We start from the raw sequence: 57671 nt of genomic DNA, 5'->3' as shown, positions 1-57671 counted from the left end.
GGTGCCGTCCCCGTACCAGCCGGCGATGTTCGGGCCGAGCTCGCGGGCGGCGAAGTCGGCGACGGTGTCGCGCAGGAGGCGCTCGTCGTCGGTGAGCAGACTGTCGGCGTTGATGAGCCCGAGTGGTGTGGTGGTCATGCGATGCTCACTTCCAGGATCGTGCCCAGCAGGGGCAGGTGGATGAGGATGCCCGCCGGTGCACGGCCGTCGATGTCGGTGAGGGCCTGCCGGTAGGTGTGCATCTGGCCGATGTAGTTCTCACGGACGTGGCCGACGGGGTCCTTGCCAGGGTACGTCTTGTGGTCGACGATGACGCGGGTGCCGTCCTGCAGGGTCACCAGGTGATCGAGCCAGCCCTGGGCCCGTTGGTGGGCGGGGTTGGTCCAGGCGAACGGCACTTCGGTGGTTCCGACGGCGCCGGGGTAGGTGGTCTTCACCCAGTCCGTCCAGCGTTCTCCGGCGGTGATGACCTGTTCGGCGGTGACGCGGTCACCGACCCGCCAGGTGTCGACCAGCCGGGAGGCGGCGGTGCGCTTCTGTGCGTCGGTGAGGTGCTCCAGCGGGGCGGCGAGGTAGGCGTGGATGCAGTCGCCGACCTTGTTCCACTCGTCACCGCCACCGCTGACCAGGGGTTCTCCGAGGTCGGCGATCTCGGTGACGGTGGCGCCGGACGCCACGTCGTCGGTGGCGTCCACACCGCTGGGGGCGAACGTTGCGGGCAGCAGGTCGACCGGGGCCGGGGTATGCCGGCGGTCGGTGTCGAGCATCGCCGCCCGCGGTGGGGGGACGGCGGACGGTGCCGGGGATGCCGGGTCGTCCTGCAGGTCTGTCCCGATCTCGCGCACGGGGCAGTCCAGCAGTTCGGCGAGCTGCCCGTCCTGCAGACGGGCCTCGGCCAGCGCCTTCCATTTCCCCACGCCCGAGTACGGAGCCAGTACCGTGCGGGTGCGGGAACGGGTCATGGCGACGTAGAGCACACGCTGTTCCTCGAGCAGGTCCGAGTGCCGGCGGACCGTCTGCGCGTCGGTGTCGGCGAGGACGTCCTTGACCGTGCTGACCGCGGTGACGGTCGCCGGCCAGAACCGGAGTTCACGTCCGGCCAGCGGCGACTCCATCGTCAGCGTCGAGGTCGGCTGCACCCACACACCCGACGGGGTGAACTGGTCGCGCATGTCCGGCAGCGCAACGACCACGGTGTCCCACTCCAGCCCCTTGGACTGGTGGACGGTGTCCACGAACACCGCGCCCGGGTCCGCGATCGGTGTGGAGACCGCCTCGTCGGAGGCCAGGTGCGCGAGGAAACCGTCGGGGGTGGCGGGCCGGCCGGCGGACTCCGCCTCGGCGGCGTAGTCGTCCACCGCCCGCAGGACGCCGAGGACCGCGCCGGTGCGCTCGGTCGGCTCCGACCAACCGGCGATGCGTCGTCGCAGGTCGAGGGCGTCGATGACGGCGCTGACGACGTCGGTGACCGGGACCTCCGACAGGACGGGTCGCAACCGACGTAACGGGTCCAGGGTGGCGTCCTGCGACCAGTCGGCCAGGGTCTCCCAGCGCTCCTCACGGGTCGTCAGCGTGGTGAGGGTGTCGAACCAGGTGCCGTGGGCGGGGTGTTCGGCGAGGAAGGTGACCAGTTCGATGAGTGCCTGGGTGTCGCGCTCGTCCAGCAGCCATGCGAGGGCGGCGCCGACGAGCTGACCTTCACGGGTCAGCGACAGGGGGGTGCCGCCGCCGGTGCAGGGGATACCCCGTCGACGTAGTTCGGCGCGGAGCTCGGCGGCGTGGGTGTTGTTGCGTACGAGGACCGCCCGGCCTTTCTCCGGGACGCCCTCGGAGCGCTCCAGGGCGGACAGCCCGGTGGCGATACGGGCGAACCATGTGTCCTTGTTCTTTCGCGCCTTCTCCACCGGAGCCCACAGCACCGTCGCCCCGCCCGAGCGTTCCTCGGCGAGGTGGTCGGGAACGGTCAGTGCCACGTTCTGCTCGGGGAACAGGTAGCTGAACAGCCTGTTCGACAGGCCCAGGGGTGCCGCGTGGGTCCGCCAGGAGTGTGACAGGGTCTCCGAGCTCCCGGCCAGGGCGCCCGGGTCGGTGATGGTCTCCACGGCGGCGTCCATGAGGGCGGGGTCGGAGCCGCGGAACCCGTAGATGGACTGCTTCGGGTCGCCGACCCAGATGACTTCCTCGACCAGCCCGGCGAGTTCGGTGAACAGTGCGAGCTGGAGGGGACTGGTGTCCTGGAATTCGTCGACGACGAGGATGCGGTACCGGGAGGCGAGGGTGTCACGCACCGCGGCGGTGGTGGCGGGGTCGACGCCGTCGCCACGGAGCAGTCGCAGGGTCAGCTGTTCCTGGTCGGTGAAGTCGATGAGCCCGAGGGCGTTCTTGTACTCGGCGTAGGCGTCGAGGCAGGCGGCCGCGGTGCCGAAGACCAGTCGGATGAGGGCGTCGAGGTCCGCGCGCAGGTCTGGGTCGGCGGCGATGTCTCCGGTGGTGACGACGCTGCCGTAGGCCTCCTTGATGGATTTGGTCGGGCTGTCCACACCGGGGACCTTGCCCTCGGCGGTGCGCAGCCAGTCCTTCCAGGGGATGGTGTCACGGTCACGCCGGACGCGACGGGCGAAGCGGTCGAGGTCGGGGAACCTGCTCTGCAGGCTCCCGGCCGAGCGCTTGGTGATCAGTCCGGCGTCGATGTCGGCCCGCAGCTGGTCGGGGATGCGCCCGGCGGCCCCCGCGAGGAGTGCGCGGGTGTCGACCGGTGTCGTCTCCGCGGTGCCGGCGCTGTCGAGTGCCGCGTGGAGTTCGTCGATGCTGGCTTCGGCGAAGCCCGCCAGCCCAGTCGGGGCGATGTCGTTGGCTCGGGCCTGCTCGGTGACGGTGTGCACCGTCTTCGCCCAGTTGATTCCGGAGCTGAAGTAGCTGCCGTCGGAGTCGTCGTCGTAACCGGTGCGGGCCAGCAGGTCGCGGTGGTCGGCCTCGGCGTCGGCGATGATGCGGTCGGTGGCCAGGCGGAAGGCGTCGCGCTGCGACTGCTCGGTGAGGACGGAGAGTTCGGGGGAACGCCCGGCGTCCATGGCGAAGTCGGTGAGGATCTGCCCGGTCACCGAGTTCACCGTGCCGATCAGTGCGGTCGGCAGGGCGGCGGCCTGCTCCAGCAGCCCGTCGTCGACGAGGGTGGTGCGGATGCGTTCCTTGAGCTCCGCGGCGGCGGCGCGGGTGAACGTCGTGGCGATGATCTGGGACGGGCGGTAGGGGTGCGTCCCGTCCTCGTCGATGCGGCGTAACCGCTCGGTGAGCAGCTCGGTGAGCCGGTAGGTCTTGCCTGAGCCGGCGGAGGCCTTGATGATGGTCCAGGTTGTCATGAGAAGTCCCCCGTGGCGCTGGTGATCAGCGGGTAGTCGGTGTACCTGGCGTTCTTCTCCGGGAAGAAGCCGGTGGTGCGGGCCGCACGCAGTTCGCGGGCGTAGGTCTCGGTGGTGGCCTCGTCGAAGGGGGAGACCGGCGAGGTGTTCTTCTTCGGTTTCTCCCACGCCTGCCAGTCCTCCCGGATGACCAGGTTGCCCAGGTCGGTGACGCGGCCGGCGGAGAGGTCGTCGAGGATCCGGTTCAGCCCGGTGACGGCCCGGTCCCAGAGCTCGTCGGTGTCGGCCGCGCCGGTGTCCGAGGGGTCGACGGTGAGCGTCTCGGGTGCACCGAACCGTTCGTCGGTGGTGTCGAGGCGGTTGTCGCGCAGGTTGAAGTAGGCGACGGGGATGTCGGCGAGTCGCTGCGGAGGGCCGTCGACCGCAGTGGGGGAACCGGATGCGACAGACGCGACAGACGCGGCGTAGACGGCGAGCTGCAGGGCTGTGCCGTCCTGCACGGCGTCGCGGTACTTCCTGCGTGCGAAGGTGTACTTCAGGTCGATCACGCCGGGGGTCCCGTCTGCCATGACCACGTCCATGTCGCGCAGGCCACCGAGCTCGAGCTCACCGTCGGCGCCGCGAGTTCCGGTGAGGGTGGTGGTGAAGGACGCCTCGACCGCGCGGATACGGACGCCCGCCTCAGCCAGGGTGGTGAACAGTCCGGCGATGGACTGTTCGGCGAGGGCGAGTGTGGTGCCGAGTTCCCGGCCGCGACCGGGCATCTGCAGTTCGGCGGCGTACCAGGGCAGCAGGCGGCGCAGCTCCGTGGCGATCTCCTCGTGGTCGGCGAGGACGGTCACTGCATCGCCTGTACCGTCTGCTTCGGCACCGAGGTGCCGGTTTACGATGTTCTCCACCACGGTGTGCAGCCACGTGCCGACCATCTGGTTGCCGCTGGGGACCGTGGCGAGGCCACCGGCGCGGATGCCGAGACGACGTTCCAGCAGCCACTCCAACGGGTGGACCAGCAGTTTCTCCCACTGGGAGAAGCTGATCCGGGTGGGCAGCAGATGGTCGCCGGCGGGGACGCTGCGGGAGACCGGGTCGGGCACGTCGATGGTGACCGGCTCCGGTACGGTGCGGTGGGCGTCGGGAAGCTCGGCGACCCGGGTGACGGGCTCGCGTCCCTGCCGGTGAAGGTCGTCGATGAGGAAGGTCAGGGCCGGATGCTGGGAGGCCGCCTCGCCGTTGATCGTCGTGACCGTCACCGCGGTGACCTCGCGGCGCCGGCGCAACGCGCGCAGCTGCGAGTCCAACGCCAGCCGGGCGCCCTCCTCGGGGTCGGGCAGGTCCACACCGGTGCGTGTCAGCCACTCCGACTCGGCGGGGCGTACACGCGTCCGAGGTGCGGTGGTGGTGTCCACCGGCAACCACCACACCACCGGGGCGCTGCCGGTACCCAGGTGGGCGGGATCGGTGACGACGTCGGAGATCTCCTCGGCACTGGCGTTCAGACTGACTCCACCGGTGCCGGTGAACTCCGCGATGATCTGGTCGAGCTCCCGGGCGGAGACGTGATCGCCGAGGTGCTCGAGCAGTTCACGCAGCGGTGCGATACGACCACCGACACCGGAGGAGGCCGACCGGCCGCGCCCCTGGGAGGTGAACTGGCGCTGCAGCCACTCCAGGTGGGCGGACACCTCGGCGGTGTCGTAACCGGTGTCGCCGTCGACGAGGGGACGCCGGCGGATGAGGTCGTCGAAGTCGGTGATCCTGGCTGTGGTCGTGGGGTGGCCCTCCATGGCGGTCACGGCCTCTGCCACGGCGGTGTCCCAGGCCGGCCCGCCGATACCGGGCTGCTGGTTGAGGGCTGTGACCAGCCGGGAGCGCAGCGCGCCGGGGATGAGGTGCGAGGTGGCACCGCCGACGGTGATGCTGGTGTTCAGCAGGCCGACCAGGGCGTGGATGTCGTGTGGGGCGGTCATCGCCCGCAGGAAGAGGGTGATGACCTGCGCGTAGGACGAGGCCTCCCGGGCGGCGACACCCAGCGGGGCCTGCCCGGTACGGACACGTTCGCGGTCCAGCAGGTCGGTGGAGCCCCCGGCGACGACGGAGTGCCGGGTCGGGGAGTCGGTGAGGTCCTTGAGTAGACGCGCGGCGACCGGCGCAGCGTCCCACACGGTCTCCGCGGTGACCACGGTGAGGTCCTCCACCGGACCGGGGGCGGGCAGTTCCGTGACGGTGACGCCGAGGGAGGCGAGATTGCCGAGGATGCGCCGCCACACCGGCGGCAGGGCGGCGAGCTCCCCGTCGAGGTCCACCCGGCTGATCCCCAACGGCCAGGGGTCACCCGCGGCGTTCTGCTCCGCTAGCTCCCCGAGGGTGCGGTCGACTTCCCGCAGCACGTCCGGGGCACCGGGTGCCCAGCCAGGTTGGGCGTCGAGGCCTTCCTCCACGGTGGCGAGCACCCGGAGACGTCGGGGTGCACCGGAGTCCACCGTCCCGTCCCACCCGGCGCGTACGAGCTCGTCGCGCCAGCCCAGCAGCTCGCGGGCCACCGTCCACGGGTCGGCGTGGAAGCTCGCCACCGGCCAGTTCTGGGGGGCGGCGCCGTCAATCACGCGGGCGAGGACGGCCCGGTACGCCGCGATGCGCGTCGGCTGGTCGCTCTCGGGGCTGGAGAGCGCGAGACGCGTGGCGAGAAGGTCGGTGAACTGTGCCGGGCCGGTCGTCACGGAGCCGAGGCCGCCAGAGGTGGTGGTGGCGGGGTCGACCCAGCGGGCGCCGTCGAAGCCCCAGCCGAAGGTGATGTGCATGTCCTATAGGGTAGCGGTTGGGTCGGACATGAAAATCCTGAGCGTTCGCTCAGCAGAAAACCCCGCACCCCGTGCGAACCGGGGGCGGGGTTGTTCTCGCTGGAGAAGGCGGGATTAGCCCTCGAGCTTGTTCAGCTGAGCGGCCAGGCCGGACTTCTTGTTGGCCGCGTTGTTCTTGTGGATGACACCCTTGGTGGCAGCCTTGTCGTACAGGCGGTTGGTGATGCGCAGCTGTGCGGTGGCGGCATCCTTGTCACCGGCGGCGACAGCAGCCTCGAACTTGCGGGTCTCGGTGCGCAGGCGGGAGCGGACAGCCTGGTTGCGCTTGCGGGCAGCCTCGTTGGTGAGGACGCGCTTCTTCTGCTGCTTGATGTTAGCCATGGGGCTTACCTCTTTCTGAACGGTGAATCGGTGATCGTTCGCCACTTCCACCCGGGTGAGCCGTGCGCACGGTCTCTGACAACCGGCCCAAGGTCCTGCCGGTTGCGGTGCACACGCCGCGAGTGGTCGCGGGTCAACCTGACGAACACTACCAGTTCGGCGGGGAGGGCAGAAATCTGTCTGCGTCAGGAGCTCGTCACGGCTCGTTCAGGTCGCGGGTCCGTCGGTCGTCGGCCGGCGGGTACACCATGCGCTGTGGCATGGCACCGGTGAGCATCGCCTCGATCTCTGCGGCGGCGTCCATCACCGCACGCCACCGGAACTCCTTCGGCAACCGGTCCACCGCCCCCAGGGAGCCAGAATCCGGGAGGTGGGGGATCAGGCCGGCGCGAGCGAACGCCACCATGCCCGCCGTCATCGCCTCCTGCGCCTGTGCCTCGGTGAAGTGGCGGCTGGTCAGCAGGTCCGGGTCCACCAGGCGCGACGGCAGCCACCAGTGGCTGGTGGTGGGCACGTCCGGCGGCCACGGCATCGCACTGTCCGACCAGGTACGGGGATCGGACCAGACCTGCGGTGCGTGCGCCAGGAAGATATGGCCCAGCACCTCTGCGATCACCGCGAGGGCGTCGGCGGCGCCCGGGCCGCCGAGCTCCGGGGCGATGCGCAGCACGTACCACGCCGAGGACGTGTCCACGTCCACCGGTGGGACGGTGCCCGGCAGCGCGGTGTGCACGTTGAGGGTGAAGGGGCCGGTACGCTCGACCTGTGCCGGGTCATCCTGCATCTCCACGACCATGCCGATGCTGTGCAGACGGGTGACCAGGGTGGGCCAGACGTCCTCCGTGGCGAGGGTGGGGGACTCGGTCTGCCGGTAGCCGGAGTCTTCGATGTCGGCGATGAGGTCGATGTCGAGCACGTAGGTTTCCGACAGCGAGACCCGCGCGGCACCGTCGGCGGCGCGGTAGCCGTTGGAGTAGGCCTCGATCTCCGGGACGAGACGGGCGGTGCGTGCGGTGGTGGGGGCGTTGTGGCGGTAGCGGGCGCGGTACCGGCGGAAGATCTGCATCGTCGCCTCGACGGCGTCGGCCAACGGCAGGTCGCGTTGTCGCGCGGCGAAGTCCAGCAGGACGGGGACGGTGGCGTTGCGCTCCCGGGCGTTGCGGAGGCTCCACATCTCGATCTCGAGGGCCTCGAAGGGGGTCATGCTTTTCGTCATCGTGTGTTCGCCTGCCTTCCTGTTTTGCAGACGATAGTACACGTGTCTACCAGGGATCTCCGGCACTTTTGCCGTCTGCGTCCCAGAGTCCGGAGCATCCGCGCCGGTGCGAGCCGAGAAGGTGCGTATCGACCAGACCCGCGGCCTCCATCAGGGCGAACATCGTCGTCGGGCCGACGAAGACGAACCCTTCCTTCTTCAGCGCCTTCGACAGTGCGACCGACTCCGGCGAGGTGGTCGGGACGTCCTCGATGCGCTCGGGGAGTGGCGTGCGCTCCGGACGGAAGGACCACACGAACTCGGCCAACCCGGTGCCCGCGCCGTAGCGTCCCCGCAGTGCGACGGTGGCCTGCGCGTTGGTGATCGTCGCCCGGATCTTACGGGCGTTGCGCACGATCCCGGCGTCCTGCATCAGGGTGTCGTACTCTGCCTCACCGAAGCCGGCGACGACGTCCGGGTCGAACCCGCGGATGGCGGCGCGGAAGGCGGGTCGTTTGCGCAGGATCGTCGCCCAGCTCAACCCGGACTGGAAGGCCTCCAGGCTGATGCGTTCGAACATCCCGCGTTCGTCGGTGACCGGCACACCCCACTCGGTGTCGTAGTACCCGCGCAGCAGGTCGGACGACTCCGCCCACGCAGGGCGTGCCAACCCGTCCGGCCCGGTCACCAGGGCGCTCATCCCTTCAACCCCGTCTGACGCAGCGTGATGTTCAACCGGCCGTGGATCTCGAGTTCGTAGGGGGCGGTGTTGGGGTACACCTTGGTCACGCCGTGGTAGTTCTGTCGGGCGGGACCGCCGAAGACGAACAGGTCGCCGGAGGCCAACCACAGGTCGGTGTAGGGACGGTTGCGGGTCTCGGCGTTGCCGAAGCGGAAACGGCAGGTGTCGCCGATGGACAGGGAGACCACCGGCGCCGCGGAGCGCTCGTCGGCGTCGCGGTGCATGCCCATCTTCGCGGCATCGCGGTAGTGGTTCACCAGTGCGACGTCCGGGGTGTAGGCCGCGGCGAGGGCGGCGTCGCCGGTGGTCTCCGCCACCGCGCGACGCCCCAGTTCCACCAGCCAGTCTGGTACGGGCAGGACGGGGGCGTTGTTCACGTCGACGGCGCGCCGGGTGTAGCGCCCGGGCGTCCAGTGCCAGCCGAGGCAGAGCATGGAGACGCTCATCGGGTGCCCGTGGATCACCGGGGAGTGCGGCGGGACGGGGCCTTTGGCCCAGGCGGCGTACTGGGCGAGGATCCAGCGTTGTTGGGCGCTGTCGAGCCAGGCGGAGCGGTGGTGGGCGCCGTCGGGCAGGTCGGAGGCGGGGGCGTGAAGGTCGAACAGTGTGGGTTGGTCAGTCATTCTGCCTCTGGTGGTAGCTGGAGGGGGGAGGGGCGTGGGAGGGGTGGAGGTCAGGACCAGTCGTAGTTGCGGCGCAGGGCGTTGGCGAGGCGTTCATACCGGCGCTCCGGCATGGACACGCCGCGGCGTTGGATGGAGGCCTCGGGGATCTCGATGATGCGGTCGGCGCGGGCCCAGCACTCGTTGCCGCGCGGGTCCCACAGGCCGGCGCCGATGGCGACCCAGTTGTCGTCCTCGGCGTGTTCCGGGTTGGAGCTGATGAGCATGCCGAGCAGGGTGTGACGGTTACGGCCCACCACCACGCAGGCGCGCAGCTCCGGGGTGGACTCGCGGTTGGGCAGGACGTGGTACCAGACGACCTCACCCGGGTCGGCCTGCCCGTCCATGTCGGGGGCGTAGATGACCGGGCGGGCATGGTCTTCGGTGGGGGTGGTGACGGTGACGGCGCGGACGGCGGTCTCGGTGTGGGAGGACTGGTCGAGGCCGAGATTGGCGTGGAGCTCGGCCAAGCCCTCGTCCATGCTGCCGCGGTGGTGGAAGTAGCGCTCGAGCATCCGGCGCAGGGGATTCCGTACGGAATTCATGGTGACCACTGTAGCGCGGGGGTCGGATTACTCCACGAGCTCCCAGGTCCCGCAGAACGACGAGTTGAAGGCGACGTCGGTCGGCGCGATGGTCACGTAGCTCTGTCCCTCGGAGAACCCGTTGGTGATGATGTCCTCGAAGTCGCCGCTGGTGCCGGACAGTCGCTCCCAGTAACAGCCGTCTGTTGCCGTGTTCCGGTAGGTCCCTGGCTCGACGTCGCTGCCCACCAGCTGCGTCCCCGCCCCGAACGTTGTCGACGACGATCCTGATGCTCTGGTGTTCGTCGGAGCCGGTTCCGGAATCTCCCTCGATGCCTGGGTTGGTTCTGGCTCGTCTTCCGGGGTCTCCGTGACTGTCGTGGTGTGGTCGACCGTGGTGGTGACGGTGAGGGTGATTGTCGAGGGGGCCGCGACCTCCGCTTCAGTCTCTCCTCCGCAGGCGGTAAGAGCTATGGCGCCGCTGATGGCGACGGCGAAACAAGTTAGTTTCCTGAATGTCATGACTTGAGAATAGGGCGTGACCTCGGGTCGTGGCCGCTTCCCTTACCCCCAGGGGTACATGCCTGGAGTGTTGCCGGGTTGTCGCCGCGCCGGTCGATCCTCGTCTGCGGATCGGATCGGAGAGGGATTCGCGGCGGGATTGCGTATGGAATTATAGACAGGCTGGCCTTGCCCGTGTATTGATTGTCACGTCAACTACCTGCGCCCCTCACCGGAAGGCTGTCATGACCACTCCGAGCATCCCGAAATCTTCTGTCGTCTCCCGCATCGCCGGACTCCTCGTTGCTGTTATCGGGGTCGTGTTCCTCATCGGTGGCATCTTCGGTTGGTTCACTGTCCGTGCCGAGCTCATCGACGAGAACATCACGGTTTCTGAGGACGCCGACCGCTTCGCCGGTGACCGGGTCGACGGGCCGCTGAGTGCGTACTCACAGGCGGAGACGGTGAAGAGGCACGTGTTGGAGGCCACGGACGGAAAGACCTACGCGCAGCTGGACATGGACGACCCCAACCGTGATCTCGCACTGCAGGGATCGACGGTCCGCTCGGCGCTGATGACCTCGACGTTGTCCTTCGGGGTGTCCGCACTGGCGGGGACGAGCGGTGTGGCGTTCATCCTTATCGGTGGGGTGATGGTTGTCCGGCGTCGGTGATGCCGGCATGTTCGGCGATCGGTGTGTGGGATCGGAGGGAAGCGGACGGGCGAGGTGGGTAACACCACTGCTGCCGTGACTCACGGATACGACACCAACTCGCGTACCGGTGCACGGTAGACTCGGCCTGATATCTTCCTGCCGCGGCGATCCGTGGCGGGACCATGCACCACCAGGAGGACGACACCCCATGGCCCCCAAGCAGAAGAACTACGCCCGCGAGACGTTCACCGACCCCTCGCGGATCCGGAACTTCTGCATCATCGCGCACATCGACCACGGCAAGTCCACCCTGGCCGACCGCATCCTGCAGATGTCCGGGGTCATCGAAGAGCGCGACATGCGCGACCAGTACCTCGACAACATGGACATCGAGCGCGAGCGTGGCATCACCATCAAGGCGCAGAACGTGCGTCTGCCGTGGGTGCCGAAGACCTGCGCCCACAAGGACGAAGAGCTGGTACTGCACCTCATCGACACTCCCGGCCACGTGGACTTCACCTACGAGGTCTCCCGCGCGCTGGAGGCGTGCGAGGGTGCGATCCTGTTGGTGGACGCCGCCCAGGGCATCGAGGCGCAGACGCTGGCGAACCTGTACCTGGCGATGGAGAAAGACCTGGAGATCATCCCGGTCCTCAACAAGATCGACCTGCCGGCCGCGGACCCGGACAAGTACGCCCTGGAGATCGCGAACATCATCGGCTGTGAACCGGAGGATGTGATGCGCATCTCGGCGAAGACTGGTGAGGGCATCCCGGACATGATCGACAAGGTCTGCGAGCTGGTCCCCGCCCCGCAGGGCGATCAGGACGCTCCGGCCCGCGCGCTGATCTTCGACTCCGTCTACGACATCTTCCGCGGCGTGGTCACCTACATCCGCATGATGGACGGCACGCTGGAGCCACGCCAGAAGATCCAGATGATGTCCACCGGCGCTACCCATGAGGCGCAGGAGGTCGGCATCATCTCCCCGCAGCCGGAGAAGTCCAAGGGCCTGGGCGTGGGCGAGGTGGGGTACATCATCACCGGAGCGAAGGACGTCCGCCAGTCGAAGGTGGGCGACACCGTCACCTGGGCAGTGAAGGGCGCGACGGAGCCGCTGACGGGCTACCGCGAGCCCACGCCGATGGTGTACTCGGGCCTGTTCCCGATCTCGGCGAACCAGTACCCGGAACTGCGTGAGGCGATCGAGAAGCTGCAGTTGAACGACGCCTCGCTGACCTTCGAGCCGGAGACGTCCACCGCGTTGGGCTTCGGTTTCCGCTGCGGCTTCCTGGGCCTGCTTCACATGGAGATTACCCGCGACCGCCTCGAGCGCGAGTTCGACCTGGACCTGATCTCCACCGCACCGTCGGTGGTCTACCGTGTGGTGGGGGAGGACGGGACGGAGATGCATGTCCAGAACCCGTCGGATTGGCCGGAGGGCAAGGTTAAGGAGATCTGGGAACCGATGGTGGACCTGACGGTCATCGTGCCGGAGGAGTTCCTGGGGCCGACGATGGAGTTGTGCCAGTCGAAGCGTGGGCAGATGAAGAACATGGACTTCTTGTCGACGGACCGTGTGGAGCTGCGCTACCGGATGCCGCTGGGTGAGATCGTGTTCGACTTCTTCGACATGCTGAAGTCTCGGACGAAGGGGTACGCGTCGCTGAACTACGAGGAGAACGGCGAGCAGGAAGCTGACCTGGTGAAGGTCGACATCCTGCTGCAGGGAGAGCCGGTGGATGCGTTCAGCGCGATCGTGCACCGCGACCATGCGCTGCACTACGGCAACAAGATGACGAAGAAGCTCAAGGAACTAATCCCTCGCCAGCAGTTCGAGGTGCCGGTGCAGGCGGCGATCGGCTCGAAGGTGATTTCTCGGACGAATATTCGCGCTTTGCGTAAGGATGTCCTGAGCAAGTGCTACGGTGGTGACATCTCTCGCAAGAAGAAGCTGCTGGAGAAGCAGAAGGAAGGCAAGAAGCGCATGAAGTCCATCGGGTCGGTGTCCGTCCCGCAGGAGGCGTTTGTTGCGGCGTTGTCGACGGATGAGGGGTAGATTTTACGGTGGTGGCGAAGTTCAACCCGACCGACCAGACCATTGAGAGTATACTCACGTCTGGATTCTTTCGGATCCCACGATATCAGCGAGAATATTCTTGGGAGAAGGAGAACATAATTGACCTCTGGAATGACTTACGAAAAGCAGAATCCGGCGGTCTTTTCTTGGGGCATATTGTCACCCAGGCGCAGGAGCCTTCTACTTGGGATGTAATTGATGGGCAGCAACGGCTAACCACTATTGCAATCGCACTAAGGGTGATCGAGGAAGAGTTTCGGCTCTACGCGGAGGATGGGATGGCGGACGGGGTTCGCCAGTATATCGAAGGAACTAGTAAGGTCGGGAAGCCGATTTTTCGGATTCAGCAATGGGACTCGTCGAATCTTGTTAGCATTGATATCCTGTCCAAAGATCCAAAGGAATACCTAAAAAAACTTACGCCTAGCGCTGCTGATAGAAAGCAGCAAATAGCGTACGAAAATTTTCGGGAGCTGATTCGTTCGGAAATTTCAAGCCGTTCGAAACAGTCAGAGATAGACGTCCTCGAAGAAATTCGCGAACGTTTCCTTCAGGCGCATGCTATTGTTGTGGAGGGTGCTAATAGGGCATCTGCGTTTGCGCTATTTGAAACTCTGAACGACCGAGGTATGAGCCTCACTCAAATGGACCTTGTTAAGAATGAGGTTATATCATCTATACCGGAGACTGCTGAAGAAGCATCGGAGCGGGCGTGGATGGATGCGGTGAGGCTATTTGATTCGGTACCCTGGAAACCTGCGATCGATCACGAAGGATTCCTGTACTATTTCTGGAATTCAACTGGTTATCAGGATTCGGACGATATAGTTAAGACAGAAAGGCTTAGGAAAACCGTCGCCGAATGGCTAGATGATCCGGAACATGACCGAATTGAAAGGGCACAGGAATTCGTAGAGAGTCTTTGCCGGACTGCTCAGATTTTTAGCGAATTTACTCGTACGCTTGAAGCCCCGAATGGGAAGCATTGGACGGGTTTGGCTCGTTCCTATGGGAGGAGTTCGACAAATTCGAAGTGGTACGAGATAGACCAGGCTTTGTACGGTTGTCTTGTGCCGCAATCAGTATTGCCCTTGCAGCTCCTTTTTTCAGTTTTGAGGAAACATCTCGGTGGGAAAAAGAGCATCATGACTCAGCGGTTACTCGTAGACTTCCTTCGCGATATCTCTTCATTTCAGTTTAGGTGGTCGGTGGCTCAAAAGAGTTCAACGGAGACCGTCCGACGTATGTATCGACGAGCTTCTTTTTCCGTTGATCAAGCGACCTCTTCTGGTGATATCAGAAACTCGCTCTCTCGCTTTCGTGAAGATGCTGATTCCTTGATGGCTACCGACGTTCAATTTAAGGACGGATTAAAGAAGATGACTTATTTCGATAAGCGCCCGGATGCTGTTCATAGAGTTCGTTACTTCTTCGAAAGGTTGGAGAATTATTGGGGTGAATCTCGCTTGCCGCCCGGAATGGAGCAAATGTCAATTGAACATATAGAACCTCAATCTGGGAAGGCTCTAAATGCGCCTAATCGGCAATGGATTGGGAAGATTGGAAATTTGATGCTCCTGCCTCCGAAGGATAACTCAGACGCGGCCGCTGGCGATTTTGCTTCCAAGTTTGAGGCTTTGGATAAATTCAGTAACCCTAATGATGAGATTTTGCGTGAGGCTTTAGGCTCTGGCGAATGGTCAAACGCATATTCTAATGAGCGCATGGAGCATCTCTTGGAGATCGCCGTAGAAATCTGGCCAACTAGACTTTCCGAAGGTGACGACGAGTCGTGAGAATTAGCGGCTCTTCGCGATTTGAATTGAGTAGCTGACGGTGGGGCGGGTCCGGTGTGAAACATCATGTAGAGGCATTGGCCGGTACAAGATGAGGGTTGCGAAGCTTCCATCTGAAGCGAACCAGGACCCTACAGTGCGCCCTATTGGCAACCTCGTTGCCGGCACTTTTCACGCCGCACCGGAAGAGATCGGATTGACGATCGCCGACGCCGCCGATGCAGGCACCATCACTGTCATCAACGCCGACTCGGTGGAGATTGTCGACTTCTGCCCCGGACTGTGTGATGCCCCGGGGTGAAGCGGGACCACATTCAACGTCGACTTGTCGATCTGCCGGTGGTGGACTTCGCGACCCGCCTGGACATCCGGGTGCCGCGCTTCACCTGTACCAATGACTCCTGCGACCGGAAGAATTTCCAGGCATCACTGCAATGTGCTGCTGACGGGCGAAGCTGAGCGGTCGGGCGACCCGCTGGATCCTGCAACGTCTCGCGGTCGACCGCGTGAGCGTGTCCGCAACCGCCAGAGCCCTGGGCGTGGGCTGAGAGTGGGTCAACAGGATCGCTGTCGATGCCATCCGTGATCTGGTCTACGCTGACTCGGATCATCTGGACGGGGTGCGGATTCTCGGTGTCGACGAGCACGTGTGGAGACACATCCGCCGATCCGGAGAGCCCTCCTCGCTGCTCACGGTCCTGGTGGACCTGACTCCGCTGGTCGATGGGCCCAGGCCGGCACGGCTGATCGACATGCGCCAGGGGCGCAGCGCAGACGTCCTGCGCACCTGGCTGCAGCAACGCAGGCAACAGTTCCGTGACCTAAGCTATGGGCGCACCATGGCGTTGTTCGCTGCGCCGGACCCCCACGTCTGAACTGTAGGGACGAGACGTTCGTTCGAACATGAATGGTTGCGGAACCGAGCGTTGCCGGTCCGTGAAGCCCAGCATCCCGAATCCCAGGTAGAGATCTCCGGTCACCCGACGAACGTCGTCGAGCAAGTTCATGGTCCCGTTGAGGGTATCGAAGGTGCGGTAGTCGAGACGGAATGCCGGTAGACCGTCGAAGTCCGAGAGCCCGACGGACGTTGTCATGGGGTCCCGTAAGACGCGCCGCCCGCCGGGAGCCCTGAGGTGCACATTGTAACCGCGACCGGTGGTCTCATCCACTGGGCGAAAACCCTTCGCCGTCCAGAGGTACAGCGGGTTGCGCACTTTAACGGCGGCGACCACTGCCCGGAATATGGTGGGTTGTTTGAGGGGTGTTCCGTTGAATTCCCCGGTCATCTCCGACAGCGTGGGGGCCTGCAACGTGGAGAACATGGACAGGAGGTCGGAGTGGGGCATCTGGGTCAGGGCAGTGGCGGTGTACATGGTTGTCGTCTCTTCCATCGGCACGTCCGTCGTCCCGATTCCATGACGATCGCACCGATGCTGCCCAGCGAACCGTCGCGGGTATCTTGCCGCCTTCCAATGAGGAAGGATCAACCACATGAACAAGCACTCTCGACTTGGAGATCAAGGCCCGGGCCGTCCGCCTGGTACAGCGGCAACGCAGCAACTACCCGTTGATGGCAGCGGTGTGCCGAGCGCTCGGCGACGAACTCGGGGTGTCCCGCGAAACGCTGTGCAACTGGGCGCGCTAGGGGTGACATCGACGCCGGAGAAGCCCCCGGGACAGCCACCGGTGAGAAAGAAGAGGCCCGGCAATTTTGCAAGGGGAACGGTTACGTCCTCTAGCGTGGTGTGACATGGGAGTAAATCTAGCGGCGCCCACGGACACGGAATCTGGACGTGTTCGAGCGTCGCCTGCAATGCCCGTCGTCCCTAATGTCAGGAAGTTGCATGTTTGGCCGTCTGCATTCGAACATGGGGCTTTTGAGGCGGACGGTGTTGCGGCTGCTATCTGACGGGTAGCTGGGGTGGGCGGGGGAAGACTTCCGGCTTCTGTCGTGACCGCAGGGGCATGTCGAGCGATCACCCTCCGAGGCAGCGAGATGGGCTGAACCCCTTCCTGGGAGGGTGGCTATCTGACGGTGGGGGACTGAAGGGTGCCTGAAGGGCGCATTCCCCGCGACCTTTAACCCCCCTGAAACACGATCCGTACTGGTCGGCAACACGTAGCTACCATCATTGCAAGGGTATCGATCAAACGACAGATATCTGAAGGATGAGACGATGAACACCGCCAGCACCCAGTCAGTACGTCAGCCAGCCCCCGCCGAAGAAACCGCACGCGACCTGCACCGCACCGACAGCGTGACCAACGCCCGCAGCGACGCCCGCGCCCAGGGCACACAGACCAACCCCTACATGCCCTACCTCCCGGCGAGCGGCAGCCCCTACGCCCCGGAGGGCGTCAACCCGCAGGACCTTACCTGGGCAGAGACCGTCGGCCCCGGCGGTTACACCCACAAAGTCGTCGCCCGCGGGACCCGCGTCCGCCTCGAGGACGTCGACGGCACCACCTGTGCCCACGTCCTGCTGTTCAACGCCCTGGAACCGTGGGAGCGCTACAACGCCGCCGACTCCATCAAGATCCCCTGGCAGGCCTACGTCACGACCGGCCACCCGCTCCTCTCCGGGGAAGGTCGCGTCCTGGCCACCGTCGCCGACGACACCTCCGCTCACCACGACACGTTCTGCGGCACCATGACGGACACGCAGACCGCCCGCAAGTACGGCGACCCCGCCATCCACGACGTCTACCCCTCCGGCCAGGGTCTCTTCGAGCAGGCCGGTGCCAAACACGGCCTGGAACCCCGCGACCTGCCACCCTCGATCTCCTTCTTCAAAGGCACCCGCGCTGAAGAAGACGGCACCATCAGATTCACCGGCGGGGCAGGGGAGGGCACCCACGTGGACCTCATCGCCGAGATGCCGGTCATCATCCTCATCGCCAACTCACCACACCCGCTCGACCCCGCGCAGGACTACCTGAGCGGACCGCTGCGCGTCCACGCCTGGCGGGGCGAACCTACCCAACCCAGCGAGCAGATGTCCCCGGAGAACACGCGCGCCTACCTGAACACCGTCGACTACACCGAAGCGAGGGCCCTCTGATGACCACAGCAACCACCACCATTGACTCCACCGTCGAACCCGGCGCCATCCACTCACCCGACAGCGTCCTCGACTACAGCGAACCCGCCGGCGCCGGCGAGATGATCCTCGACGAGATCGTCGCCCCCCGCGACGGCTGGTCGGCGACAGTGCAGAAGGGTGACGTCCTCACCATCATCGACGTCGGCGGCAACCAGTCCGCCGACTGCCTCATCTACGACGCCGCCGACACCACCGAGCGCTACAGCGTCCCGCACACCCTCGCCGAACAGCGCAACGTCTACGTGCGCACCGGCACCGTCCTGCAGTCCAACCTCGCCAACCCGCTGATGACCGTGGTCGCGAACGAGGTCGACCGGCAGGACACCATCGGCGGTGCCTGCGGCAAGGAGTCCAACACCCTGCGCTACGGCCACCACACCCACCACGACCACGGCTGCCGCGAGAACTTCCTCGTCGAGGCCCGCAAGTACGGCATGGGCCCGCGCGACCTGGTCTCCAACCTCAACTGGTTCATGAACGTCCCCGTCGAGGCCGACGGCACCCTCGGCATCGTCGACGGCATGTCCGCCCCCGGACGCCGCGTGGCCGTGCGCGCCGAGCGGGACGTGCTGGTCATCGTGTCCAACTGCCCGCAGATGAACAACCCCTGCAACGACTTCAACTGCACGCCGCTGCGGATGACCGTCACCCGACCCGAGTAACCCGAGTAAGAGGACAATTCCCATGTTCGACAGCCTGCTCATCGCCAACCGCGGCGAGATCGCCCTGCGCATCATCCGTTCCGCCCGAGCCCTCGGCATCCGCACCATCGCCGTCTACTCCGAGGCCGACATCGCTGCCCCGCACGTCCGCGAGGCGGACGAAGCCCACCTGCTGGGCCCCGGACCGGCGGCGGAATCCTACCTCGACATCGACGCGATACTCGCCGTCGCCGCCGACGCGAAGGCCGGCGCGGTGCACCCCGGCTACGGCTTCCTCTCCGAGAACGCCGACTTCGCCCGCCGCGTCGAGGCCGCCGGTATGCGCTTCGTCGGGCCGACCCCCGACCAGCTCGAGAGCTTCGGCGTCAAGCACACCGCCCGCGAACTCGCGAACGTCGCCGGGGTCCCCATGCTGCCGGGCACCGGACTGCTGCAGACCGCGCAGGACGCCGTGACGCAGGCCGAGGAGATCGGCCTGCCGGTGATGGTCAAGGCGTCCAGTGGTGGCGGCGGCATCGGCATGCAGGCCTGCACCACCACCGCCGAGGTCGCCGAGGCCTTCGAGGCGGTGGAGAAGATCGCCGCGAAGAACTTCGGCTCGGGCGGGGTGTTCCTGGAACGGCTGGTGCGTCCCGCTCGCCACGTCGAGGTCCAGGTCTTCGGTGACGGCACCGGCAACGTCGCGGTCATAGGCGACCGCGACTGCTCCCTGCAGCGCCGAAACCAGAAGGTGATCGAGGAGGCCCCCGCCCCGGACCTGCCGGACGCCGTGCGTCGGGAGATCCACGAGGCGGCCCGCTCCCTGGCGGCCTCGGTGGACTACCGCTCCGCCGGCACGGTGGAGTTCATCTACGATCCCGCCCGTGAGGAGGCCTACTTCCTGGAGATGAACACCCGCCTCCAGGTCGAGCACCCCGTCACCGAGGAGGTGTACGGCGTGGACCTCGTCGACTGGATGCTCACCCTGGCGCAGGGACGGCTGGACGCGGGCATCTTCGACGCCGACCCGCAGCCCACCGGCTGGGCGGTGGAGGCCCGCGTGTACGCCGAGGACCCCGCCAAGAACTGCGAGCCCAGCCCCGGGCTGGTCACCAACGCCGTCTTCCCCGAGGACATGGACGGGGTGCGCGTCGACGGCTGGGTGGAGACCGGTCTGGAGATCCCGCACTTCTACGACCCGATGATCGCCAAGGTCATCGCCCACGGGGACAACCGCGACAAGGCCCTCGACCTGCTGAACACCGCGCTGGGCGAGACCCGCATCGACGGGGTGACCACCAACCTCGGCCTGCTGCGCGCCATGACGGGAACCACAGACGCGGCCACCGAGGTCCGGGCCGCCACCCACTCCACCCTCACCCTCGCCACCACCGTCGACCCGGACCCGCGCATTGACGTCGTCGCCCCCGGCATGCTCACCACCGTGCAGGACTGGCCGGGACGAACGGGCTACTGGCAGGTCGGCGTCCCGCCGTCAGGCCCGATGGACGACAAGTCCCTGCGCGAGGCCAACATCGCCGTCGGCAATCCGGAGGGTGCGCCGGCCCTGGAGTGCACGTCCTCCGGGCCCGCCCTGCGGTTCTCGCACACCACCGTCGTCTGCGTCACCGGCGCTTCGGTGGCCTGCACCGTCGACGGCGACCCGGTCGAACAGTGGACCCCGGTGACCGTCGACGCCGGCCAGACCCTGCGCATCGGCACCGCCTCGGACGCCGGGCTGCGCGTGTACCTCGCCGTGCGCGGCGGGTTCGACGTCCCCGAGTACCTCGGCTCAGCGTCCACCTTCACCCTCGGCAACTTCGGCGGTCATGCCGGACGTGCCCTGCGCGCCGGCGACGTCCTGCGTCCCGCACCGGTCGACACAGACGCCACAGACGTCCCCGCACCGGCCGCCGTGCCTGTCGACAGGCGACCGGAGATCGCCACCCACTGGTGCATCGCGGTGACCGAGGGCCCACACGAGGCCCCGGAGTTCTTCACCCCTGAGGACATCGAGACCCTCTACGCGACCGACTACGCGGTGCACCACAACTCCGCGCGCACCGGCGTGCGCCTCATCGGCCCGCGACCGACCTGGGCCCGCGAGGACGGCGGGGAGGCCGGACTTCACCCGTCGAACATCCACGACAACGCCTACGCCGTCGGCGCGCTGGACTTCACCGGCGACACCCCGATCATCCTCGGGCCGGACGGCCCCAGCCTCGGCGGGTTCGTCTGCCCGGCTGTCGTCGCCAGCGGTGACCTGTGGAAACTCGGGCAACTGCGCCCCGGCGACACCATCCGCTTCGTGCCGGTGAGGGAGGCCGACGCCGCCGCGCCGGACGCGCGCACCGAGGGTGGCACAGGCGACGGCGACCATGGCGTCCTCGCCCACGACGAGGCCACCGACGGGCGTCCCGCGGTGACCTACCGTCGCGCCGGCGACACCAACCTGCTCGTCGAGTTCGGCGACCTCGTCCTCGACATCGGGCTGCGCATGCGCGTGCACGCCCTGATGACCGAGATCGAGTCGCGGATCGACTACCACGAGATCGATGGGATCATCGACCTGACCCCGGGTATCCGGTCGCTGCAGATCCACGTCGACCCCGCCACCGTCCTGCCCAGTGGGCTGGTGGACGTGGTGCGCGGCATCGAGGAGGCCGTCCCGGACACGGAGGAGCTCGAGGTGCCGTCCCGCCGGGTCCGCCTGCCACTGTCCTGGGACGACCCGCAGACCCGCCTGGCCATCGAGCGCTACATGAACGGCGTGCGCGACGACGCCCCCTGGTGCCCGTGGAACATCGAGTTCATTCGTCGGATGAACGGTCTGGAGACCGTCGAGGACGTCTACGACACCGTCTTCGAGGCGTCCTACCTGGTCCTCGGCCTCGGCGACGTGTATCTCGGTGCGCCGGTCGCCACCCCACTGGACCCCCGCCACCGCCTGGTCACCACCAAGTACAACCCTGCCCGCACCTGGACCCCGGAGAACGCCGTGGGCATCGGCGGTGCCTACCTGTGCATCTACGGCATGGAGGGCCCCGGCGGCTACCAGTTCGTGGGGCGCACGACCCAGGTGTGGAACCGCTTCCGCACCGGCGGACTGTTCCAGGGGGACCCCTGGGCGCTGCGGTTCTTCGACCGCATCGAGTGGTACCCGGTCTCCCACGAGGAACTGACGCACCTGCGCGCCGAGACCGACGCCGGACGCGGACTCGCCGACACCGAGGAAGGCACCTTCTCCTACGCCGAGTACCGCCGGTTCCTCGACGACAACGCCGACTCCATCGCCGAGTTCCGCGCCACCCAGGCCACCGCCTTCGACGAGGAGAAGGAGCGCTGGCGCGCCTCCGGCGAGTTCGAGGTCAGGGACGAACCCGAGGTGGTCGAGGACACCGCCGAGGCCGAGGTGCCGGAGGGTTCCGACGGGGTGTACGCGCCGCTGCCGTCGACGCTGTGGCAGCTCGTCGTCGCCGAGGGCGACACGGTGAAGATCGGCGACCGGCTGGCGTCGTTGGAGGCGATGAAGATGGAGACCCCGGTCCTCGCCGAGTGCGACGGGGTGGTCTCCGGAGTCTTCGCCGGCGTCGGCGAACAGGTCGGTCAGGGGCAGGTGCTGGTCAGCATCAGCCCGGCGTGAGGACGCCCACCGCCGCTCGCGCCACGGCGTCCGCCAGTGAGCGCGCCGCCGCGTCGTCGGGGCCCGAGCCGGTACCAGGGTCGGTACAAGGGTCGGTACCAGGGTCGGTGGAGGACGATTCGGCACGCAGCCGGATCACCGACTCGACCATGTAGAACGGCAGGTCGAGGTGGTCTTCCGGAAGGGCGGTGGTTCCGGCGACACGGCGGGCGAGGCTGCGGTAGCCCTCGCGCAGTTCATCGCGCAGGGTGTGGAACTGCACGAAGTAGGGGTCGCGGATCTCCGGGGCACCGTACAGCGTGGCGAGGTTCCACTTGTCGGTGAGCAGCAGGTAGGCGTCCTCCGTGGCGAGGTGGCGCAGGGTCTCGGCGGGGGAGCTGGAGGTGTCAGGGGAGTCAAGGGAGTCAAGAGAGTCGGGGGCTTCCAGCAGGGACCGTGACAGCTGCACCGACGGCTCCACGGTCTGCACCAGCAACGCCAGCAGCAGCCCCTTCTTGCCGGGGAAGTAGTGGTAGATCGTGGCCTGACGGATGCCCGCGGCCTCCGCGAGCTGCCGGGTGCTCACCGACCCGTAGCCCTCGGTGGTGAACAGCTCGGCGGCGGCGTCCAGCAGCTCGGCACCGGTGTCGACGCCGTCCCAGCGGGGAGCGGACGCGCGGGGGCGTCCCGGCTTCCGCTGGGGGGTGGGCTTGTTGGCCGGTTCCGGCACGTCGGTGCTCCTCAATTTGCTGGGGCTCTGCTGGGGTTCTTCAGTGATCCAACATACGTCGCAGGATCGGGGCCCACGGCTCGGGGTCGGGGAAACCCGCCACCTGCAGCGACTGTGCGGAGGCCGCGTACCACTCAGCCGGCCCCACGGTCGACAGCGCGCCGGGGGCGGTCATCGACATCAGCACCGCCATCGCGGTGCGCCCGTTGCCGTCGCGGAACGGGTGGCACCACAGGTACTCGGTGAGGAACCGGCACAGCGGTTCCAACGGTACTGGTGTGCCGGCGGCCTGATGTTCCCGGCAGATCCGCAGGTCATCGACGGCGAGTGCCAGGTGGTGGTCGATGGCCGGCACCGGGGCGAAGGCGATGCCCTGGCTCGACAGGTTCACGAACCGCAGATGACCGGCCCAGCCGAAGATGTCGCCGAAGAGCGCACCGTGCACCCCGAGCACCCCGGCGGCGTCACCGACATCGCTCGGGTTTCCGGCACTGGAGGCCATCCGTAGCGCGCACAGTCGACCGGTGAGGTCGTTGAGCAGTGTCGGCGAGGTCAGCCCCGGCCGGTTGCGCAGCACCCGGTGGCTCGGGGCCTGGTAGGCGGGCGTGCCGAACAGGCGGCGCCAGCGCGGGACGCCGGGGAGGTCGAGCGCGGCGTCGGCGTCCTGGGCGGCACGGATCTCCGCGGCCACCGCGTCCTCGACGTCGACCCGCCCCTCGGCGACCGCGGTCAGCACTCCGCGGAACTCACCGGTGAAGGTGCAGCCCTCGATGCGTTGGGCGGCCTCGATGTCGTGTACCCGTGCCGTGGTCACCGGCCACCGTCCCCGGCGTCCGGGGGTGTGTCCACGCTGAAAGTGGAGGTCGAGAGCAGGTAGCGCAGTGTGCGGACGGTGTGACGCACGGTGGTGGTCGCCGCGCGCAGGCGGCGTGCGGCGTCCGGTGGCAGGGCGGTCACCGTGATGCGTCCGAAGCGCTGGAAGACCCGGTCGTCGACGACGTCGAGATCCAGGTCCACCCGGAGCGACAGTGCGTCGGTGAAGGCCACCTGCAGGTCCCGGGCGGTGGACGGGTCGAGGTAGCGGGCGTCCGCCGCCGCCAGACGGGCCGGGGTGGACAGTTCGCTGCTGCCGGAGGCCAACGCAGCCCACCGCGCGATCTTGACCACCGGGGTGAGGACCTCCGCCTTGAGGTCGACGGAGTTCTTGCGCCACAGCCCGGTCAGTCGCGGCGGGCAGGTCGACACGGCGTCGCGCAGCATGTCGGCGAGCATCGGTGAGCTGCTGAAACCCTCGGCCGCTGCGAGGTGGACGGGCGCGGTGTCAGTGGGGTCGCAGGCGTCGGCGAGCAGCCCGAGACGGACCACGGCGAGATCCTGGTCCGGCCTGGCCATCCACCGCGCGGCGTCCTCACGCCACTGTTCGGCGGTGACGGCCAGGACGCCGCCGGTGGGACGCACGCCGTTGGCGTCCCCGGGCACCCCGGCGGCCAGCAGCGCGTCGAACCGTGGGGTGGAGCCGGGGCCCAGCCGGATCACGTCGAGGTCGGAGGAGGGGACCGCCTCGCCGCGGCCGACCGAGCCGGTGGCGGCGAGGTTATCGTCGAGCCGGTCGCGCAGTGCCTGCGACCATTCGGCGGTGACCTCGGGCGCGTCGCGCCCTTGTGACCTGTCGCTGCGCAACGCCCTGAGCAGGGCGGCGAGGTCGGGGTCACGGAGGGTACCGAGGGGCATGAGCACATTGTGCCACCCGTGGGACTCTCGGACGGGAGGGGCAGGGGAAGAGAAACGGGGAACCAACCTCGCCGACATCCAGGGGAAACATGCGGACGCTTGAATAGCTGTCAAACGACAGAAACAACCGCCACAAGATCACGCGAGGACACCCGAAGAATGTCGACACGCACCTCCGCACCACCGTCCACCCCGCCCACCGGCTCCACCGGCTCCACCGCGGATGCCGACGACCTGGGCTCCCTCGGCTACGACCAGCAGCTGCACCGCAACCTCGGCCGCTTCGCCTCCTTCGCCGCCGGGTTCAGCTTCGTCTCCATCCTCACCACGATCTTCCAGCTCTTCGGCCTGGGCTTCGGCTTCGGTGGCCCCGCCTTCTTCTGGACCTGGATCGTGGTCTTCCTCGGCCAGTACATGGTGGCGTTGTGCTTCGCGGAACTCTCCGCGCGCTACCCGGTCTCCGGCGCGATCTACCAGTGGTCGAGGCGGATGGGTGGTGAGGTCCTCGGCTGGTTCGGCGGCTGGTTCATGATCCTCGCCCAGATCGTCACCGCCTCCGCCGCAGCGATCGCCATGCAGGTCGTCCTGCCGAACATCTGGTCCGGCTTCCAGATCATCGGCGACGACCCTGCACTGGCCTCGCCGTCCGGCGCGTCCAACGCCGTCCTGCTCGGCGCGATCCTGCTGGTGGTCACCACCACGATCAACTGCCTCGGCGTGCGGTGGATGAGTTACGTGACCACCATCGGGGTGATCTGCGAGCTCGTCGGCGTCGTCGCGATCATCGGCGTGCTGTTCACCCACGCCCAGCGTGGCCCGCAGGTCGTCCTCGACACCGGGGCCTCCGGTGGCGACGGCTACATCTGGGCCTGGATCGCCTCCGGACTCATGGCCGCCTATGTCATGGTCGGTTTCGGCAGCGCCGGGGAGCTCGCCGAGGAGACGAAGAACCCGCGCCGGGTCGCGCCGAAGACCATCCGCCAGGCCCTGACGCTCTCCGCTCTCGGCGGTGGGCTGCTGATCGTCGGTGCCCTGATGGCCGCGCCGTCGCTGACCGACGGGCAACTCGCCGAACAGGGGCTGCCGTACGTGCTCAACGCCGTGCTGTCCTCCCCGTGGGGGACCGTCCTGCTCATCGACGTCGCCGTCGCCGTGCTGATCTGCACCCTGGCGATCCAGACCGCGGCGTCGCGCCTGATGTTCTCCATGGCCCGTGACGGTCGCCTGCCCGGCTCCGAACGCCTCGCCCACGTGAACCCGCGGACCGGCACTCCGATCCTCCCGTCGATTCTCGTCGGTGTGGGCTGCCTGCTGGTGCTGCTGGTCAACGTCGGCAACGACGCCATCTTCGCCACCCTGACCAGCGTGTGCATCATCCTGATCTACCTCGCCTACCTCATGGTCACCGGGCCGCTGCTGATCCAGCGGCTCAAGGGCTGGCCCGGTAAGCGCGGCGAGGAGACCGACGCCGAAGGCCGCCCGCTGTTCACCCTGGGCAGGATCGGGGTCCTGGTCAACGCTCTCGCCGTGGGCTACGGCATCCTCATGGTCATCAACCTGTCGTGGCCGCGCGCCGAGATCTACAACCCCTCCGGCGACATGCCGTTGATGCAGTGGGCCGGGCCGATCGCGGTGCTGGTCTGCGTGCTCGCCGGACTGGCGGCGTTCCCGTGGAACAAGGCACACCCCCGACCGGTGAAGGTCGGTGAGTGAACCGTGGGATTCAGAGACCGGACGGACGCCCTGCGCGTCCTCGACGACGCCTACCGTGCCCTCGACGACGGTGCCGCGTCCAACGCCTTCCTCTCCCTGCGTTCCCGGCAGGACGCCCACGAGGCGCTCGACACCGCCTTCCGGGAGGTGCCCGACGGGCCCCTCACCGGGATGATCATCGCGGTGAAGGACAACATCGACGTCGCCGGATTCGACACCACCGCCGCCTGCCCCGGTTACGCCTACCGGCCGGAGCGGGACGCCGCGTGTGTCGCGGCGCTGCGGGCGTCCGGCGCGGTGGTGATCGGGAAGACCAACCTCGACCAGTTCGCCACCGGACTCGTCGGCACCCGCTCGCCCTACGGCGCGGTGGGCGACACGGCGGTGGCCGAGCGGATCTCCGGCGGGTCGTCGTCCGGCTCCGCGGTGGCGGTGGCGGCCGGTATCGTCGACGCGGCGCTGGGCACCGACACCGCGGGATCAGGACGGGTGCCGGCGGGACTGCAGGGCATCGTCGGGATCAAAGCGACCGTAGGGGTGGTCTCCGCCGAGGGTGTGGTGCCCGCGTGCGAGAGCTACGACTGCGTGACCGTGTTCGCCCGCAGCAGTGGCGAGGCGGATGCTGTGATGGCGGTGATGGCCTCGACCGGTTCGCGCGCCTGGCCGTCCGACGTGCGGTTCACCGCACCGACGACGCCGGTGGTCGGCGTTCCTGCGGACCTTCCCGGCCTGTCGGCGTCGTGGCGGGAGGCGTTCGACGGCGCGGTGGAGCACCTGCGCACCACCGGATGCGAGATCCGGACCATCGACCTGACCCCTGCACTCGAGGCCGCCCGGATGTTGTACGACTCCGCGCTGGTCGCTGAGCGTGCCGAGGCGGTCGGCACATTCGTTGCCGCGGCGTCCGCCAACGACGCCGTCTCCGCCGAAGCAGGGCTGGACCAGACCGTGGCCGGCATCGTCACCGACGCCGGACAGTGGAACGGCGTGGACGTCCTGCGCGCCCAACGACTGCTTGCTGAGCGTGGCCGGGCGGCGCTGCAGGAGTGGGACGGCGCAGACGTCGTCCTCGTCCCCACCGCGCCCTTCCATCCCACGATCGTCGCGGTGGACGCCGACCCGGTCGGGGTGAACTCCGCGATGGGCATCTACACGAACTTCTGCAACCTGATGGACCTCTGCGGGGTGGCCGTGCCGTGGACGACGGTGGGTGACAGTGGGCGGCCCGAGGACGGTGCGAGTGCCTCGTTGCCGGCGCAGTTCGGGGTGACGGTGCTTGCGCGGGCGTTCGAGGACGGCGTGGCGGGTGGTGTGGCTTCGTTGTTCGGTGGTGCTGGGCGTGCGGAGGACGTGGTGGCGTCGTGGACGGCGGGTATAGCTGAAGGTGACAGTGCAGGTGCCGGCCCTGAGGCGGTGCCGGTGGTCGTGTTCGGCGCGCACCTGCGTGGCCAGCCGCTCAACCGGGAGCTGCGCGCACTGGGGGCGTCCTTCGTCGGTGACGTGGAGACCACGCCTGACTACCGTCTGTACGCGTTGGACACGGTGCCGCCGAAACCAGGGCTGACCGGGCCGGTGGAGGATGGACGCCGGATCGCGGGGGAGGAGTGGTTGATCTCTCCGGCGGGGTTGGGTCGTTTCCTTGCAGGCCTCCCCGCTCCGATGGCGTTGGGGCAGGTGACGTTGTCCGATGGACGCCAGGTCACCGGATTCACCTGCCAGCCAGCGGCGGTGGACGGGGCGGAGGACATCTCCGCGTTCGGTGGGTGGCGGGGATACGTGTCACAAGGTGAGTGACGTTTGGTGAGCGGACCTTCGGTCCGCAGACGTGAAAGCTCACGTCACGGTCTGAATCGCTGAACGATTGCTTAACATGTTCGACGAGTGGAAGTATTCCGTTCCACACCGAAAGTCGAATGTGAGGTAGAGCACACGATGTCTCTCGTGATCCAGCAATCCCGGTCCACGGCGGCAGCCGGACCACACGGCGGTAACGCCGACAGCGCTGCAGCCCTCGCACGCGACTTCGGTGTGTCTCGGGCGACCGTCAGCTACGCGCTCAACGGCAAGCCCGGTGTGTCTGACGGGCTCCGGCAGAAGATCATCGCTGAAGCGTCCAGGCGGGGTGTACGGGTTCCCGCCAACGAGCTGACGACCGGTGGCACCGTCGGCATGGTCGTCGGGGACATTCAGAACCCCTTCTACGCGGAACTCGCCCGTGAAGCTGTCCGTGCCGCCCGTGACCGTGACATGGAAGTCCTCATCGCGAACAGCGACGGCGATCCGAAACGGGTGACCCGAGCGGCCTCGGCACTGACGGAGGCCGGGGCGAAGGGGATCATCCTGAGCACCCTCAACCTCGATGAAGGAGAAAGGGTCCGGGAACTGCGCAACGGACATGTCCCGGCCGTCCTGCTCTCCCGCAGGATTCCCCAGATGGAGGACATCCCCTTCGACGGGATCGACGACTACCAGGCCGGCCGCGACCTCATGGACCACGTCCTCGGCCATGGATACCAGGAAATCGCCATCGCCACAGGTGGGTTCCGGTCCTACGCCACGAGCCGGAGGATCGAGGGGTTCCTTGCCTCTGCCGCTGCCGCACGGATCACCATCCCGAAGAGCCGTGTGATGTCCACCGAGCTCAACATCGTCGGTGGCGACATCGCTGCGGAATATCTGCTGGCGCAGGACACGCTTCCCGAGGTCGTGGTGTGTGGTGCCGATGCCATCGCGACGGGTCTGATCAACCGGCTCGTCCATGCCGGTGTCAGCGTTCCCGGCGACATCGCCGTCGTTGGGTTCGACGGTGCCCGTGGTCTCCGCAACCCCTACATCGATCTCACGACCATCGTTCAACCCACCCACCGCATGGCAGTCAGTGCCATCCAGAAGCTGGTCGAACTCGCGTCCGGGCGGCGCCCCGAAGACGTCCAGACCATCCATTCACACCGGCTCCACATCGGAACGACCTGCGGAAGCCACGAACAACACGAATCACTTGAAGGAGAAGACAAATGACTGCATCAGTTGAAGCTCACGGGTACGCCCCACTTGCCGGAAAGAACGCCGTCGTCACCGGGGCGTCCCGCGGGATTGGTGAGGGGATCGCCCGTAAACTCGCCTCGCGCGGTGCCAAGGTCGTCGTCGCAGACGTCAACCTGTCCGCGGCGACCGCCACCGCGGACGCCTGCGGCAACGATTCCTTCGCCGTGGAACTCAACGTCGCGGACCCCGATGCTGTACGGGACAGTGTCAGTGATCTCGTCGACAAACTCGGGCACATCGACATCCTCGTCAACAACGCAGGTATCAACCGGGACGCCATGCTCCACAAGATGACCGACGAGGAATGGGACGCCGTTCTCGCCGTCGACCTTTCCGGGGAGTTCTACATGTGCAGGGAGATCGGTACCCACATGCGCGGCAACGGGTACGGTCGCATCGTCAACGTCGCCTCCGCCTCATGGATGGGGAACATCGGGCAGACGAACTACGCGGCCGCCAAGGGAGGCGTGGTCTCGTTGACCCGCTCCATCGCCAAGGAACTGGCACGCAAGAACATCACCGCCAACGCCATCTGCCCGGGTTTCATCGACACCGAGATGACCCGTGGCATGCCCCAGCATCTCTTCGACGCGCAACTGGACAAGATTCCGCTCGGCCGCGCGGGCCAGCCGGAGGATGTCGCCAATCTCGTCGCATTCCTGGCTTCGGATGACGCCGCGTACGTCACCGGCGAGGTCATCAACATCGGCGGAGGGTACAAGCTCTGATGAAGTTCATCACACCTGAACAGGTCCCGGCGCTCGTGCCGGACGGTTCCACCGTCGTCAGCGACGGTATGACCATGATGGGCGTGGCCGATGAACTCATCGCCGCACTGGAGACAAGTTTTCTCGAGAAGAACACACCCAACGACCTCACATGGGTCCATGCTGCCGGCCAGTCCAACCGCGTCGCAGGCCTGGCCCGTATCGCCCACGACGGCATGGTCCGCCGTGTCGTCGGATCTCACTGGGGGCTCAACCCACCGGTCGGTGAGATGCTCGGACAGGACCGGGCGCAAGGTGTCTGTCTACCCCAGGGACAGCTCTCCACACTCTTCCGGTCCATCGCCGCCGGACGTCCCGGTCAGCTCTCGACGGTAGGACTCGGCACCTACGTCGACCCACGCCTCGGGGCAGGACTCATCAATGAGTCTGCCCGGACGCACGTGACCGACGGTGAGTACGTCCAGATTGTTGAGATCAACGGCGAAGAATACATCTTCTACCGGTCCTTCAACCTCGACGTCGCCCTCATCCGTGGTTCCGCGGTCGACGCTGACGGCAACCTCACCCACCGTGACGAGGTGTCCGGCCTTGACGCATTGGCCATCGCCCAGGCCGTCCACAACTGCGGCGGCGTGGTCATCGCGCAGGTACGCGACGTCGTCGAGCCGGGAGACATCGATGCCCGTGACGTGACCGTTCCGGCACCGCTCGTCGACTACGCCGTCGTCTGCACCGACCCGGGGACCTTCCACCGACAGTCTGACAGCTACTCGGAGGTCGACCGTGACCTCGTCTCCGGCCACATGGACCCCGATCGCCTCCGGCACGCGTTCGAGGTCCAGGAGACCCCGGAGCACCGGCTCGATGTCGGACGCCGCGGCGTGCGACTGGTCAACCCCGGCGACGTCATCAACGTCGGCACCGGTATCCCGGCGGACACCGTCGGCAAAGCACTCGCAGAGGCCGATCTGCTCCCCGAGGTCCACCTCACCGTCGAATCCGGCACGTACGGAGGACTTCCCCTCGGCGTCGTCGACTTCGGCTGCTCCGTGCATCCGGCCGCCATCGTGGGACACCCCCAGCAGATGGACTTCTACAACGGTGGGGGAGTGGACATCACGTTCATGGGCGCCGGCCAGATCGACCCCCGGGGAGACGTCAACGTCTCCTTCCTCGGCGGAAACGCGATCGGCTGCGGCGGGTTCATGGACATTGTCGACGGGGCAGGAACCGTCTGCTTCCTGGTTTCGGTCTCCGGCCGACACTCCAAGTTCACCGACACCGTCGACCAGATCAGCTTCTCCGGCACCCAGGCACTCCGTAAGGGCCAGAACGTGTACATCGCCACCGAGTACTACCTGCTCGCCCTCACCGACGCGGGCTGGGAACTTCGTGAATGCGACGACACCCCCGAGGCGCAGGACGCCCTCGGCCGCATTCCCTTCGACGTCACACCGCGCTGACACCGACTTTTCACACTTCACCCACCACATCCCAGGAGACAACCATGTCAAAATACGACTCTCAGCCCGATCGTCCGGTATTCCTCGCCGGTGCCCGTACCGCAGTGGGCAGCTTCGGCGGAGCGCTCGCCTCCGTCCCCAACCACGAACTCGGCGCCCATGCCACGACGGCAGCGCTTGAACGCGCGGGGCTTCCGGCGGAGTCTGTCGACGAGTTCATCTACGGCTGTGTCGGCCAGGTCGGCGGAGACGCCTTCCTCGGACGCCGGGTCTCACTCGCCGCCGGTGCCCGGGACGATTCGACAGCGATGACCGTCAACCGCCTGTGCGGGTCCGGACTGCAGGCAGTCCAGAGTGCGGCACTTGAGCTCTCCACGGGGCAGTCACGGTACGTGGTCGCCGGGGGCTCGGAGAACATGTCCGCGCAGCCATTCCTCGACTACGGTGCGCGCGACGGCTGGCGTCTGTCGAACCGCACCGTCATCGACGGGACGCTGTCCCTGGTCACCGATCCCTTCGGCAACTACCCGATGGGTAACACCGCCGAGGCCGTCGCCCGCGAGTTCAACGTATCCAGGGAGGAGCAGGACGAGTTCGCCGCCGAATCCCAGCGGCGTGCTGCCGATGCGCAGGAGGCGGCCCTCTTCGCCGATGAGATCGCACCGCTGGAGGTACGGAAGCGCCGGGAGACCACCACCGTCGACACCGACGAGCACCCCCGGCCCGGAACCACCGTCGAGAAGCTCGCGAGACTCCGACCCGCCTTCGACCCGGAGGGCACTGTCACCGCGGGCAACGCGTCCGGCATCAATGACGCCGGTGCCGCGCTCGTCATGACCACCCGAGCTACCGCGGACGCGGACGGCGTCGGCCCGATCGGTGAGCTCGTCGGTTTCGCGAAGGCCGGAATCCGCACGGAGATCATGGGCTACGCGCCGCGGTATGCCGTGGAGAAGGTCCTTGACCAGACAGGTCTGTCACTGGCGGACATCGACTGGATCGAGCTCAATGAGGCGTTTGCCTCGCAGGCGGTCGCCGTCTCCCGGGACCTCGGGCTTGACCCTGCGAAGGTCAACCCGCTCGGCGGGGCCATCGCGCTCGGCCACCCCATCGGCGCCACTGGCGCTATCCTCACCCTCCGCACCCTGCTCAACCTGCACCGCACCGGCAGCGAATTCGGCCTGGTCACCATGTGCATCGGAGGCGGTCAGGCCGTCGCCGCCATCGTCCGGGCCGTCTGACCTGCACACGCCGAGCGCAGCCCACCACACGCAACAGAGAGTGACACCATGAGCACCACGAGTCCGTCTCCCACCGAACCCACCGGGTCCTCCGGCCGGACAGGTTCAGCCGACGACACAGCCCCCGACACACGCACCGAGGTGACGATCACCAAGATCTTCCGCCGCCTCATGCCGATCCTTGTGATCGCCTACATCATCTCCTTCATCGACCGGACCAACATCGGCATGGCCAAGGAGGGACTGGAGACCGACATCGGCCTCTCCGCCGCCGCCTACGGCCTTGGTGCAGGGCTCTTCTTCGTCTTCTACGCCTTCCTCGAAGTTCCCTCGAACCTGATCCTCAACCGGGTCGGTGCGCGGTTCTGGATCGCCCGCATCATGCTGACCTGGGGTCTGCTGTCGATGTGCATGGCCTTCGTCTGGAACGACTGGTCCTTCTACATCGTCCGCATGCTCCTCGGTGCCGCTGAAGCCGGTCTGTATCCCGGGATCATCTTCTACATCTCCCTCTGGTTCCCGAAGAAGACCAGGGCCAAGGCCATCGGCATCTTCCTGCTCGGTGTCTCCCTGGCCAACGTCATCGGTGCACCTATCGGTGGACTGTTGCTGCAGATGGACGGCTTCGGAGGACTTCACGGATGGCAGTGGATGTTCCTCATCGAGGGTGCCCCCGCCGTCATCATGTGCTTCTGGGTGTGGTTCAAGCTCCCGAACGGGCCCCAGGAGGCGAAGTTCCTCACTGACACAGAGAAGGAGGACCTGTCCCGGGTGCTCAAAGCGGAAGACCAGGGAGAACAGAGCAGCCACGGTGACCTCCGCGCACTCGGCCCCGTGCTGAAAGACAAGCAGATCTGGCTGATCGTCGCCATCTACTTCACCCACCAGATCGCCGTGTACTCCCTGTCATACTTCCTGCCGTCAATGATCAAGAGCTACAACGACGACATGTCCTCGCTGACAGTGGGACTGATCACCGCCCTGCCGTGGATCGCCGCCGCGGTCGGTTCCATTCTGCTTCCGCGTTTCGCGACCAACATCACCAGGAAGAAGTCCATGGTCTCGGGCGGGCTGGTCCTCATCGCCGGAGGTCTGGTCATAGCCGCCACCTCCAGTTTCCTCATCGCGCTGGTCGGCTTCTGCCTTTCCGCGTTCATGCTCTTTGTCATCCAGTCGATCCTGTTCACCTTCCCGACCGACCGCCTCTCCGGCGCCGCGGCGGCGTCCGGGGTCGCCTTCATCAACACCTGCGGTCTGGTCGGCGGATTCATCGGACCGACCGTGATGGGCAGCCTCGAGGAAACCACCGGGAACTCCTTGGCAGGCCTGTGGTTCATCAGCATCCTGGCGGTCTGTGGCGCCGCGCTGGCCTGGGGGCTGAAGGCAGCCACCGGTCAGAAAGCGGTGGCAGAACCATGAGATTCGTTGTGGCACCCGACTCGTTCAAGGAATCCCTGACATCGGTCGAGGCTGCCGCCGCCATGGCGGCCGGGATCCACGATGTGGACCCGGCCGCGGAGGTCGTGGCAGTCCCGATCGCCGACGGCGGAGAAGGCACCGTCCTCGCCCTGACCAGCGCACTCGGAGGCGAGCTCAGGACAACGACGGTGACTGGGCCGGACGGCACACCGGTGGACGCGACGTGGGGTTTCGTTCCCTCCACGTCCACTGCTGTGGTGGAACTTGCGGAAGCCGCAGGCATACACCTCGTGCCCACGGAGCGCCGCAACATCTGGGCCGCAGGGACGGCAGGCGTCGGGGAGCTTCTGGACCACGCTCTCGACGCCGGCGCGGCCACGGTCATCGTCGGACTCGGCGGTTCCGTCACCAACGACGGCGGCCTCGGTCTGCTCCATGCTCTCGGTGCCCGTGCGGTCGACGGTGACGGTGAGGAGGTGACTCCCGATGCCGCCGGTATGACAAGGGCCAGCCGTCTCGATACGTCCGGGCTGGACCCCGGGTGGAAGGGGGTGGAGGTCGTCATCGCCGGAGACGTCACCAACACCCTGTGTGGTCCCACCGGCGCGGCTGCAGTCTTCGCTCCCCAGAAGGGAGCCACGCCGGAGGACGTCCGGCCTCTTGACGAAGCTCTCGGACGGTGGGCACAGGTGCTGGCCGATCACGGCGACAGCGATCTGGCGGAGGTCCGGGACACCCCTGGTGCGGGTGCCGCCGGTGGCACCGGTGCTGCCCTGCTCGCTGTCCTGGGCGCCCGGATGGAGTCCGGTGCCGACCTGTTGCTGGATCTGGTGGGTTTTCCGGAGGTGTGTCGCGGAGCTGATCTCGTCCTCACCGGTGAGGGAAGTGTGGACGTCCAGACCGGACATGGCAAGGCCCCGGCCGTCGTTGCAGCATCCGCGGCTCGTGAAGGCGTCGCGACCGTCGCCTTCGCGGGCAAGGTGTCAGCGTCTGCATCCGACCTTGTCCCGGAGGTGTTCCGGGCAGTGGTGCAGATCAGTGATCCTGTGGCGCCCGTCAAGGTGTCGTTGGAGCGAGGCGCTAAGAACCTACGAGTGAACGTTGCGGACTACATACGGAGAGAGACACAAGAATGATGACAGCGACAGAATTGCTTTCCGGCCCGTACGAGGCGACCACAGGCACGTTCAGACGGGTGCCGCTCAGCGCGTGGGGGGCGCTATGCCGCACTGCGTCACGGTGCCCGGACAAGACAGCGGTGTCTGAGGACTCCGGTGACGGGCTGACCTTCGGGGAGTTGTTGAACCAGGCGGAGACAGCCTCGGCGAACCTGTGGGCGATCGGCGCACGTCCCGGAGCGAGAATCGGGCTTCTCCTGGACAACTCGTCTGGTTTCCTCACCGCGCTGCTGGCGGTGAACCGGATCGGGGCGACGTCGGTGATGCTTCCCGGAAAATTCTCGGACGCCGAGTTGGCCGGGATGATCCGTACAGCCCGGATCGACGTGCTCATCGCCGATGATCGGCGGTCCACCGGGAACAGTGTTTTCCCTGTTCCCGCCATCGTGGCTCTGTCGGATCTCCTGGCTTCGTTGGGACGACCGGTGCCAGGTGCCGTGACGGATCCCGGAGCGCCCGCCGTCCACATGTTCACGTCGGGAACGACAGGGACGCCGAAGCGGGTAGTGCTCACCAACCGGAACATCATGCATGCTGTTGCGGCATACGAGCACGCCCTTGACCTGACGGCAGACGACAGCATGGTCTTCGGTGCCGCGCTGTACCATGTCACCGGCGTGGTTGCCGTCGCGCTGCAGTGCGTCTATCTGGGGATGACGCTTCATCTGCAGCGTCGCTTCGACCCGGTGGCGTTCATCCTGTGGGCGGAGGAGGTTGAAGCGACGTACATCCACGGATCGCCGACGATCTTCCAGCTCATGGTGGAGCACTGGCCGGAGGACCGTCCACAGTTGGACAGTGTCCGGCTGCTCGCGTGCGGCGCGGCGAACATGCCGCCCGGACGGATCCAGCGGCTGACGGACCGCATGCCCGGGGCATCCTTCCGGACCGTCTATGGTCTGACGGAGACGACCTCACCGGCCACGGTGTTTCCCGAGGACGCCGCGTCCTCTCCGTTTATCGGTTCGTCCGGGACACCCGTTCCCGGCGTGAGCGTGCGCATCGTTGACCAGTGCGGGACCGCACTGGGGCCGGACGAGGTCGGGGAAATCACTCTCTCCGGTACCAATGTCTCACCCGGTTACCTGGACGCCGACGACCAGTTCACGGCCGTGGAAGAGTTGGCGACAGGGGATCTGGGATACCTCACTGAGGAGGGGTACCTCTACGTCGTGGACCGGTTGAAGAACCAGATCAACCGGGGTGGGGAGAAGATCCACCCGAACAGCGTGGAGAACGCCCTGTGCGGACTCGACGGCGTGGAGGACGCCTGCGTGGTCGGCATCCCCGACGAGCTTTACGGGGAGGTTCCCGCAGCCCTCGTGGTGGTTGGCCCGGGCACTGATGTCCGGGGACTTCTGGGGCGACTCCGTGGACGTATTGCGAAGTATGCCGTGCCGGTCCGCATCCTCGCCGTCGACGAGATCCCACGGACGGTGGGGATGAAGACGGACCGGAATGCGGTGCAGGCACTGCTGACGGACGCGTAGGTGGAGAGCTGACCGGAGCACGAACCCCCGACGGCGTTGCGCCGTCGGGGGGTTTACTGTGTGGGCCGTCCGACGGGAGAGTCGGACCTCAACCGTCTACCGGGAGGCAGTGGCCTGGTCGGAGTCCGGCGCTGCAGGGCGCACGTGCCGGATGAACAGGGGGATCAGTGCGCCGATGAGCGCGAAGCCCGCCATGCAGAGGAACGTGTAGACGTATCCGGTCGACTCCTCCCATCCGCCGCCGAGGCCGACGAGCCGCCCCATGAGAACAGGGGCGATGCCTCCGCCGATGAACATGGCGGTGGTGATCACTCCATTGGCCGTGGAGGTTCCACCTTCAGGAGCGGCGTCTGAAGCTGTCGCGTAGTAGACCGGCCAGACCGCGTTGGCGACCAGTCCGAACGCCAGCTGCACCACCACGACAAGAACGGACGTGGTGGCGAAGTAGAGGCATCCCACGCTGACTGCCATCCAGATTCCGCAGATGACGATGGTCACCCGACGTCCGAAGAGGTCTGACAGAGTCGGCCACAGGACCTGGCCGACAATGCCGGTGAGTGTGAAGACGACGCTGAGCCCCGCTGATTCCGCCAGCGACAACCCGACGATGTTGTGGAGGTATAACGGCAGGACCGTGTTGACCCCCATATAGACGATCTGTGTGAGCATCGTGGTGACTGCGGTGCCGGTGATCTGCGGGGTGGTGAGAACCTTGCGCAGAATGCCTTTCGGGCGTTCGTCGGTTTCGGTGATGACCTCGGGGGCGGTGAGCCCCTTTGCCTCGATGTCGGCGTAGAGGGTGTCGATCTTGTCCCTGGTGGAGTATTTCCGCCAGAACAGCATGATCGGCACGGCGAAGACGAGACTGAAGAAGAAAGCGTAGGACCATCCGTCGTCGCCGAACCATGTGAGCACGGCTGCTCCGGCGACGCCCGAGAGCAGTGACCCGATCGGGTAACCGGTGTGGTGGGCACCCAGAGCGAATCCCCGACGTTCCCGGGGCCACCATTCCGCGGTGTTGCTCACCCCCACGGGTTCACCCCAGCCGGCACCGAGGTTCACACCCACCCGAATCGCGATGAAGGCGACGATGTTGTGGCTGACGGTCTTGAAGCCGGAGAGGAAGGCCAGTGCGGTGGTCCCGATGACCAGCGGGACCTGGAATGCTGCCCGCTTATGTCCACCGCCATGCCGGTCGCTCATGGCGGATCCCGCGATCGGCATCACGGCAAGGGCGAGCATAATGAGGGACGCGATGACGCCCCAGGTGTCCGGAGAAAGGTCGAAGGTCTCCGAGATCGACGGGCCCAGGCGCAGCACGATCTCCCGGTCGTAGGCGTTGAGGATCCAGATCAGCCAGCAGACCGACAGTGAGACCCATGAGTAGCGGTGGATCTGGCTGAGAGAGGTTTTCATTCGGGTAAACATGGGTGCCTCCTAGACGTTTCCGGCGAAGCGTCGTTCGGGAACACCGGTGACACCGAGACCGGAGATCGAGAAAAGGGCCCCACGTTGTTGTCCGTCGCCCGGGAACCGGGGCAGCGGAGGTTTGGCCATTGACGTCACGTAGAGGACGTCCAGGTCGGGGCCACCGAAGTTCAGGCTGGTGCACTTGAGGACCGGCATGTCGATGGTGCGGTCGACGGTTCCGTCCGGAGCGTAGCGGACGATGACTCCGCTGTAGACCAGTGCCTGCCAGAGGTACCCTTCGGAATCCACCGTCGCACCGTCAGCGGCACCGCCACGGGAGGTGTCGACGTTGGCGAAGACGCTGCGGTTGGTGGCGTCCCCGGTCTCGGGGTCGTAGTCGTAGCGCCAGATGTCGCCGGTCCAGGTGTCACTGAAATAGAGCGTCTTCCCGTCAGGGCTGAAACAGGGGCCATTCGAACAGATGATGCCTTCGTCGAGGATGCGGATACCGCTGTCGGGGGAGTAGGCGTAGAGACGGCCCAGGGGCTCGTCCTCCAGCGTGTCCATGGACCCGACGATGAAACGTCCCTGACGGTCGGTCTTGCCGTCGTTCAGACGTGTCCGGTCGTCGTCCTCCGGATTGGTGATGAGGGTCTTGTCCCCGGTCGCTTGGTCGACCCAGTAGAGACCGGACTTGAGCGCGGCGAGGAAGGCGGTACCGTCGTCGCTGAGCGCGATGGATCCGATCGGTTCGCCGACCTCCCAGGACCGGAGTTCTCTGCCATCTGCGGTGGAGCGGAAGATCCTACCGTCGGCACTGTCAACCCAGTGCAGGCGTTCGGATTCGGTGTCCCATAGAGGTCCCTCTCCGAGCGTGGTCTTGATGTCCAGTAGGACATCGATGTGCGGTGCTGGCAGCGTAGTCATGGGTTGACTCCTCCTCATGGGTGTGGAACGGTGGTTCGACGACTGTCCGTGATGCGCAGCCGACAGCCTGCGCTGATGTGTCTCATGTCACAGATCAGGGAGGCTATGGGGAGGGATTGTCCTGAATGCCAGGAGGGGTAAGCAATGGTTAAGTCTGCGAGTGTTCTGGGCCGTCCCCGGTGTGATTGAGGGGCAGTCAGACGACCTGGCAGCAACTTCAGATTATGTCGGCATCCGGTAAGCGCCTCTCTGAGCCCTGCAGGCGAGCGAACCAACCTAATGCCCTGGGGAAAGACGACCGGGTATGGTCCTGTTCCGGCGGAGGCAGGAAAGGGAGAGATCACCTGCTGGGCATGACCTGAGCCCTCTGTCCGCTATGTGTGACAGTGGGTAGGGGGCACAGGATCCAAGGTGCGATAATTCTCATCTGTGCAGGCCGTACCACCAGTCTGAATTCCGAAGCGTCAGAATATGGTGCCTTGAACTACGTCGGGAGTTCCGTGAAGAGGAGAACAGTCGTCACGGTCGTCTCACGCCCTCTCAACCAGCTCCTCCACGTCGACACCCTCACTCAGCGCCCCGTACTCCACACTCCGCGTCATCGGATCCACTCGTCCGGCGAGGAATGCGTCGGCGACATGCGAGGGCGCGTGAGTCAGCAGAATCTGCGCCTGCAGCGTCAGTGCCATCGACTCGACCAGCCGTCGTGCGTTCCTCTCTGCGCTCCCCGGGCGCGCCGCGACCTCCGACAGGAGTCCGCGCATGCGGGCAACCTGCGCGTCGTAGCGTTCGTCCTGTCCCAGCACGGTCGCCATCTCTGCGTCGAAGGCCTCCGCCGCGTCAGGCTGCTTGGCCAGCGCCCGGAGAACGTCGAGAGCGATGACATTCCCCGAGCCCTCCCACACCGCGAGGACCGGCTGCTCACGGTACCGGCGCGCCAGCGGAAACAGTTCGGTGTACCCGTTGCCGCCGAGGCATTCCAGACCTTCGTACGCGTGGTGCGGGCCGCGTTTACACACCCAGTACTTCGCTACCGCCGTCGCCAACCGTCGGAAGTCCTCTTCTCCGGCACCGTCATCATGGGCCGACGCCAGACGCAACGCCGTCCACGTCGCCGCCTCAGCCTCCAACTGGAGGTCAGCGATCACGTTGGTCATCGCAGGCTGGTCGATCAACGTCGCCCCGAACGCAGAACGGTGCCGGGCGTGCCACGCCGCCTCCGCCACCACCTGACGCATCCCGGCCGTCGTGCCGTAGATGCAGTCCAGCCGCGTGCGGTTGACCATCTCGATGATCGTCCGGACCCCTCGTCCCGTCTCGCCGACCAACCAGCCGACGGTGCCATTGAGCTCAATCTCGGACGACGCATTCGATTTATTGCCGAGCTTGTCCTTCAGCCGTTGGATCAGGAACACGTTCCGCTCGCCGCCTGGAAGGACCCGCGGCACCAGAAAGCAGCTCAGGCCCCCGGGTACGCCCGCGGCCTGTGCGAGAACCAGGAACGCATCTGACTGCGGTGCCGAGCAGAACCACTTGTGCCCGGTCAACGACCACGTGCCGTCCGCGTTGGGTGTGGCGGTGGTCGTGTTTGCCCGGACGTCTGAACCACCCTGCTTCTCCGTCATCGCCATGCCGAAGATCACGCCGTCTTTGGTGGCAGGGTCGCGGAGCTCTGGGTCGTAACTGGTGGACAGCAGCTTCGGCTCCCACTCCGTCGCCAGATCGGGTGCCAGACGCAATGCCGGCACCACGGCATGGGTCATGGAAACCGGACAGCCGTGCCCCGGCTCCACCTGGCTGGCGAGCATGAATGCCGCAGCACGCTCCGCATTCGCCCCGGGGTGGGGATTCGCCCACGCCGAGGTATGGAGCCCCCACCCGATGGACTGCCCCATGATGCGGTGGTAGCCGGGGTGGAACTCGACCTCGTCAACGCGATGCCCCCAGCGGTCATGCGACCGGTGTACGGGCGTGATGGTGTTCGCCAGTTCCGCGTCGTGCTGGTAGGACGCGGAACCGACCTCCGCGCCGATACCGCCCAACCGGGCGGTGTCGGCGTCCGGCGCGAAGACTGCGACCGCATCCTGAAGTGCGGTGTTTGTGGTGAATTCGTTGACGTCGACGCGGGGCGATGACTGGTTGAACACGGTGTGGGTGGTCATGGTTGTGGTGCTCCTAACGCCCGGAGGCAGAACGTGGTGACGGAGGCGATCAGATAGTCGGGATCTGTGACGGAGGATTCAGGGCTGAGTCGTCCCATGAGGGCTTCAGCGTTGGCGCCGATGACGGAACGAGCGCTGAGTTCGGCGTCCTGGTCGGGGATCTCACCGGCCAGAATGCCGTCGCGAATGACGGTGACGACTAGATCGTGGTAGCGACGGCGGAAGGTGAGTCGTTCCGATTCGACCAGCGGATTGACCGGTTCGAAGAGGAGTGCCTCTGCCATTGTCGGGTTGCGCAGCGCACGGATGGAGAATGTCGTCAGGAGCGACGACAAGCGGTCTGCGACCGTGGGACGTGCTGACATCGTCGCGTCCTCGACGGCGCGGAACTCGCGGTCGGCGATCGACCGGAAGACGCTTGCCAGCAGTTTTTCCCGGTTGTCGAAGTAGCGGTAGACCGAGCCAGCTGCGTTCCCGGACTCGTCGGCGATGGCGCGCACGGAGGCGGCCGCGAATCCGCCGGACGAAATGAGGGCGGTCGCGGCGCGGAGGATGCTGTCGCGTCGCCCCTGGGCGTGCGCTCGGGTTTTCTCGGTCTGCTGGTAGGGCATGCGTCCTGATGTCTTCTCTGGTCGGTGGAAGTGACGGTTCTTTCGTGAAGATGTGAACTATGGTTCACTGTGACTCAGGCTACATCACACCACCACCGAAAGGCAGCCTCCCCATGAACCTCCTTGATTCCCTCGACGCCACCGTTCGACGTCGCCCCGATCACCCCGCGTTGCAGTGGGGGAGCAGGTCGATGACCTACCGGGAACTGCGCGAGGCCGCAGACCGGGCAGCGACTGTCTTCGTCGACAATGGTGTCCGACCTGGTGACAGAGTTCTGGTGATGACTTTGAACGATCCCGGATTCGTCGTCGCGATGTACGGCATCTGGCGCGTGGGAGCGGTGCTCGTGCCGGTGAACCACAAACTTCAGCCCGAGGAGATCAGCCACATCGTCCGGCATTCCGGGGGAGTGTTCGGTGTCGCCTCGGATGCTGTCATTGACACCGCACGACAGGGCGGGCCGGAGATCACCTGGATGCAGACCGGGTGGGAGGAGGGAGACTTCGACCGCGCCGTCGCGGCGGCTGCTCCTTTCATCGGTGGCGTCGCACCGGACGAGGACTACGCTCAGGTGCTCTACACCTCAGGTACGACAAGCGCGCCGAAGGGGTGCGTTCACACCCACCGCGGGATCAGCGCCGTGTCGCCGAATATCGCCAATACACTGCATTTCACCCCGGATGAACGGTTCCTGATGATCATGCCGATCTGGCATGCCTCACCACTGAACGACTGGCTGCTGACGACGATGTACATCGGCGGGACCGTAGTGCTGATGCGTGAGTTCGATGCCGCTGAGTTCCTGCCGACACTTGAGAAGGAGCGGATCACCTCCGTGTTCGGCGCCCCGATCGCGTATATCGCACCGGTGCAGAAGGCTAGGGCGGAGGGGAAGGATCTCCGGAACTTCGATCTCAGCAGCGTGGAGAAGCTGATCTACGGTGCCGCACCGCTGGGGGAGGACCAGGCGAGGATGCTCATCGACGCCTACGGCACCGGGAACTTCTACCAGGTGTACGGGATGACGGAAACGGGTCCGGCCGGCTCCTGTCTCCAACCGTCAGAGCAGCTGACCAAGGCGGGTTCTATCGGCAAGGGTGGCATGTTCGGCGTGGACCTCAAGGTCGTCGACGAGACGGGTAGGGACGTCGATGCTGACGGGCAGGGGGAGATCTGGATGCGCGCGGATTCGGTGATGAGTGTGTACATGTCTGACCCGGCCGCGACGGCCGAGGTCTTCATCGACGGGTGGTACCGCACCGGGGACGTCGCCAGCGTGGACGCCGACGGCTACGTCTACATTGTGGACCGGAAGAAGGACGTCATCATCACCGGTGGGGAGAACGTGTACTCCACCGAGGTCGAGGACGCGGTGATGGCGATCCCTTCGGTGCGGGACGTGGCGGTGGTGGGCCGTCAGCACCCGGAGTGGGGTGAGACAGTGGTCGCCGTTGTCGTCACGTTGGACGGGCAACATCTCAGCGTCGATGAGGTGCGGGAGCATCTTGCCGGGAGAATCGCGAAGTACAAGATCCCCCGCGAGGTTATCGTGGCCCGGGGGCTACCGCGGAACCCGTCGGGGAAACTGCTGAAGCACGTGATCCGGGCCGAGGTGAACTCCTGAGGGCCGGCTAAGACCATCTCCGGGGGTAGTTGTAGACGGGCAGTCAGGTAACCCCTGTCCTCCTAGTGGACTGTCCCCTCGCGGTCGACGAACCGAGCTGGCGGTTGGGGGGAGGAAGTCTGTAGAGCATTCAAAAAACTCAGGACGAGGTCACTCTGAGCGGCCCTGTCGGAAGGCACAGTGTCAAATACGGGAGCGTTGATTTTCACGTCTACACCGGAGTCCGACAAATGCCCGAGTATGGATACTGCCGGGTTCTCGCGCATACCTTCATTAATCAGGCGGGTGATTGTCTTCCGGCACTCAATTACATCGTCAGTCCAGTTACGGAGATTCCGGCCGAGAACGCGCTGGTGCCATTCGTAGTTGTCTCCCTTGGACTGGATGGTCCAACCTGGCCACAACGCTGCGAACGCTTCGAGACCGTGATCGTCATTCAGGAGTGACCACCACCGCAGAGTCTTGGTTCGGAAGTCGACGCATACACCGCTCACCGGATTTCTGGTAGGCGGCCGGTCGTCCCAGCGGGTTGGTTCATCGGTACCGGACCGTTCCAGGACCTTTTCTGCGATCCTGCGAATACTGTCGGGGCCGAGTTCAGCCAGGATGTCGAGGTACGTAATACCTCGCCACAGGATAAGTCGGCCGTCGTCAAGGGCAACGGAGAAGGCATCGTCCCCGGGGGAGTCGTCCCATGGGCCGAACCAGGTATGGTCTTTGAGTGCTCGGGTGTTGTAAGTGGTATCGGTGAAGATCGTCGTCGGGTCGACGCCGGCAGCGGCGAGGACACCACGGGCCCCCTCAGGGGACCAGGCTGCATCCCACCCAGGCCAAGTCAGTTGGATCAGCGAGTTGATGATCCGGGGAAGATAGAGTCCTTCGCTCTCTTCGGCCCAGACGACCGTCTGCGTGGTCAGATCGATCAGCAGCGATCCTTCAATATCGACGGCACCAAGCCAGAGGTGTGGGCTGTCGATCCCCATTCGTCGCATTTCCCTGACACGCTTCAGCGTCGCCTCCACGCCATCGATGGCGATGTCAGCGCCGATAGTCTGAGCTGACCAGTGATCGTAGTACAACTCCCAACCCAACGTATCTTTGATCACCACTCCCAGTCGTGAACCCATGGGCGATGCTCCTCCTACCTACTGTTGTTCTATCCCCGCGGATTCGGCTCTGACGGAACGAATCCACCAAGTTCGGGGTTCAGGCTGCATAGAAGAACCAACAAGGACTCAGCCATCGGGAAGCAGCGGTCGGATGTCTGTTGCGGATACCGAGGTTTCGGTGACTGCGATGCTGTCGTGGGCGTCATCCAGTATATCGACGCCAAACAGTGACTGAAGTGCCAATTGCTCGTTGGTGCTAACGTCGCGGAGGTATTCTGCTTCCTCCGCGGGGTCAATGAATCCCATCTCGCTGACATGGGACCGCGCAGCTTCGAAGAGTTCTCCGCGCGTGTACACGACTGTCATGCCGACAGTGATGTGGGCTTGGCACGGTTGGTCCCCGCCGTCCCCATGTTCGACAGCGACGGACAGCGGGGCGGTCGTGTCAGCGGCAGGGCCCCGAGGTTCTATGGCAAGCGTCCAGGGCGACTGATCTGAATCCTTCGCGGTGAACCCGGCGTCAATGAGTACACGCCGTGCTGCTTTCCGATCCTTCCCTTCGGCAAGATGCGTCAAATCAGTGACCACCAGGCAGCCGTCGTACTCCAGTTGAAGGAGCTGGATGAGTTCGGATATCAGTCCTGTGAGCGCCCTGCGCTCAGTTACAGCGGAGGTCAGGCTCTCCGGGGAAAGGAGTACGAGGTTATCGAGGTGCTCCAGCGCCCGTTCGGGCATCAGGAATTCTGCCACTTCGACGGCAAGCAGGGCCGGTCTCTTCTGTTCCTGCGGCATATTGCGGGGTGTCGGCGGTGGAAAGTCCGTCAGCCGCAGGGCTGTCCATCCTGCGAGTTCTCCGACCACAGTCGGAACCCCTTTCACCGCCCGTTCCACCGGAGCGGTGAAAGCACGGAGGGGAGCTGGTGCGGACCGTGTAGACAGCGTGATACTGGTGAGGTGTGCCATGGGTGTCAACTCTAGGGGGCGTGCCGGACATCAAACGGTGAGGTGTTCGAGAACATGTCAGTGCCCCCCTGCCCTCGTTGTCGATGCGTCAGCGAATCCTGGCTGTCTCGCTACTTCCGTATTACGATAGTGACCATGATGAGGAAGATGCATGGTGAAGAGGTCTCTGAGGCACAGGTTGATGCCTGGGTAGCCGAGGCCGAAGAGGGATACGATGTCGAGGAGCTTCAGAAGCGGATCATCGGGCGTCCGGCGCGAGGCAGTGAGGCCTCCCGGGTCGTTCCCGTGCGACTCACTGACGCCGAGCTTGATGCAGTGATGAAGCGGGCGGACAAGGAACACCTCAACCGCTCAGAAGCGATACGCGCCGCCTTGAGCGACTGGGCGCGTTCCGCATGATCGTCCGGCCGTCCGCGCTCAAACACGGTATTTCTGAGGCGGACGGTGTCGAGGCCGCTACCTGGCCGGTGCTTGTCATGAGACTGGACGACGGTACTGAGGAGCTCATTCATCGTATGCGGGCAAGGAAGAAGTACCTCCGACTTCTGTAATGGCAGGGAGGTTGCACTGTCGCTGTCGCGACAGTGTGGAACTCCCGGCCCGCCTCGCTACTGACGGCAGTGGCCCTGCCACAGATCGCACGTCAGTGGCAGGGGACAGGCGTTGCCTGCAGATGCGGAAGAGAGGTCTACTTCGCAGTTTCCGAAGACGCCTCCTCGGCATCCTCTGTGCCCTCGCCTTTCTTCCCCCGTCGTCCGATCATGAACGACGCCGCGTAGGTCACGAGCACCGCGGCAACTAGGCCGATGATGATGGCCGTCTGACCACCACCCTGGTTCAGATAGCCGAGGAACAGACCCGCCACACCGAAGTCGGCGTCGGAGAACGTCGAGTCCGACAGTCCCACGTCGCCGAGGACCGGCAGCAGCCACAGCGGCAGGAACGTGATGGCCAGGCCGTTGGTGAATGCGCCGAGCATCGCGCCGCGCCTCCCGCCGACACCGTTGCCGATCACGCCAGAGGCGCCACCGGTCATGAAGTGCGCGATCACGCCGGGCACTACGATCGTGGTCCCGGCCATCGCCATGATGCCCATGCCCAGCAGGCCGCCGACGAAGCTCGACAGGAAACCGATGAGCACCGCGTTCGGCGCGAAGGTGAAGGTGATCGGCACGTCCAGCGCCGGCTTGGCGTCCTTCACCAGGCGCTCGCTGATGCCCTTGAACGCCGGGACGATTTCGCCCAGCACCACGCGCACGCCGGCGAGGATGATGAACACACCCGCGGAGAACGTCGCGCCCTGCATCAGGGCGAAGACGATGTAGTTCGTGCCGTCGCTGAGGTTGTCCTCGATGTACCCGGACCCGGCGAACAGGGCCACGATCAGATAGATCAAGCCCATCGACAGGGCGGTGATCACCGTGGTGTCCCGCAGGAAGCCCAGCCCGGACGGCAGGTTGAGGTCCTCCGTTGATTTCGACGGGTGCTTCTTGCTGCGGGTGACGGTGGCGACCAGGCCGCTCAGGGCGATGCCCGCGCCGCCGGTGTGCCCGAGGGCGACGTCGTCGGTGCCGGTGACCCGCTTCATGAACGGCTGCACCAGGGCCGGGGAGACGGTGACGATCAGGCCTTGGGCGATCGAGCCCCAGAGGACCGCCTCCCAGTCGGCGAAGCCGGCGACCTTGAAGATCACGGCGATCATCGCCGCCATGTAGAACGCCACGTGGCCCGAGAGGTAGATGTACTTGAACGTCGAGGTCATCGACAGCAGGACGTTGACGATCATGCCGAAGAAGAAGATCAGCGCGGCGATGGACCCGTAGGTCACCAGCACCGTGCCCACGATGGCCTCGTTGTTCGGGACCACGCCCTGGACGTTGAAGGCCTCCTGGAACATGTCGCCGAACGGTTCCAGCGAACCGCTGACCACCCCGGCGCCGGCGGCGAGGACGAGGAAGCCGACCAGCGTCCTGATCGTCCCCTTCATGATGTCGCTGCCCTTCTTGCGCTGCACGGACAGGCCGATCAGCGCGATGAGCGCGACGATGACGGACGGCTCCCGGAAGACGTCCAGGAGGAGTTCGAGTGCTCCGTTCATGGCGGACTCACCCCTCGCCGGAGAAGCGCACGCCGTGGCGCGTCAACGCCTCGGCGGTCTTGGTGCGGATCTCGTCCATGTCGATGAGGCTGTCCAGGGAGACGACGTCGCCCAGGCCGGACGCGGCCTCGTAGATGTCGCGTCCGACGAAGATGACGTCGGCGGAGCCGGGGGAGACCGATCCGAGGTCGGCGTGCTCGACCTCGACGCCGTCCGCGCCGAGCTCCTTGACGGCCTTCTCGATGTTGAGCCTGGTCATGAAGCTGGAACCGAGGCCGGTGCTGCACACTGCGAGAATCTTCATGTCTGTCATTCCTTCGGTGAGAGTGCGGACACGATGTCCGCGGGGGTGGTTGCGTTCAGGAGCTGCTGTCGGAGGTCCTCGTCGGTGAGCACCCGGGCCAGGTTCTTCATGACGTCGAGGTGTCCGCGGGAGTCGACGGCGGCCAGCGCGATGAACACGGTGACCGGGTGCGTCGGGTCATCGGCGAGCAGGACGGGTTCGTCTAGGTGGAGGACGGCGAGCCCGGTGGACTGCACGCCGTTCTCCGGACGGGCGTGTGCCAGCGCGATGCCGGCACCCAGGTCGATGTAGGTGCCGTTCGGCCCCGCGATCGAGGCGATCATGGCGTCGACGTAGTCGCGGGTGGCGTTGCCCTTGTCGACGAGGATGTCGCCGACGATCTCTATGGCGTCCCGCCACCCGTGGACGGCGTCGCGCAGGACGATGCGGTCCTCGGCGACGGCGAGTGGTGATGTGCTGGTCATGGTGGTCCTCATTTCCTCGATCGGGACATCGCCTCGTCGGCGGCGGCGACGACGCGTTCGACGGTCATGCCGCAGGCGCGTTGGACGTCCGCGGCGGGGCCGGATTCGCCGAAGTGGTCGATGCCGACGGCGACGCCCGTGTCGCCGATGAAGTCGCCCCAGCCGAAGGTGGCGGCGGCCTCGACGACGACCCGGGCACGGAGCCGGGGTGGCAGGACGGAGTCACGGTAGTTATCGTCCTGCCGGTCGAACAGGTCCCGGGACGGCATGCTGACGACCCGGACGGAGACCCCTTTGTCGCGCAGGGTGGTCGCGGCGTCCACCGCCAGTTCCAGCTCACTGCCGGTGCCGATGAGGATGACATCGGGGTCCTCGGTGGTGCTGTCGGACGAGACGATGTAGGCACCGCGCCGGACACCGTCGATGATGCCGTCGGGGTCGATGTCCAGCGTCGTCAGCGGCTGGCGGCACAGCACCAGGCCTGTCGGCCCGTCCTGCTCCAGGGCGACGGACCACGCCGCGGCGGTCTCGTTGGCGTCCGCTGGACGGATCGAGGTGAACCCGGGCATGGCCCGCAGGCTCGCCAGGTGCTCGATCGGCTGGTGGGTGGGCCCGTCCTGCCCGAGAGCGACGGAGTCGTGTGACCAGACGAAGATCGACGGGAGTTTCATCAACGCGGCGAGCCGGAGCGCGGCACGTTCGTAGTCGGAGAACGTGAGGAACGTTCCGGCGAAGACCCGCGTGCCGCCGGCCAGCACCATCCCGTTGACCGCCGCCGCCATGGCGAACTCGCGCACGCCCCAGTGGACGTTGCGACCTGTCCGGCCGCCGTCCTCGGGCAGGAAGGAGCCGGAGGAGGCGATGGCGGTGCGGTTGGGGTCGGCGAGGTCCGCTGAGCCGCCGACGAGTTCCGGCAGGTGTTCCGCCAGGACCTGGATGGTGTCGCGGGACGCGTCACGCGTGGAGACCCTGGCCCCGCGTTCCCACCGGGGAAGGCTGTCGTTCAGCTCGCCGGGGATGCCCCGGTCGACGGCACGACGGAGGTCGGCAGCGCGCTCAGGGTTGCGTGCGGCCCACTGCTCCATCTGGCCGTCCCACCGGCGGTGCAGCTCAGCGCCGACGGTGACCGCCTCGCGGGCGGCGTCGAGTACGGCGTCCGGGACGTCGAACGGGGCCGTGTCGACGCCGAGTTCCCGACGGAGACCGGCGACCTCTTCGGCGCCCAGCGGAGCACCGTGCGAACCAGCGGTGCCGCGTGCCGTGGGGGACGGCCAGGCGATCTCGGAATCGAGGACGACCAGGTGGGGCCGGTGGTCGCCCTCAGCGGAGAGGACGTCGTCGAGCGCGGTGATGTCGATGTCGCCGTCGGATGCGCGGGCCACCGTGGAGACCCGCCACCCCTGGGCCTCGAAGCGGGCGACGACGTCCTCCGACCACGCGAGATCGGTGGCACCGTCGATCTGGATGCGGTTGCGGTCGTAGAGGACGGTGAGGTTGTCGAGCTGGTGCCGTCCCGCGAGCGAGCCCGCCTCGTAGGAGATGCCTTCCTCCAGGTCGCCGTCGGAGGCCAGCACCCACACGTGGCGGTCGAACGGAGAATCGCCTGCGGGAGCCTCGGTGTCGTAGACCGCCCGCTGGTGTGCGAAAGCCATCGCCATTCCCACACCCATGGCGAAGCCCTGTCCCAGTGGCCCGGTGGTGGCGTCCACGCCGGGCGTAATACCGTACTCCGGGTGTCCGGGTGTCGTCGACCCCAGACGGCGGAAGTTCCTCAGGTCGTCGAGGGAGACATCGTATCCGGTGAGGTAGAGCTGTGCGTAGAGCAACATGCTCGCGTGGCCGCAGGACAGGATGAACCTGTCCCGTCCGAACCAGGTCGGGTCCTGTGGATCGTGCCGGATGTACTTTCCGTAGAGCAGGGTCGCGACCGGTGCCAGGGAGATGGCCGCGCCTGGGTGACCGGACTGCGCGGCCTCGACGGCGTCCGCCGCGAGAAGCCGGGCTGCGGTGACCACCTCGTTCCCGGTGCGTGAGAGTCCCGGGGGAGCGGTTGTCGTCATTTATCCTCCTCGTGTTCTCGACGGCGCGATCATTCATCAGGTCGTCATGATGAATGCTACTCTAGCGCTGGAAACGTTTTCGACGCAAGAGCTTTTGTGGCCCCGGGTGCAGCCCGGCGTCATGAGTTGGCGATACCCTGACGGGGACAATGACATGCTGGAGGTAGCGATGGCACGCGAGACGGTGAAGTACATTGCGGTGCGCGATCACCTGCAGCAACGCTTGGAGGGGATGTCGGTCGGGGAGCAGATTCCCACCGAGCCGACGCTGTGCGAGGAGTACAACGTCAGCCGGATCACCGTGCGCCGGGCCGTGGACGATCTCATCCAGTCGGGTCTGCTGGAGCGGGTCCAGGGGCGGGGTACATTCGTCACGGAGCCGCAGTACACCGAGGAAATCCACGAGACCTTCGCCGAACGCGTGACGGGCTTCCACCGCCAACAGGCGGAACTTGGCCGTGACGTGGTCACTGAGGTTCTGGCCAATGAGGTCACCCGGGCGGCGCGGGCGGCAGAGGCTCTGGAACTCAATCCCGCCGACGAGCTGATCCTGCTGGAGCGGCTCCGCTACATCAACGGCACGCTTCATCAGCACGTGGTCACGTACCTGCCGGCGGCGAGGTATCCCGCCGTGCTGGCCCACGACTTCTCCACTGGTTCGCTGTTCGAGTTCCTGGAGACCACCTACGGGGTCGTCCTCACGCGTAATGACCTGCTGGTGCGCCTGGATGCGGTGGACCAGGGCCGTGCGGAGAGCCTCGGTATCGCAGTCGGGGACAGCGTGCTGGCCGTGGACTCCACGGTGTTCACCGCGGACGGTGTACCCGTCGCGTTCGGTGTCGCCACCCACACTCCGGCGTACAGTCAGCTGGCGTTCACGTTGCAGAACCGGGGTCCTGTGAACTGAGCTGAAGATCTCCGGCCTCCCCTCAGATGCTGTCGACCGCCCCTAGTGATCGTTCTCGGTACGCCCCCGATGTCGAATCATCACCCTCCCAGGCAGGGGATCTGCCCGAAACCCTTCCTGGGAGGGCGATGATTCGACATCGGGGGGTCTGGGGGTCGACCTGACGCGACGCATCATTCGTGACTCCGCGGGCGCTCTCGCCTCTACTGGAAGTCGCACGTCCGCGACAGGGAAAACGGGCATCCTCAGGCGGACGCATGAGACCTGCGAACTATTTTGGCATTTCCCTCGAACAGCGCGCTCAACTCGTGGAGAACGCTTCGGACATGGGGTGGAAGGCGCCTTCCTGCCATACGGACCATGCCGATCTCACGCATCGCCGGTCTCCCGTCAACCCGATGGATCGGCACTGACGCCACACCGGTGGCATCCGCCATGACCGCCGGAAGAATGCAGAGTCCCAGGCCGGCCTGCACGAAGGATCTCAGCGTGTGTGAATTGTCCGATTCCACGGTCACTTCCGGTGCAATCCCGGCCTCCGCGCACAGTTCATCGGCGAACTGCCTGGTCGTGTAGTGCGCGTCCATCGCGACGAAATTCTCGTCGGCGACGTCCCGCAACCGTACCGAGGCCTGCCTCTCCAGTCTGTGCCCCTCAGGAACAACGAGATGGAAAGGCTGATGCGCGAGAAACGCCCAGTTGTAGTTCTTCCCGGTGGGACGGGGTCCCACGATCACCGCGTCCAGTTCAGCGGCTTCCAGCTGGGCGAGCAACGACGCCGCCGACCCCTCCGCCACACTCAGGTTCACTCGAGACATTGCGTCGGCGAGCAACGGGGCGATGCGTCCGGACAGTGACCGGAGGGTGCCCAGTCGCACCGGTCTGGCGTCCCGCTCCTCCAGGACCTGCTCCAGCGAGGATTCGAACACGCTGAGCGCATCCGTCGCCGCGTTCGCGAGAGCGAGCCCTTCCCCGGTCAGTGTCACACCACGACCCACCCTGCGGAGCAGGGGGACGGACAGTTCCGCTTCCCACCGCATCACCATACGACTCAGCGCCGGCTGCGACATTCCCTGGAGGCGGGCGGTCTGCGTCAGCGTGGTTCCCCGACCGAGCTCACGCAGCACCGGAAGCGCACCGGTCAAGACGGTGAGCTGGGACGAAGTGAGGGTCACGGGGACTGTCACGGTGGAACCTCCTCGAGGTACTGCGCGAATCGATGCGTCGGTGCATGAGTCGGTCATTTTTCATATTGGACCAGAAAACTACATCGGGCGCAAAGTAGGACCCAGATCACATCCGCAAGTGCAGGTGTGGCAGACCACTACATCAACCGGAGGCGGAATGATTATCTACGGTACGGCGATCCTCGCCGTGTGCGTGCTGGTGGGGAAGGCGATCGGCACCTTGCTGGGGCAGTTGCTCGGAGTCGATGCGGACGTCGGCGGCGTCGGATTCGCGATGGTGGCGCTGCTGCTCGTCACCGGCTGGCTCCGCAGCAGGAACTACCTGCCGAAGGTCACTGAGCGTGGCGTCCTGTTCTGGTCGGGAATCTACATTCCCATCGTCGTGGCCATGGCCATGACGCAGAACGTCCGGAGCGCCGTCGACGGCGGGGTCATGGCGGTTCTCGCGGGGGTGGCAGTCGTCGTCGCGTCGATCGCCCTGGTGCCGGTGATCGCCAGAATCGGCGCAGTCTCGGAGCCCCTTCCCCCACTGACCGGAACTGAAGACGAGGAAGCCTGACATGAGTGACATCATCAGCACCATCACGAGTCTCATCGAGGACAACGCACTTCTGTTCGCCTTCGCGCTCGTCGGCCTGGTCACGCTGGTCGGCGGATGGGTGGGACGTACTCTCACCCGCGGACACGTCGCCGGTTCGGCCGTGGCGATCCTCCTCGGACTCGTCCTCGCCTATGTCGGCGGGCTGCAGTCCGGCGGAGACAAGGGCCTGGCGGACATCAGCCTCTTCAGCGGTCTCGCGCTCATGGGCGGTTCGATGCTCAGAGACTTCGCCATCGTCGCCACCGCGTACGGCGTCGATGTCCGTGAACTGAAGAAGGCCGGACCCGCCGGCATCATCTCGCTCATCCTCGGCATGGTCGTCTCCTTCATCGTCGGCGCGGCCGTCGCACTGGCCTTCGGCTACAACGACCCGGAGTCGCTCGCGACCATCGGCGCCGGCGCAGCGACCTACATCGTGGGACCGGTCACCGGTACCGCCGTGGGAGCGTCCTCCGAGGTCATCGCACTGTCTGTGGCGGTGGGACTGGTGAAGTCGATGCTCGCCATGATCGCCGCACCGCTCGTCGCACGCTGGATCGGACTGAACAACCCGAAATCGGCCATGACCTTCGGCGGCCTGCTCGGCACCACCTCCGGGGTCACCGGTGGTCTCGCCGCCGTCGACAAACGGCTGGTTCCCTACGGTGCGGTGACCTCCAGCCTCTACACCGGCCTCGGTTGCCTCCTCGGCCCCTCGGTCTTCTACTTCCTCTTCCGCGCCCTGTTCGGCTGACCGGCCCGGCCGGCTCAGCGCCATCCACAACGACAAGGACTATCCATGACAGACACCACCACACCCTGGGACACCGGCCGTAGAGACAAAGCGGACAGACTGGAGCAGGCAGCGGGCCTGGCCACCGGGAAAACCGTCCCAACCAGTTCGATCGTCGATCTCCTTCATGCTGTGACGAGACCCGGCGACCGTGTCGCCCTGGAAGGCAACAACCAGAAGCAGGCGGACTTCCTCTCCCGCGCGCTGGCGCAGGTCGACCCCGAACGCATCCACGACCTGCACATGCTGTTCTCCTCGATCGCCAGGCCGGAGCACCTCGACATCTTCGAGGACGGCATCGCACGCAAGGTCGACTTCGCGTTCTCCGGACCACAGTCCGCCCGCGTCGCCCAACTCGTCGACGACGGGACTCTCCAGGTGGGGGCGATCCACACCTACCTCGAGCTCTACTCACGGATGTACCTTGACCTGGCACCGAAGGTGGCCCTCGTCGCCGCCGTCTCCGCCGACCGCGACGGCAACCTGTACACCGGCCCGAACACCGAGGACACTCCGGCGATCACCGAGGCGACGGCCTTTCGTTCGGGCATCGTCATCGCCCAGGTCAACGAGATCGTCGACAAGGTCCCCCGGGTGGACGTGCCGGGTGACTGGGTGGACTTCATCGTCGAGGCCGACCGGCCGTTCGAGGTCGAACCCCTGTTCACTCGGGATCCACGGGATCTCACCGACGTCCATGTCCTCCTGGCGATGCTCACCATCAGAGGCGTCTACGAACGCCACCAGGTCACGTCACTGAACCACGGTGTGGGCCTGGACACCGCCGCCATCGAACTGCTGTTGCCGACCTACGGTGACCAGCTCGGCCTGAAAGGCAAGATCTGCACCCACTGGGCACTGAACCCGCACCCCAATCTCATCCCTGCGATCGAGAGCGGTTGGGTCGAACAGATCTCCGCCTTCGGTGGGGAAGTGGGGATGAGCCGATACGTCGCCGCACGCCCCGACATCTTCGCCACAGGCCCCGACGGCAGTCTGCGGTCCAACCGGATGGCGGCCCAGTCCGCCGGCCTGTACGCCACCGACATGTTCGTCGGCTCCACCCTCCAGGTGGATCCTGAAGGAAACTCCTCGACGGTCACTCAGGGACGGCTCGCCGGATTCGGCGGTGCCCCGAACCTCGGGGCGGACTCGCGGGGTCGCCGTCATTCCTCGCCCGCCTGGTTCGACCTCTCTGAGGGACGCGGCCAGCTCGGTGTCGAGCGTGGACGCAAACTGGTCGTCCAGATCGCGGAGACCTTCAACGCCGGTTCAGAACCGAAGTTCGTGGAACAACTCGATGCCGTGGCCGTCGGGGACAATGCCGGGATGGATCTGGCACCGGTCATGGTCTACGGCGACGATCTCACCCACCTCGTCTCCGAGGTCGGTGTCGGCTATCTCTACAAGACACAGAGCCTCGATGAACGCCGACGGGTGGTCTCCGCCCTCGCCGGGGTGACCCCACTGGGCCGACGGTCGACGCCCGAGGACGTCGACGCGCTGCGTCGCGACGGTCTCCTCGCGCTCCCCGCCGACATCGGCGTTCGCCCGGCCGAGGCGAACCGGAGTCTTCTGGCGGCACACTCCATCGATGAACTCGTCGACTGGTCCGGTGGACTGTACGATCCGCCCGCGAAGTTCAGGAGTTGGTGACGCCATGACAACTGCTCTCACGACAACACTGATGCAGTCGCCGGCGGTACGCGGCGACCTGTCTGCGCGCATCGCCTCCTCGGCAGTCGCCGCCCTGACGTCCGAAGTCCAGCTCCGCGGCAAACCTGGACTTGTCGGTCCTGACGGGGCACGCGGACACGCCGACATGGACTGCGCCCTCATGCGGCTGTCCGCGGACACCCTGTACCCCACGTTCCAGACGCTCGCCGATCACGGGGCACGGACCCCGGTCGGGCAGGAGTTGCGTGACATCCTCGGGCGGGTGGGGCGCCGTGGCGAGGAGGAGATGATGGCGGCCACCAGTGGTGTGAACACACACCGGGGCGCCATCTGGAACCTGGGGCTGATGGCGACCGCCACGGCGGGACTGCGGGCATCCGGCTCCGCGGTCACCGTCGGCACCGTGACCCGGCGGGCGGGCGAGATCGCCTCTCTGCAGGACAGCGCGGTGGACCTCGGTCAGCGGCCGGGTGCGCATGCCCGTCGGCGGTACCGGGTCGGCGGTGCCGTCTCTGAGGCGGCCGGCGGGTTCCCCCACGTCCGGGCCGTCGCGGAGGCCATCCACACGGCGGGCGACGAGGGGTTCACCCGGGATGACGCCCGTCTGATCGGCCTTCTCACATCCATGAGCACCCTGGACGACACCTGCATCCTCCACCGCGGCGGACGGGAGGCGCTGGGGATGGTCCACGACGCGTCCTACCGGATCCTGGAGGACACGTTCCGCACCGGAATCCTCGACCGACGCTCCCTCGTGGAGCTGGACGTCCGGATGACCGGACGTCGGCTCTCTCCCGGTGGTAGCGCTGACCTGCTTGCCTGTGCACTATTTCTGACGACGAAGGACAACTGACATGCAACTCATCACCGCTGACTACCCGGCGACGACTCCTGTGGACTCGGACGTCCACGTCGGGGTCGTCGGTTCCGGCGACCTGGAGATCCTGCTCTCGCCGCCGGCGTCGTCCGACGCCGTCACCGTGACGGTCAGGACCTCGGTGGACGGATTCGACACCACCTGGCGTGGCGTCCTCGACGCATTCTTCGGCCGGAACAACCTCGCCTGTGACGTGCAGATCAACGACTTCGGGGCAACGCCCGGGATGGTCTCGCTCCGACTGTCCCAGGCCTTCGAGATCGCTGCCACGCCGGATGACGAGGCGACCAGGGGCACCACCGGAATGCCCTTCACCGAACTCAACGCACGGCAGCGTGCGGGCATGCTCCTCGACGAGGGAACGTACCGGGAGATCCTCGGTCCCACCGACCGCGTCGAATCCGGCCATCTGGAACGTCAGGGCATCGTCCCCGCCGCAGACGACGGAGCGGTCATCGCACGGGGAACCATCGACGGCACCCCCGCAGCCATCGTGGCACTGGAGGGGAAGTTCCAGGGCGGCGGTATCGGAGAAGTCTCCGGTGCCAAGATCGCCGCCGTCCTCGAACGCGCGCTGATCGACGCGGAAAACGGACACCCGACCCAGGTCGTACTACTTCTGGAGACCGGTGGGATCCGCCTGCAGGAAGCCAACCTCGGACTCCTGGCCATCGCGGACATCCATGCGGGCATCGTCGCTCTGCAACGCTACGTCCCGGTCACCGCGGTGGTCGCTGGCATGGTCGGCTGTTTCGGCGGGATGGGGATCGCCGCCGGTCTCTGTGACCGCATCATCATGACCCGGGCGGGGCGGCTGGCACTCAACGGCCCGGAGGTCATCGAGACCGAGGCCGGCATCGAGGAGTTCAACTCCGCGGACCGGAGCACGGTCTGGGCTGTCACGGGTGGAGAACACCGTGTCTCCACCGGCCGGGCCGACGCACTTGTCGCAGACAATCCCGGTGCCGTCCGGAAAGCAGTGGTCAGCGGGTGGAACGCGCCACCTGACACCCACCGTGCCGACCGGGTCGGAGAACTCACCCGCGAACTTGCCGACACCGACGCAGAGAGGACCAAGTGATGAACAACCACCCCCAGTACGGAACCGTCTGGTTCAC

The 57671-nt window shown here is 66.1% G+C and carries 48 protein-coding genes and 1 pseudogene (2 of these 49 cut by a window edge); 25 read left to right on the top strand and 24 right to left on the bottom strand.

Features of this window, described 5'->3' with window-relative positions:
* From PQI66_RS05415 to PQI66_RS05375, 9 genes are all read right to left on the bottom strand, one after another.
* Window positions 1-138, bottom strand: the 5' end (the start) of a protein-coding gene (locus tag PQI66_RS05415; RefSeq protein ID WP_339996602.1) for an acyl-CoA dehydrogenase family protein. 1044 nt of this gene lie to the left of the window's left edge; the window shows 138 of its 1182 coding nt (coding positions 1-138); it begins with the start codon at window positions 136-138; the stop codon falls past the left edge of the window.
* Window positions 135-3359 (bottom strand): UvrD-helicase domain-containing protein, encoded by a 3225-nt coding sequence (locus PQI66_RS05410; RefSeq protein WP_339996601.1) that lies wholly within the window; start codon window positions 3357-3359, stop codon window positions 135-137. The genes PQI66_RS05415 and PQI66_RS05410 overlap by 4 nt, the downstream gene beginning before the upstream one ends.
* Entirely contained in the window at window positions 3356-6157 is a 2802-nt protein-coding gene (locus tag PQI66_RS05405; RefSeq protein WP_339996600.1) for a PD-(D/E)XK nuclease family protein, read from the bottom strand. The genes PQI66_RS05410 and PQI66_RS05405 overlap by 4 nt, the downstream gene beginning before the upstream one ends.
* A 114-nt stretch (window positions 6158-6271) precedes the next feature.
* Complete coding sequence (rpsT, locus tag PQI66_RS05400; protein WP_038549493.1) at window positions 6272-6538, bottom strand: 30S ribosomal protein S20; 267 nt, start codon at window positions 6536-6538, stop codon at window positions 6272-6274.
* A 196-nt stretch (window positions 6539-6734) separates the two neighbouring features.
* Window positions 6735-7754, bottom strand: a complete 1020-nt coding sequence (locus tag PQI66_RS05395) for a hypothetical protein (protein WP_339996598.1) — start codon at window positions 7752-7754, stop codon at window positions 6735-6737.
* 46 nt (window positions 7755-7800) lie between these two features.
* Window positions 7801-8433, bottom strand: coding sequence for a DNA-3-methyladenine glycosylase I (locus tag PQI66_RS05390; RefSeq protein WP_339996596.1), 633 nt, complete (start codon window positions 8431-8433; stop codon window positions 7801-7803).
* Entirely contained in the window at window positions 8430-9098 is a 669-nt protein-coding gene (locus PQI66_RS05385; protein WP_339996594.1) for an alpha-ketoglutarate-dependent dioxygenase AlkB family protein, read from the bottom strand. Before PQI66_RS05385 ends, PQI66_RS05390 begins: the two co-directional genes overlap by 4 nt.
* A 50-nt stretch (window positions 9099-9148) precedes the next feature.
* Entirely contained in the window at window positions 9149-9682 is a 534-nt protein-coding gene (locus tag PQI66_RS05380) for a type II toxin-antitoxin system PemK/MazF family toxin (protein ID WP_339996592.1), read from the bottom strand.
* Window positions 9683-9709: 27 nt separating this feature from the next.
* The gene (locus PQI66_RS05375; protein ID WP_339996591.1) at window positions 9710-10183 is read right to left on the bottom strand and encodes a hypothetical protein; all 474 of its coding nucleotides are present in this window, start codon (window positions 10181-10183) and stop codon (window positions 9710-9712) included.
* 224 nt (window positions 10184-10407) lie between these two features.
* Here PQI66_RS05375 and PQI66_RS05370 point away from each other — a divergent pair, with 224 nt between their 5' ends.
* The 4 genes and pseudogenes from PQI66_RS05370 to PQI66_RS15420 form a co-directional block, all read left to right on the top strand.
* Window positions 10408-10836, top strand: a complete 429-nt coding sequence (locus tag PQI66_RS05370; protein ID WP_339996590.1) for a hypothetical protein — start codon at window positions 10408-10410, stop codon at window positions 10834-10836.
* 190 nt (window positions 10837-11026) lie between these two features.
* On the top strand, window positions 11027-12877 hold the full coding sequence (lepA, locus tag PQI66_RS05365; protein ID WP_339996589.1) for a translation elongation factor 4: 1851 nt from the start codon (window positions 11027-11029) through the stop codon (window positions 12875-12877).
* An 11-nt stretch (window positions 12878-12888) separates the two neighbouring features.
* Window positions 12889-14694: a DUF262 domain-containing protein gene (locus tag PQI66_RS05360; protein WP_339996588.1), complete on the top strand. Its 1806-nt coding sequence runs from the start codon at window positions 12889-12891 to the stop codon at window positions 14692-14694.
* Window positions 14695-14830: 136 nt separating this feature from the next.
* Window positions 14831-15512: pseudogene (locus PQI66_RS15420) on the top strand (ISL3 family transposase); the annotation flags it as partial.
* A 3-nt stretch (window positions 15513-15515) separates the two neighbouring features.
* Here PQI66_RS15420 and PQI66_RS05350 read toward each other — a convergent pair.
* The gene (locus PQI66_RS05350; RefSeq protein WP_339996586.1) at window positions 15516-16085 is read right to left on the bottom strand and encodes a hypothetical protein; all 570 of its coding nucleotides are present in this window, start codon (window positions 16083-16085) and stop codon (window positions 15516-15518) included.
* A 786-nt stretch (window positions 16086-16871) separates the two neighbouring features.
* Here PQI66_RS05350 and PQI66_RS05345 point away from each other — a divergent pair.
* The 3 genes from PQI66_RS05345 to uca are packed head-to-tail and all read left to right on the top strand — an operon-like array spanning window position 16872 to window position 22082.
* Window positions 16872-17756, top strand: coding sequence for an urea amidolyase associated protein UAAP1 (locus PQI66_RS05345; RefSeq protein ID WP_339996585.1), 885 nt, complete (start codon window positions 16872-16874; stop codon window positions 17754-17756).
* Entirely contained in the window at window positions 17756-18460 is a 705-nt protein-coding gene (locus PQI66_RS05340) for an urea amidolyase associated protein UAAP2 (RefSeq protein WP_339996584.1), read from the top strand. The genes PQI66_RS05345 and PQI66_RS05340 overlap by 1 nt, the downstream gene beginning before the upstream one ends.
* Before the next feature lie 22 nt (window positions 18461-18482).
* Entirely contained in the window at window positions 18483-22082 is a 3600-nt protein-coding gene (gene uca / locus PQI66_RS05335) for an urea carboxylase (RefSeq protein ID WP_339996582.1), read from the top strand.
* Here the strand turns inward: uca and PQI66_RS05330 are convergent.
* Genes PQI66_RS05330 through PQI66_RS05320 form a run of 3 tightly spaced genes read right to left on the bottom strand, consistent with a single transcriptional unit; the run spans window position 22069 to window position 24522 of the window.
* Window positions 22069-22791, bottom strand: a complete 723-nt coding sequence (locus PQI66_RS05330; protein ID WP_339996581.1) for a TetR/AcrR family transcriptional regulator — start codon at window positions 22789-22791, stop codon at window positions 22069-22071. The two genes, uca and PQI66_RS05330, sit on opposite strands and share 14 nt — an antisense overlap.
* A 40-nt stretch (window positions 22792-22831) precedes the next feature.
* Window positions 22832-23605 (bottom strand): Fic family protein, encoded by a 774-nt coding sequence (locus PQI66_RS05325; protein WP_339996578.1) that lies wholly within the window; start codon window positions 23603-23605, stop codon window positions 22832-22834.
* On the bottom strand, window positions 23602-24522 hold the full coding sequence (locus PQI66_RS05320; RefSeq protein WP_339996577.1) for a putative nucleotidyltransferase substrate binding domain-containing protein: 921 nt from the start codon (window positions 24520-24522) through the stop codon (window positions 23602-23604). Before PQI66_RS05320 ends, PQI66_RS05325 begins: the two co-directional genes overlap by 4 nt.
* A 159-nt stretch (window positions 24523-24681) precedes the next feature.
* Between PQI66_RS05320 and PQI66_RS05315 the strand changes: the two genes are divergently transcribed.
* The 9 genes from PQI66_RS05315 (at window position 24682) to PQI66_RS05275 (ending at window position 36799) form a co-directional block, all read left to right on the top strand.
* On the top strand, window positions 24682-26235 hold the full coding sequence (locus PQI66_RS05315; RefSeq protein ID WP_339996576.1) for an amino acid permease: 1554 nt from the start codon (window positions 24682-24684) through the stop codon (window positions 26233-26235).
* Between the two features lie 3 nt (window positions 26236-26238).
* The gene (gene atzF / locus PQI66_RS05310; protein WP_339996575.1) at window positions 26239-28029 is read left to right on the top strand and encodes an allophanate hydrolase; all 1791 of its coding nucleotides are present in this window, start codon (window positions 26239-26241) and stop codon (window positions 28027-28029) included.
* A gap of 147 nt (window positions 28030-28176) precedes the next feature.
* Window positions 28177-29253: a LacI family DNA-binding transcriptional regulator gene (locus PQI66_RS05305; protein ID WP_339996574.1), complete on the top strand. Its 1077-nt coding sequence runs from the start codon at window positions 28177-28179 to the stop codon at window positions 29251-29253.
* Window positions 29250-30008: a 3-oxoacyl-ACP reductase FabG gene (gene fabG / locus PQI66_RS05300; protein ID WP_052540090.1), complete on the top strand. Its 759-nt coding sequence runs from the start codon at window positions 29250-29252 to the stop codon at window positions 30006-30008. The genes PQI66_RS05305 and fabG overlap by 4 nt, the downstream gene beginning before the upstream one ends.
* On the top strand, window positions 30008-31471 hold the full coding sequence (locus PQI66_RS05295; protein WP_339996572.1) for a CoA-transferase: 1464 nt from the start codon (window positions 30008-30010) through the stop codon (window positions 31469-31471). Before fabG ends, PQI66_RS05295 begins: the two co-directional genes overlap by 1 nt.
* Window positions 31472-31515: 44 nt before the next feature.
* Window positions 31516-32712, top strand: coding sequence for a thiolase family protein (locus tag PQI66_RS05290; RefSeq protein WP_339996571.1), 1197 nt, complete (start codon window positions 31516-31518; stop codon window positions 32710-32712).
* Between the two features lie 48 nt (window positions 32713-32760).
* The gene (locus PQI66_RS05285; protein ID WP_339996570.1) at window positions 32761-34131 is read left to right on the top strand and encodes an MFS transporter; all 1371 of its coding nucleotides are present in this window, start codon (window positions 32761-32763) and stop codon (window positions 34129-34131) included.
* Complete coding sequence (locus tag PQI66_RS05280) at window positions 34128-35267, top strand: glycerate kinase (protein ID WP_339996568.1); 1140 nt, start codon at window positions 34128-34130, stop codon at window positions 35265-35267. The genes PQI66_RS05285 and PQI66_RS05280 overlap by 4 nt, the downstream gene beginning before the upstream one ends.
* Window positions 35264-36799 (top strand): class I adenylate-forming enzyme family protein, encoded by a 1536-nt coding sequence (locus PQI66_RS05275; RefSeq protein ID WP_339996567.1) that lies wholly within the window; start codon window positions 35264-35266, stop codon window positions 36797-36799. Before PQI66_RS05280 ends, PQI66_RS05275 begins: the two co-directional genes overlap by 4 nt.
* Before the next feature lie 96 nt (window positions 36800-36895).
* On the opposite strand, the gene PQI66_RS05270 is transcribed toward PQI66_RS05275, so the two are convergent.
* The 4 genes from PQI66_RS05270 to PQI66_RS05255 form a co-directional block, all read right to left on the bottom strand.
* Window positions 36896-38227 carry an MFS transporter gene (locus PQI66_RS05270; protein WP_339996566.1) on the bottom strand — a complete coding sequence of 444 codons (1332 nt, stop codon included), beginning with the start codon at window positions 38225-38227 and terminating at the stop codon, window positions 36896-36898.
* Between the two features lie 9 nt (window positions 38228-38236).
* Complete coding sequence (locus tag PQI66_RS05265; RefSeq protein WP_339996565.1) at window positions 38237-39136, bottom strand: SMP-30/gluconolactonase/LRE family protein; 900 nt, start codon at window positions 39134-39136, stop codon at window positions 38237-38239.
* Window positions 39137-39666: 530 nt separating this feature from the next.
* Window positions 39667-41298, bottom strand: coding sequence for an acyl-CoA dehydrogenase family protein (locus PQI66_RS05260; RefSeq protein ID WP_339996564.1), 1632 nt, complete (start codon window positions 41296-41298; stop codon window positions 39667-39669).
* On the bottom strand, window positions 41295-41909 hold the full coding sequence (locus PQI66_RS05255) for a TetR/AcrR family transcriptional regulator (RefSeq protein ID WP_339996563.1): 615 nt from the start codon (window positions 41907-41909) through the stop codon (window positions 41295-41297). Before PQI66_RS05255 ends, PQI66_RS05260 begins: the two co-directional genes overlap by 4 nt.
* A 113-nt stretch (window positions 41910-42022) precedes the next feature.
* On the opposite strand from PQI66_RS05255, the gene PQI66_RS05250 reads away from it, so the two are divergent.
* A complete protein-coding gene (locus PQI66_RS05250; protein WP_339996562.1) occupies window positions 42023-43534 on the top strand; it encodes a class I adenylate-forming enzyme family protein in 1512 nt (503 codons plus the stop codon).
* A gap of 62 nt (window positions 43535-43596) precedes the next feature.
* Here the strand turns inward: PQI66_RS05250 and PQI66_RS05245 are convergent, their stop codons facing one another.
* Both PQI66_RS05245 and PQI66_RS05240 read right to left on the bottom strand, forming a co-directional pair.
* On the bottom strand, window positions 43597-44661 hold the full coding sequence (locus PQI66_RS05245) for a hypothetical protein (protein ID WP_339996561.1): 1065 nt from the start codon (window positions 44659-44661) through the stop codon (window positions 43597-43599).
* Window positions 44662-44769: 108 nt separating this feature from the next.
* Window positions 44770-45606 carry a hypothetical protein gene (locus tag PQI66_RS05240; RefSeq protein WP_339996559.1) on the bottom strand — a complete coding sequence of 279 codons (837 nt, stop codon included), beginning with the start codon at window positions 45604-45606 and terminating at the stop codon, window positions 44770-44772.
* A 135-nt stretch (window positions 45607-45741) separates the two neighbouring features.
* Here PQI66_RS05240 and PQI66_RS05235 point away from each other — a divergent pair, with 135 nt between their 5' ends.
* Entirely contained in the window at window positions 45742-46005 is a 264-nt protein-coding gene (locus PQI66_RS05235; RefSeq protein WP_075815793.1) for a ribbon-helix-helix protein, CopG family, read from the top strand.
* Window positions 46006-46294: 289 nt separating this feature from the next.
* Here PQI66_RS05235 and PQI66_RS05230 read toward each other — a convergent pair whose 3' ends face one another.
* The 4 genes from PQI66_RS05230 to tkt are packed head-to-tail and all read right to left on the bottom strand — an operon-like array spanning window position 46295 to window position 50532.
* A complete protein-coding gene (locus PQI66_RS05230; protein WP_339996558.1) occupies window positions 46295-47704 on the bottom strand; it encodes a PTS ascorbate transporter subunit IIC in 1410 nt (469 codons plus the stop codon).
* Between the two features lie 7 nt (window positions 47705-47711).
* On the bottom strand, window positions 47712-48008 hold the full coding sequence (locus tag PQI66_RS05225; protein ID WP_038549452.1) for a PTS sugar transporter subunit IIB: 297 nt from the start codon (window positions 48006-48008) through the stop codon (window positions 47712-47714).
* 5 nt (window positions 48009-48013) lie between these two features.
* Window positions 48014-48472: a PTS sugar transporter subunit IIA gene (locus tag PQI66_RS05220; RefSeq protein WP_339996556.1), complete on the bottom strand. Its 459-nt coding sequence runs from the start codon at window positions 48470-48472 to the stop codon at window positions 48014-48016.
* 8 nt (window positions 48473-48480) lie between these two features.
* Window positions 48481-50532, bottom strand: a complete 2052-nt coding sequence (gene tkt, locus PQI66_RS05215; protein ID WP_339996555.1) for a transketolase — start codon at window positions 50530-50532, stop codon at window positions 48481-48483.
* 121 nt (window positions 50533-50653) lie between these two features.
* Between tkt and PQI66_RS05210 the strand changes: the two genes are divergently transcribed.
* Window positions 50654-51439 carry a GntR family transcriptional regulator gene (locus tag PQI66_RS05210; protein ID WP_339996554.1) on the top strand — a complete coding sequence of 262 codons (786 nt, stop codon included), beginning with the start codon at window positions 50654-50656 and terminating at the stop codon, window positions 51437-51439.
* A 245-nt stretch (window positions 51440-51684) separates the two neighbouring features.
* Here the strand turns inward: PQI66_RS05210 and PQI66_RS05205 are convergent, their stop codons facing one another.
* Window positions 51685-52626: a LysR family transcriptional regulator gene (locus tag PQI66_RS05205; RefSeq protein WP_339996553.1), complete on the bottom strand. Its 942-nt coding sequence runs from the start codon at window positions 52624-52626 to the stop codon at window positions 51685-51687.
* Between the two features lie 157 nt (window positions 52627-52783).
* On the opposite strand from PQI66_RS05205, the gene madL reads away from it, so the two are divergent.
* The 6 genes in view from madL to PQI66_RS05175 are tightly spaced (at most 45 nt apart) and all read left to right on the top strand, a layout consistent with a single transcriptional unit that may run on beyond the window.
* The gene (gene madL, locus PQI66_RS05200) at window positions 52784-53185 is read left to right on the top strand and encodes a malonate transporter subunit MadL (protein WP_339996551.1); all 402 of its coding nucleotides are present in this window, start codon (window positions 52784-52786) and stop codon (window positions 53183-53185) included.
* A 1-nt stretch (window position 53186) separates the two neighbouring features.
* Entirely contained in the window at window positions 53187-53960 is a 774-nt protein-coding gene (madM, locus tag PQI66_RS05195) for a malonate transporter subunit MadM (protein WP_339996549.1), read from the top strand.
* Window positions 53961-54005: 45 nt separating this feature from the next.
* Complete coding sequence (gene mdcA, locus PQI66_RS05190; RefSeq protein WP_339996547.1) at window positions 54006-55655, top strand: malonate decarboxylase subunit alpha; 1650 nt, start codon at window positions 54006-54008, stop codon at window positions 55653-55655.
* A gap of 4 nt (window positions 55656-55659) precedes the next feature.
* A complete protein-coding gene (locus tag PQI66_RS05185) occupies window positions 55660-56529 on the top strand; it encodes a triphosphoribosyl-dephospho-CoA synthase (protein ID WP_339996545.1) in 870 nt (289 codons plus the stop codon).
* Between the two features lies 1 nt (window position 56530).
* Window positions 56531-57634: a biotin-independent malonate decarboxylase subunit beta gene (locus PQI66_RS05180; protein ID WP_339996542.1), complete on the top strand. Its 1104-nt coding sequence runs from the start codon at window positions 56531-56533 to the stop codon at window positions 57632-57634.
* On the top strand, window positions 57634-57671 hold the beginning of the coding sequence (locus PQI66_RS05175; RefSeq protein WP_339996541.1) for a biotin-independent malonate decarboxylase subunit gamma. It continues 757 nt past the right edge of the window; 38 of the gene's 795 nt are visible here — the first part of the coding sequence; it begins with the start codon at window positions 57634-57636; its stop codon lies beyond the right edge, outside the window. Before PQI66_RS05180 ends, PQI66_RS05175 begins: the two co-directional genes overlap by 1 nt.

It is taken from the genome of Corynebacterium sp. USCH3, from assembly GCF_037619475.1.
Classification (GTDB): Bacteria; Actinomycetota; Actinomycetes; order Mycobacteriales; family Mycobacteriaceae; genus Corynebacterium.
This window is presented reverse-complemented; position numbering and strand designations above follow the sequence as displayed.

Bases quoted from the DNA above. Each gene is read 5' to 3' on its own strand.
- PQI66_RS05340 (WP_339996584.1), top strand. From the start codon at position 17,756: ATGACCACAGCAACCACCACCATTGACTCCACCGTCGAACCCGGCGCC.
- PQI66_RS05275 (WP_339996567.1), top strand. From the start codon at position 35,264: ATGATGACAGCGACAGAATTGCTTTCCGGCCCGTACGAGGCGACCACA.
- PQI66_RS05265 (WP_339996565.1), bottom strand. From the start codon at position 39,136: ATGACTACGCTGCCAGCACCGCACATCGATGTCCTACTGGACATCAAG.
- rpsT (WP_038549493.1), bottom strand. From the start codon at position 6,538: ATGGCTAACATCAAGCAGCAGAAGAAGCGCGTCCTCACCAACGAGGCT.
- PQI66_RS05380 (WP_339996592.1), bottom strand. From the start codon at position 9,682: ATGAATTCCGTACGGAATCCCCTGCGCCGGATGCTCGAGCGCTACTTC.
- PQI66_RS05245 (WP_339996561.1), bottom strand. From the start codon at position 44,661: ATGGGTTCACGACTGGGAGTGGTGATCAAAGATACGTTGGGTTGGGAG.
- PQI66_RS05350 (WP_339996586.1), bottom strand. From the start codon at position 16,085: ATGGAAGAGACGACAACCATGTACACCGCCACTGCCCTGACCCAGATG.
- PQI66_RS05260 (WP_339996564.1), bottom strand. From the start codon at position 41,298: ATGACCACCCACACCGTGTTCAACCAGTCATCGCCCCGCGTCGACGTC.
- PQI66_RS05210 (WP_339996554.1), top strand. From the start codon at position 50,654: ATGAGTTGGCGATACCCTGACGGGGACAATGACATGCTGGAGGTAGCG.
- PQI66_RS05385 (WP_339996594.1), bottom strand. From the start codon at position 9,098: ATGACTGACCAACCCACACTGTTCGACCTTCACGCCCCCGCCTCCGAC.
- PQI66_RS05405 (WP_339996600.1), bottom strand. From the start codon at position 6,157: ATGCACATCACCTTCGGCTGGGGCTTCGACGGCGCCCGCTGGGTCGAC.
- PQI66_RS05320 (WP_339996577.1), bottom strand. From the start codon at position 24,522: ATGCCCCTCGGTACCCTCCGTGACCCCGACCTCGCCGCCCTGCTCAGG.
- PQI66_RS05280 (WP_339996568.1), top strand. From the start codon at position 34,128: ATGAGATTCGTTGTGGCACCCGACTCGTTCAAGGAATCCCTGACATCG.
- PQI66_RS05410 (WP_339996601.1), bottom strand. From the start codon at position 3,359: ATGACAACCTGGACCATCATCAAGGCCTCCGCCGGCTCAGGCAAGACC.
- PQI66_RS05390 (WP_339996596.1), bottom strand. From the start codon at position 8,433: ATGAGCGCCCTGGTGACCGGGCCGGACGGGTTGGCACGCCCTGCGTGG.
- PQI66_RS05225 (WP_038549452.1), bottom strand. From the start codon at position 48,008: ATGAAGATTCTCGCAGTGTGCAGCACCGGCCTCGGTTCCAGCTTCATG.
- madM (WP_339996549.1), top strand. From the start codon at position 53,187: ATGAGTGACATCATCAGCACCATCACGAGTCTCATCGAGGACAACGCA.
- PQI66_RS05270 (WP_339996566.1), bottom strand. From the start codon at position 38,227: ATGTTTACCCGAATGAAAACCTCTCTCAGCCAGATCCACCGCTACTCA.
- PQI66_RS05220 (WP_339996556.1), bottom strand. From the start codon at position 48,472: ATGACCAGCACATCACCACTCGCCGTCGCCGAGGACCGCATCGTCCTG.
- PQI66_RS05395 (WP_339996598.1), bottom strand. From the start codon at position 7,754: ATGACGAAAAGCATGACCCCCTTCGAGGCCCTCGAGATCGAGATGTGG.
- PQI66_RS05315 (WP_339996576.1), top strand. From the start codon at position 24,682: ATGTCGACACGCACCTCCGCACCACCGTCCACCCCGCCCACCGGCTCC.
- PQI66_RS05185 (WP_339996545.1), top strand. From the start codon at position 55,660: ATGACAACTGCTCTCACGACAACACTGATGCAGTCGCCGGCGGTACGC.
- PQI66_RS05180 (WP_339996542.1), top strand. From the start codon at position 56,531: ATGCAACTCATCACCGCTGACTACCCGGCGACGACTCCTGTGGACTCG.
- PQI66_RS05290 (WP_339996571.1), top strand. From the start codon at position 31,516: ATGTCAAAATACGACTCTCAGCCCGATCGTCCGGTATTCCTCGCCGGT.
- PQI66_RS05370 (WP_339996590.1), top strand. From the start codon at position 10,408: ATGACCACTCCGAGCATCCCGAAATCTTCTGTCGTCTCCCGCATCGCC.
- PQI66_RS05255 (WP_339996563.1), bottom strand. From the start codon at position 41,909: ATGCCCTACCAGCAGACCGAGAAAACCCGAGCGCACGCCCAGGGGCGA.
- PQI66_RS05285 (WP_339996570.1), top strand. From the start codon at position 32,761: ATGAGCACCACGAGTCCGTCTCCCACCGAACCCACCGGGTCCTCCGGC.
- PQI66_RS05230 (WP_339996558.1), bottom strand. From the start codon at position 47,704: ATGAACGGAGCACTCGAACTCCTCCTGGACGTCTTCCGGGAGCCGTCC.
- uca (WP_339996582.1), top strand. From the start codon at position 18,483: ATGTTCGACAGCCTGCTCATCGCCAACCGCGGCGAGATCGCCCTGCGC.
- madL (WP_339996551.1), top strand. From the start codon at position 52,784: ATGATTATCTACGGTACGGCGATCCTCGCCGTGTGCGTGCTGGTGGGG.
- PQI66_RS05235 (WP_075815793.1), top strand. From the start codon at position 45,742: ATGATGAGGAAGATGCATGGTGAAGAGGTCTCTGAGGCACAGGTTGAT.
- PQI66_RS05240 (WP_339996559.1), bottom strand. From the start codon at position 45,606: ATGGCACACCTCACCAGTATCACGCTGTCTACACGGTCCGCACCAGCT.
- PQI66_RS05345 (WP_339996585.1), top strand. From the start codon at position 16,872: ATGAACACCGCCAGCACCCAGTCAGTACGTCAGCCAGCCCCCGCCGAA.
- fabG (WP_052540090.1), top strand. From the start codon at position 29,250: ATGACTGCATCAGTTGAAGCTCACGGGTACGCCCCACTTGCCGGAAAG.
- lepA (WP_339996589.1), top strand. From the start codon at position 11,027: ATGGCCCCCAAGCAGAAGAACTACGCCCGCGAGACGTTCACCGACCCC.
- PQI66_RS05250 (WP_339996562.1), top strand. From the start codon at position 42,023: ATGAACCTCCTTGATTCCCTCGACGCCACCGTTCGACGTCGCCCCGAT.
- tkt (WP_339996555.1), bottom strand. From the start codon at position 50,532: ATGACGACAACCGCTCCCCCGGGACTCTCACGCACCGGGAACGAGGTG.
- mdcA (WP_339996547.1), top strand. From the start codon at position 54,006: ATGACAGACACCACCACACCCTGGGACACCGGCCGTAGAGACAAAGCG.
- PQI66_RS05375 (WP_339996591.1), bottom strand. From the start codon at position 10,183: ATGACATTCAGGAAACTAACTTGTTTCGCCGTCGCCATCAGCGGCGCC.
- PQI66_RS05295 (WP_339996572.1), top strand. From the start codon at position 30,008: ATGAAGTTCATCACACCTGAACAGGTCCCGGCGCTCGTGCCGGACGGT.